We start from the raw sequence: 55,074 nt of genomic DNA, 5'->3' as shown, positions 1-55,074 counted from the left end.
TGATCTTTACCCTTATCCTCCATACCAAACTTGCCATGCCGCCTTTTTGCGCCGTTCAACGGTGCCTTGTGGCGGCGTCTGTGAGGATTGAGGACCGATGTCGAGCAAGAGTAAAGCCCAGCGCTGGGCCGGAGTCGCGACAGGTAGTCTGGTTGCGGCCAGTTTGGCCCTTGCCGGCACCGCGCAAGCCGGGGATGCGCCGCGTCTGCCCGCCGCCAATTTTGTGGCGCTGCAGGAAGGACCGGGCGAGGATTACATCATCGGGCCGATGGATGAGCTGACCGTTTTCGTCTGGCGCAACCCCGAACTGGGCGCCAAGGTACAGGTGCGCCCCGATGGCCGCATCACCACGCCGCTGATTGCCGATCTGCCCGCCACGGGCAAGACGCCTTCGATGCTGGCGCAGGATATCCAGCTACAACTGAGCCAATATATTCAGGACCCGCTGGTCTCGGTGATCGTTACGCGCTTTGCCGGTACTTTTTCAGAACAGATCCGCATTGTTGGCGCAACAGGCCGTCCCGCCTCGCTGCCCTATCGCGCCAATATGACCATCCTGGACGCGATGATCGCGGTGGGTGGGCTCAGCGAATATGCGGCGGGCAATCGCGCCAAGCTGATCCGTTTCGATAAAAGCACCGGCAAGCAGCAGGAATACAAGCTGCGCCTGAGCAATCTGCTGAAGAAGGGCGATGCCAAGGCCAATGTGCTGTTGATGCCCGGCGATGTCATCATCATTCCGGAGAGCGTGTTTTGAGCGGGATGCTGGAAGATATCAAAGCCACTTTGCATGGCGTCTGGCAAAAGCGCTGGCTGGGGCTGTGCGTGGCTTGGGGTGTTTGCGTGTTGGGCTGGTTGGGCGTGTCGCTGGTGCCCAATGGCTATGAATCGCGGGCGCGCATCTTTGTGCAGCTTTATGACCCACTGGCCACGCAAGTGGGCATCAATGATAATGACCGCAAGGCTGCGGTGGACCGCGTGCGCGATTCGCTGACCGGCACTTTGCATCTGGAACAAGTGATCCGCAGCACGCGGTTGGGCGAAGGCATCACCTCGCGCAAGCAGATGGATGCGACCGTGGCAGGGCTTGCCAAGGCGATCCAGATTTCCAGTGAGCAGGACAATCTGTTCACCATTTCAGCCAAGTCCTCGGCCATGCGCTTTACCGATGGCGAGAATGCGCGCCTGTCGCGCGACATCGTGCAAAAGCTGATCGATATTTTCCGCGAGGAAAATCTGAACGGCGGCTTGGGCGAGATGAAGCAGACGCTGCAATTCCTCGACCAGCAATTGGCCAACCGTCAGGGCGAATTGCAGGCTGCCGAACAGCGCCGTCTGGCCTTTGAGTCGCAGCATCCCGAACTGGCGCAGGGCGGCATGTCGCTGATCCAGCGCATGGAGCAGGGGCGCGCTACCTTGCGCGAACTTGATGCCGATCTGGCCGCCGCGCAAAGCTCGGTCGCCGCGATCAACGCGCAAATGGCCAGCATGCCGCAAACGCTGGGTGCCGGTGGCGCTGTGGGCGGTGCGCGGGGGCAATTGGCGCAGGCCCAATCCGATCTGGCGCAAATGCGCGCCCGTGGGCTGACCGAGAACCATCCCGATGTGATTGCCGCCCGCAACCAGATTGCCGCTTTGCGCCAACAGGCCAAGAGCGAGGGTGGGGCAGTCGTCGGTGGCGCGCCCAATCCGGCCTATACATCACTGGAATCGATCCGCGCGGAACGTGTGGCCAATGTGCAGGCCCTTCAGGCTCGCCGCGCTGCGGCAGAAGGCGACATTGCCCGCATTTCCTCGCAGCAGATTTCCAATCCTGAACTTATTCAGGAAGCGCAGAACATCAGCCGAGATTATGACGTGCTGAAAACCCAGTATGACAAGATGCTGACCGACCGCGAGAATCTGCGGCTCAAGGGGCAGGTTGTCTCGGCGCGTGGCACGGCGCGGATGGAGGTGCTGGACCCGCCGGTGCTGCCGCGTGCGCCTGTGGCGCCCAACCGTCCGTTGTTGCTGCTGGTGGTGCTGGTGGCGGGCATTGGTGCCGGCATTGGTGCGGCCTTTCTTGCCAGCGAATTGCAGTCGAGCTTTTCGACCTCGGCCAAGCTGGAGCGGGCTGTCGGCCTGCCGGTGCTGGGCGCGATTTCGCAAGTCGTCAGCCCTGTCGCCATGGCGGAACGCGCGCGCAAGATGCGCCAGTTTTTCGCCGCCTCGGCAGCTCTTGGCGGGGTTTTCGCATTGCTGCTGGTGATGGAATTCATCCAGCGCGGCACGGTTGCATAAGGAGGCTGCCATGAACGAAGCCGTTAAAAAACCGGTGCCCTTGGCCGAGGTCCCTCCGGTGACTGCCATGCCGCAAGTGCCGCCCCATGGGCAGTCCTTGCTGGAACGCGCGATGCAGGCTTTTGAACAGAGGCCGGTTCCTCCGGTCGTGGCTCCCGTGCAACCGGCGGTAGCCGCCGTCCCGCCGGTTCAGGCCGTCCCGCCGGTGCAACCCGTGCCCAACGTAGCGTCCATGGCCGAAGCCTTCAACCGCATGACGCAGGCCGATCACGAGGCAGCCGCCGCCAAGGCTCCGCCCACGGTTCAGGTCACGCCCGCGCCCGTCGCCACACCGATGGCCTATCGCATCAACCAACAGCAATTGGCCGAACGCGGCTATATCCTGCCCGGCAGCGCCCCCAGTGCGCAGTTGGAAGAGTTTCGTCTGGTGAAACGCCAATTGCTGGAACAGGTGGAAGACCTGCGCCGCCAAGGCGCGGGCGTGGAGGCCAAGGTCATTCTGGTCACCTCCGCCCTACCCGAAGAGGGCAAAACCTTCTGCGCCATCAATCTGGCCCTTTCCATCGCGGCGGAGCGCGACAGCGAGGCCGTGCTGGTCGATCTGGATATGGCGCGTTTGGCGGTTCTGGAACATCTGGGTCTGCCCAACGGGGCGGGCTATATCGATGCCATTGCCGATCCGGCGCAAAATGTCGGCCAATTGCTGATCCATACCGATCTTCCCGGACTGACCGTCCTGCCCGGTGGACGCCCGACCAGTTCGGATGCCGAATATCTGGCCTCCGCCCGCGCAAGGCAAGTGCTGGAGCAATTGGTGGAAGGCCATCCCCGTCGCGTGATCATCATTGATACGCCGCCGGTGTTAGCCGCTTCCTTGGCAACCGAAGTGGCCAAGCTGGCGGGGCAGACCGTGTTGGTGGTGAAGGCGGAGTCCACGGCGGCCAGCGCTGTGCAGGATGCCGCCAGCCTGCTGGGCGGCTGCCCCAATGTGCAGGCCTTGCTCAATGGCGCGAAATTCAGCCCCAGCGGTCGTCGCTTCGGCTCTTATTACAATTATCGGGGTTAAGAGCGATGCAGGGGGGCATTCACGCGCGGGACTCGGCGGTTTCCTTGGTGGTGCTGGCTGTCATGCTGGCATCGCCGCAAGTCCACGCACAGGGTAGGCCGCAGCCAGCGGCCAGCACGGCGGCGGATCCCAGCCTGTTGGCACAGGCCATGGGCAATGACGAGGCGCCAGCGCCCGCCAATCCCTACAATCTCTACACCTATGATTCTGAAGTCACCTATGCTCCGCCGCGCAAAGGCAAGGAACGTACGCCTGCCAAGGCAGCCCGTTCCGGCGGGGCCACCTATGGCGCGGACTACGCCCAGAATGACGCATGGCAACAGGGCGGTTCGGGCGGTGATATGCCGCAAGTCGATGCCGCGCGCGGCGGGGTGCGTCCGGGGCGTCTGGGCGTGTTCGATCAGGGGGCGAACGGCGGGCGCAAGCTGACCATCAAGCCTTTCATCGAGGCGGCGCAAGTCGCGCAATATACGCTGACACCGGGCCATGATTTCGTGACCTATTCGGTGCTGGCCGCAGGCGTGAACGCCAGTTTGAACGGGCGCAACAACCAAGGCACCGTCTCGTTGCGTTATGAACGCCGTTATGAATGGACGCGGCGCAGCCATGGGGACGGGCTGACCGGTATTGCCCGCATGTCCAGCGCAGTGGCAGGCGACACTTTGCGGATCGATTATGGCGGCTATGCCAACCGCAGCTATGTTACCACTTCGGGCGCCTCTGTGGGGGCTACCGGCGGGTCGATGGATGCGCTGACGCAGGTCTATTCGGTCTATGCTGGGCCTACCCTGCGCCAACAGGTGGGCGCGGTGGCTATGCAGGCCGATTACCACGCGGGCTATACCAGCGTGGGCAATAGCGTCACCTCGCGCGGCGCATCCAGCACCACACTGAGCGACCGTCTTGACCATTCCACCATGCAACAGGCCCGCGTGGCCGCCAGCACCGAGGCGGGCGATGCCCTGCCGGTTGGGCTGGGCGTGGAGGCGGGCCTGTATCAGGAGGACATCTCCAACCTGACCCAGCGCGTTTCCGACAAACATGTGCGGGCCGAGGTGAAGATCCCCGTGGCGGACAATCTGCTGGCTGTCGGCGGGGTAGGCTATGAAGCAGTGCGAATTTCTGCCCGCGATGCTCAACGCGATGCCAGCGGCAATGCCTCGCGCGACGCCAATGGCCGCTTGCTGACCGACTATTCGCAACCGCGCCAGATTGCCTTTGATACGTCAGGCCTGATTTGGGATGCGGGCGTGATATGGCGTCCTGGCCCGCGCACCAAAATGGAGGCTCATGTCGGTCGCCGCTATGGTCAATTGGGCGGCTATGGCTCGTTGCAATACCAGCCCAATGATTATTCCAGCTTCAATTTGGTGGTCTATCAGGGGATCACCGGCTTTGGCGGGGCTTTGACCAATTCCTTGATGAACCTGCCGACCCAATTTGTCGCCTTGCGCGATGGCGTCAGCGGCAATCTGGGGAGTTGTGTGTCGACACTGGCATCGGGCGCTTGCCTCGGCGGCGCGGTGGGTTCGGTCAATTCCACCGCCTATCGCAGTCGCGGGGTCTCGGCCAGCTATAGCCTTGACTGGCGCCGTGTGCGGGCCGGCATGGGTGTTGGCTATGATCGTCGCCAATATATCGCGGCTGCGGGCACTGTCTTGGCCAGCCTGAATGGCAAGGTGGATCAGGTGCTGTGGGGCTCGGCCTTCCTTGGCTATCGCACCAGCGAGCGTTCCTCGCTTGAGACCACTTTGAGTGGATACAAATTCCAAAGCGGAGTGAGTTCCACTGGCGATTTGCTCGGGGTGCGCGCAGTCACTCTGTACCAATATTTCCTGTCGCGTCGCCTGACGGCCAATGCTTCGCTCGCGCTGGATGGCATCATGCGGGAGGACGCGCAGGACGTTTGGGCCACCGCCGGGTCCGTGGGCATGCGCTACAGTTTCTAGATTTCGGTCCGGCTGCTACGGGCAAGAGGGGCACAGATGTTCGACAATTTCTACGGCTTTAGCGGACGTCCGTTCCAGCTTACGCCTGATCCGGCTTTCTATTTTGAAAGTCTGGCCCATCGCAAGGCCTTGTCCTACCTCGGCTATGGTCTGGCGCAGGGCGAAGGCTTTATCGTCATCACCGGTGAGGTGGGGGCGGGCAAGTCAACGCTGGTCGCGCATTTGATGGCCACGATTGACCGGTTGCGGCTGACGGCGGCGCAGATTGTGACCAGCAAGCTGGATGGCGAGGAACTGGTGCAACTGGTCGCACAGGCCTTTGGCGTGCAAAGCCATGGCACGGAAAAGGCCAGCACCTTGGGCGCGATCGAGGCATTCCTGCATGACGAGGCGCGGGCCGGACGGCGCTGTCTGTTGGTGGTGGACGAGTCGCAAAATCTGGAAATCAGCGCGCTTGAAGAATTGCGCATGCTGTCCAATTTCCAGCTGGGCAGCCATCCTTTGCTACAAATCCTGCTGCTGGGCCAGCCCGAGTTCCGCGACAGCCTGCAAGGCCATCCCCAGTTGGAGCAATTGCGCCAGCGGGTGATTGCCGCCCATCATCTGGACGCGATGGAGCCGGGCGAGCTGGAGCCCTACATCAGCCACCGCCTTGCCGTGGTGGGCTGGAACGGCAATCCCGTGTTTGACCAGCGCGTCTTTGCCGAGCTTTACACCGCCACCCATGGCGTGCCGCGCCGCATCAACCAGATCGTCAACCGTCTGCTCATTCTGGGCGCGGTGGAGCAGAGGCGCCGGATCGACGGGGTGATGCTGGCGCAGGTGTTGGCGGAATTGACCGCCGATGGCGGCTTGCAACTGGCCCCGCCGCCGGTGGAGGCACGGGTGGAGCCGGTCGCTGCTGCGCCGCAAAGCTATAAGCCGCAGGCGGCTATGCCATCCGATGCGATGGTATCGCTGGCGCAGATGGAAGCCGCGCTGGTGCATCGTGATGCGCAGATTGCCGAATTGCAGCAGGCGGTGATCGAGCTGGCCAATCAGGGCGACCTTGCCGCTACGCCCTCGGGCGAGGCTGCCGTGCCGGACGGGGCACTGGCCGCCTTGCAATTGCGGCTGGATACGATCGAAACCAAGATGGTGGAGCAGGACCGCACCATCCGCCACACGCTGACCATGCTGATCGAATGGATCGAGCGCGAGGAGGCCAACCGTGGCTCTCGTTAGCCCTATCAGTGGCTTCTCGGTCGATGTTGAGGATTGGTTTCAGGTGGGCGCCTTTGAAAAGGTGATTGACCGCAAGGACTGGGACAGTCTGACGGTGCGGGTGGACCATAATACCAACCACCTGCTGGATATGTGCGCCGAACTGGGGGTGAAGGCCACCTTCTTCACGCTAGGCTGGGTGGCGGCGCGCCATCCCGCGCTAATGCGGCGGATTGTGGAGCAGGGGCATGAACTGGCCAGCCATGGCTGGGCCCATGCGCGCGTGTTCACGCTGGATGCGGCCGGTTTTGCGGCCGACATTGGCGATGCGCGAAAGGCTTTGGAAGATGCCGCGGGCGTTGCGGTGAAGGGCTATCGCGCGCCCAGCTTTTCCATCGACCAGCGCACCCCATGGGCGCATCCCATTCTGGCCGAGCAGGGCTATACCTATTCCAGCAGCGTGGCCCCGATTGCCCATGACCATTACGGCTGGCGCAGCGCGCCGCGTTTTGCGTTTCGTCCGGTGGCGGGGGCGGACCTGATAGAAATTCCGGTCACCACGGTCGAACTTGGCAACCGGCGCATGGCGGCTGGCGGGGGCGGTTTCTTCCGCGTCTTGCCCTATGCTTTCAGCCATTGGGCGATGAAACGGGTGACCCAGCACGAAGGACGCCCGATCATTTTCTATTTCCACCCATGGGAAATCGACAAAAATCAGCCCCGTGTGGACAATGCTCCGCTACGTTCCCGTCTGCGGCATTATACAAATATTGACGGTATGGAGCCAAAATTGCGCCGTATGCTGAAAGATTTTGCATGGGGCCGTATGGATCAGGTGGCGCAGGTGGAGGCCGCAAGGGCGGTGGACTTCACGCCGTGAATGCTCCGTTCCGCCTTGAAAACAAGACAATTGTCCGGCTGGCCAACTTGCGTGAGCCCGATGAGTCGCGCGCGCTGGAAGGCTTTGTCGCGCGCCATGCGCAAGGCACGGTTTTCCAACGGCCTGCTTGGCTGGCCGCTGTGGAGCGTGGGACTGGACAACAGGCGCTGGCCTTGGTGCAGGAGCGCGGCGGGCGGGTAGAAGCCTATTTGCCGGTCAGCCTTATCCATTCGCCGATCTTTGGCCGTGTGCTGGCCTCGACCGGCTTTGCCGTGGGCGGGGGCGCGTTGGTGGAGGATGGCGTGGATGCGGCGCCACTGTTCGCGGCGGTGGAGGAACTGGCTCTGCGCCATAGCGCGCCCAGCGTGGAATTGCGCGGCGGGCCTTTGCCGGAACAGCGCGAAGGCTGGCAGATTAAGACGCAAAGCCATTGCGGCTTTATCCTTGCGCTGGAACCCGATGATGCCGCCCAGTTGAACGCCATCCCGCGCAAGCAGCGCGCAGAGGTGCGCAAGGCATTGGCGGGTGAGCTTACTGTCCGCATCGGCGCCGGCGCGCAGGACCGCGCCGATCACTATGCCATCTATGCCGAAAGTGTGCGCAACCTTGGCACGCCGGTCTTCCCCCGCTCTCTGTTCGAAGCCGTGCTCGATGGTTTTGGCGAGGATGCCGATATATTGACCATCCTGCATTACGGGCAGCCCGTGGCCAGCGTGCTCTCGCTTTACCATCGCGGGGCGGTGATGCCCTATTGGGGCGGCGGCACATGGGGGGCGCGGGCTTTGCGCGCCAATGACCGGATGTATTACGAATTGATGCGCCACGCCCGTCGGCGCGGCTGCACGCATTTCGACTTTGGCCGCAGCAAGACCGGCAGCGGCGCCTTTGATTTCAAACGCAACTGGGGCTTTACGCCAGAGCCTTTGGCCTATGCCACATGGACCGCGCCCGGCGCCCCGCGCCGCGATGCAGACCCGACCAGTAGCGCGCATGCCGGACGGATCGCCTTGTGGAAAAAGCTGCCTTTGCCGGTGGCGAATGTCTTGGGGCCATGGATCGCAAGGGGGCTGGGATGAGCGGCGAGATCCTCTTTCTGTGCCATCGCATTCCCTTTCCGCCCGATCGGGGGGACAAGATAAGGTCGCACCACATTTTGAAGCAACTGGCGCGTCTGGCGCCGGTGCATGTGGTGTGCTTTGCCGATGATGATGCCGATATGGCCGAGGAAGTAGAACTGGCCACGTTATGCCGGTCCTATCGTCTGATCCGGCGTACCAAGCCCTTGGTATGGGCAGGGCTGGAGGCGTTAAAGCGCGGCGAGCCGATCAGCCTGACCGCCTTTTATGACCCATTGCTGGCCGCCTATATCAACGAATTGGTGGCGGGCGGACGCATCGGCACGATCTATGTCTTCTCTGGCCAGATGGGACAATATGTTCCTGATGGCTTTCAGGGGCGGGTGATCATGGATTTTGTCGATGTGGATTCGGCCAAATTCCAGGCCTATGGCGCGCAGCGCAAGGGCGTGATGGGCTGGGTCCACCGGCGCGAGGCGCGGCTGTTGCAGCAGGAGGAGGCGCAACTGGCCGCCAGTTCGGATTTGAGCCTGCTGGTCAGCCACAAGGAAGCCGAATTGTTCACCCACCGCTTGCCCGCCGATGTGGTGGCGGATGTGCGCGTGCTGGGCAATGGCATTGATTCGGAATATTTCGACCCCGGCCTTGTCGAGCGCGAGCCGCAGATGATGGAGCAGGGCGGGCCGCGCATCGTCTTTACCGGACAGATGGATTATCCGCCTAACATTGCTGCGGTGGAACGTGTGGCGCATCGCATCCTGCCTCTGGTGCGGCAGCAATGCCCGGATGCCACGTTCCATGTGGTGGGGCGTAGCCCGACCGAGGCGGTGAAGGCCTTGGACAAGCTGGATGGCGTCTATATCTGGGGCCGCGTTGCCGATGTGCGCCCGTGGCTAAAGGCGGCGGATATTGCGCTGGTGCCTTTGGAAATTGCGCGCGGGGTGCAGAACAAGGTGCTGGAGGCCATGTCGATGGAACTGCCGGTGGTGCTGACCACGGCGGCGGCCACCGGCATCAATGCGCTGGCGGGCATGCATTTTCTGGTGGCCGATACGGACGAGGCTTTGGCCGAGCAGGTGGTGGCCATGGCCGCCGACCCGCAACAGGGCAAGCGCATCGGCGAGGATGCCCGCCGGTTGGTGGTGGAAAAGCAAAGCTGGCAGAGCGCTTTGTTGCCCTTGGTGGAAATGCTGGGCCATGTGCCGCGCCTCCAGCTTGTCGACACTATGCATGATGCGGCGTGATGGTGGGCGGAGAGGCGGATAGCCTCACGATAAGCACCCAAAGCGTGGCTGTGCCGGAGGCATGGCGGGCAGGGCTGTTGCGATTGGCGCTGGCTTGGGGGCTGTTGCTGGCCATATTCCATGCCGATTGGCAGGCCATGGCGCATCAATGGTGGGATAGTTCCACCTATCATCACATCCTGTTGGTGCCGGTGATCATCGGTTGGCTGGTGTCGCAAAGGCTGCCTGCCTTGTGGAGCCTGCCGGTATCGCTGTGGAGACCTGCTCTGGCGCTGCTGGGGGCTTGCCTATTGCTATGGGCATTGGGCGCTTTGGCGGGGGTGGCGCAGGTGACTCAAGCTGCGGCAGTGGCCATGCTGATGGCCTGCGTTCCCTTGATGCTGGGCGTGAGGGCTGCGGCGGGTTTGGCTTTCCCGCTGGCCTATATGGGCTTTCTGGTGCCCTTTGGCGATGAAGCGGTCCCTCTTCTGCAAATGGTAACCGCGCGGATCACCGTGGCCTTGGTGCATATCAGCGCGGTGCCGGCGCAAATCGACGGCGTGTTTATCAGCACGCCCGCCGGTCTGTTCGAAGTGGCAGAGGCCTGTTCTGGCGTCAAATTTCTGGTGGCCATGCTGGCCTTTGGCGCGCTGGCGGCGCATGTCTGCTTTCTGGACTGGCGGCGGCGGGCGGGGTTCATGGCCCTATGCGTGGTGGCGCCGGTGCTGGCCAATGGAGTGCGGGCATGGGGCACAGTCTATGTCGCGCAATATGTGGGCCGCGCTGTGGCGGGCGGGGTGGACCATATCATCTATGGCTGGGTGTTTTTCGCCAGCGTGATCGCGGGCATTCTGGCGCTGGGATGGCGCTATTTTGACCGGCCAGTGGGCGGGGCTATGGTGGATGTGGACGCGATTATGGCGCGTCCTGTGTTGGCCCGTTGGGAAGGGAAGAGTTCGTCACCAAGACAGGCTTTGGGCGGTTTGGCGGTGATGGCCTTGTTGGCACAGGGCTGGGCTTTGGCGGCGGACAGGCTGGTGGCGCCGGTGCCTGCCCATATCGATCTGCCCGAGGTGGCTGGCTGGCACCGTGTGGATTACAGCCCGCGCCATTGGTGGGAGCCGCGCGCGGGCGGGGCAGACCATCGCCTGCTGGGCCGCTATGCCAATGCGCAGGGGCAGCAGGTGGATGTGTTCTTCGCGCTTTATGGCGCGCAAGGCGTTGGGCGCAAGGCCAGCGGCTTTGGCGAGGGGGCCTTGCCGCCGGAGAGTGGCTGGTCATGGCAATCGCCGGAGCCGTCCACGCCCGATTCCCATGTCGAGCGGCTTCAGGCGGACGGGCCGGTGGAGCGCATCGCCGCCACCACCTATCGCAGCGGGGGAGTAACCACAGGCAGCGGCTTGCGCCTGCGGATGGCCAATTTTGCCGATCGCCTGCTATTACGGCGGCGGGTGACTATGATGCTGATCCTGTCCGCCGAGGATGGCGAAGGGCAGCAGGCTAAGGCTGCGCTGGCCGCGTTCCGGGAGGCGATGGGGCCGCTGGGGCCATGGATGGATCGTGTTGCGCAAGTTGACAACACGCAGAAGGATTAGACGACAATGTGCGGTTTTGCCGGAATATTCCATCTCACCACGCCCAAGCCGGTGGACCCTGCGCGGGTGGAGTTGATGTGCGATGCCATCGCCCATCGTGGGCCGGATGGTTTCGGGATCTGGACCGCTCCGGGCATCGGTCTGGGCCACCGCCGCCTGTCGATCATCGATCTGGAGGGTAGCCCGCAACCCATGGCCAGCAGCGACGGGCGACTGATGCTGGTCTTCAATGGCGAGATTTACAATTACCGCGAACTTCGCGCTGAACTGGCGGCGCAAGGGGCGGTGTTCCATACTGATGGCGATAGCGAGGTAATCCTTGCCGCCTATCAGCGCTGGGGCGTGGAGGGTGTGTCACGCCTGTCGGGTATGTTTGCCTTTGCGCTCTATGATCTGGAAGCGCGCAGCCTGCTTCTGGTGCGCGACCGGTTGGGGGTGAAGCCTTTGTTCATGGCGGAACTCTCCGATGGCAGCATGATCTTTGGTTCCGAATTGAAGGCCTTGATCGCCCATCCCCTGCTGCGCCGCGAGATTGATCCGCTGGCGGTGGAGGATTATCTGGCCTGGGGCTATGTGCCCGACCATCGCAGCCTGCTAAAAGGCGTACGCAAATTGCCTGCAGGCCATATGCTGCTGCTGCAATCGGGCAAGCCTTGCCCGCAACCGCGCCAGTGGTGGGATGTCAGCTTTGCCGAGAGGCGTAAGGGTAGCGCGGCGGATCTGGGCGCGGAATTGCTGCATTTGATGCGCGATGCGGTGCAGAGCCGGATGGTGGCCGATGTGCCCTTGGGCGCTTTCCTGTCGGGCGGGGTGGACAGTTCCAGCGTGGTGGCGCTGATGGCGGAGGCCAGCGCCTCGCGGGTGAAGACCTGTTCGATTGGCTTCGATGTGAAGGCTTTTGACGAAAGCGCCTATGCCCGCCGGATCGCGACGCAATTCGGCACCGATCATAGCGCGCGTACCGTATCGCCCGATGATTATGCCGGTATCGATGATCTGGTGGCCATGTTTGATGAACCCTTCGCCGATGCCAGCGCCTTGCCCACATGGCGGGTGTGCCAATTGGCGCGGGAATCGGTGACGGTGGCCCTGTCCGGTGACGGGGCGGATGAAGCGCTGGCCGGTTACCGCCGCCATGTGTTCCAGCATGGCGAGGATCGGGTGCGGGGCTTGTTGCCCGAAGGATTGCGCGCTGGCCTGTTCGGCACTTTGGGGCGGTACTATCCCAAGGCCGATTGGGCGCCGCGGCCTTTGCGCGCCAAGACTACCTTGCTCAGTCTGGCCGGCAGTAGCGAACAGGCCTATGCCAGTGCGATTGGCGTAACGGGGCCGGATTTGCGGCAGGCGCTCTATTCGCCTGCCTATATGGCTCTGCGTGGTGATTATCGTGCCGAGCGGCCCTTCATGGAGATGATGGCCAAGGCTCCTGCGCGTTCGGGGCTGGATCGCGCGCAATATGCGGATCTCAAATTCTGGCTGCCAGGGGATATTCTGACCAAGGTGGACCGCACCAGCATGGCCGTGGGATTGGAGGCGCGTGAGCCTCTATTGGACCATCGTTTGATCGAATTTGCCGCCAGTATTCCCGAGGGGCTGCGCGTGCGCAGCGGGCAGGGCAAATGGTTGATGAAGGATACGATGCGCCGTTATCTGCCCGAGGACATCCTGTTCCGCCCCAAGCAGGGCTTTGTTACGCCGATAGCGCAATGGTTTCGCGGGCCGCTGGCGGGTACGGCGCAGGCGATTGCGTCGAGCAGCGCATTGGGCCGGACAGGCTGGTTTGACGCTGATGCGCTGGGCGCAATCGCGCAGGCGCATATTTCCGGCCTGTCGGACCATTCGCGCCTGTTGTGGCAATTGGTGATGCTGGATAAATCCTTGGCAAGGCTGGGGCTGGCGTGAGGGTTTAAGCCCTCAATCTTCTTCCCCATGCCCCTTGGCCATATAAGCCTCGCTCTGCATCTCGGTCAGGCGGCTGACGGTACGGTCGAATTCGAAAGCGCCCGTGTCGTTCTCGCGGTTGGTGTTGCCGTATAGCTCTTCCGGCGTGGCATCGGCGGTGACGAACAGCTTGACCTTATGCTCGTAAAGCGCGTCGATCAGCGTGACAAAACGCGCCGCCTCGTTGCGATTGTCGGCGGAAAGATGGGGAATGCCGACCAGAATGACCGTGTGATAGGCCCGCGCAATGGCCAGATAATCGCTGGCCCCGCGCGCCTCGGCACAGAGCTTTTTGAAGCTGAAGACGCCCACGCCCTTCAGGCTTTTAGGCACATGCAGCAATCGCCCGCCGCCCACATCCAGATCGGCGCTGGGCACATGCTCGGCGTCTTCGGGCGGGAAATCGGTCAGGCGGAAGAACACTTCACGCACGCGTTCGGTCGCGGCGCGGCCCAAGGGCTGGTGCCAGCTGCGGATACCGGCCAGACGTTGCAAGCGGTAATCGACCGGCCCGTTCAATGTCATCACCTCCAGCTCATGCTCGATCAGCGCGATGAAGGGCAGGAAATGCTCGCGGTTGAGCCCGTTTTTGTAAAGCTCTGACGGGGCGCGGTTGCTGGTGGTGACAATAGTCAGATCATGGTCGCGGATCAGCGCCGTGAATAGGCGGCTCATAATCATCGCATCGGCGGAATTGTTGACCACCATCTCGTCAAAGGCCAGCACGCGCAGGCCTTGGGCAATGCGCTGGGCCACGGGCGGGATGGGGTCGCCCTTTTCCTCGCGCCGAACATCGCGAAGGATTTCGTGCACCTCCAGCATGAAGGCATGGAAATGCACACGACGCTTTTCGGGGATGGCCAGACTGTCGACAAACAGGTCCATCAACATCGACTTGCCGCGCCCCACGCCGCCCCACACATAGAGGCCACGCGCGCGGGTCGGTTTCTTGGCAAACAGGCGTGACAGCAATCCGGTTGCGGGCGGTGTTTCCAGTGCCTGTTGCAGTGCGTCAAGCCGCTGGGCCGCCGCCGCCTGTTCGGCATCGGGGCGCAATTGCCCGTCGGCAACCAAAGCGTGGTAACGGGCCAACACGCCCCTGGCTTCACTCATCATGCGACCTTTTGCCTGTTTGTACGGCCCTTAATCGCAAGTTATGCGGGCCAGAATATCGCCATCTGTATCCAACCGCGTTGCCAGAACCATCACGCGATAGATGCCACCATCCACCGACACTTCCGGTCCGTTGCCCTGCCAATAAAGGCGGCGGCCATCGTCCACCGTTTCGGCATAGGCATAAAGCGGGCGGTCTTCAATCTGCACCAGCTTGTCACCAGCGTTGCTTCGCAGATAGGATGCATCGCCGGGGTTAAAATAGTACCATCCCTGTTGGTGAAAGCCGCGTTGATCGGTGTTTCCGATGATCAGGCGCAAGGGGCGGGAACAGGTGTTTTTCAAATAGATCAACCGGCGGGCTTGCGCCTGCGCCTGCGATGCCGAAAGCGCCAGTCCTGCTGCCAGAGCCAGTGCCGCCCATTTGCCAAAACCAACCATAGAGATCACCCGTGTCGCCATACCGATCACGTGCGACTGCAAAACGCCACCGCACTTCGTAATAGGCAAAGCGCTTCTTGGGTATTTTATGCAAGCATAAAATCGCCAACAACTACGTTTTTGTACGTAGATGTTGGCGATGTATCAGATATTTAGCCAAAGGCTGGTTAGATCTGGCGCTCGGCCTGCATCTTCTTGATCTCGGCAATGGCGCGGGCGGGGCTCAGGCCCTTGGGGCACACATTGGCGCAGTTCATGATCGTGTGGCAGCGATACAGACGGAAGGGATCTTCCAGCTCGTCCAGGCGCTCGCCGGTCATTTCGTCGCGGCTGTCGGCCAGCCAGCGATAGGCCTGAAGCAGGATGGCCGGACCAAGGAATTTGTCCGAATTCCACCAATAGCTGGGGCACGAGGTCGAGCAGCAAGCGCAGAGGATGCACTCATACAGGCCATCGAGCTTCTCGCGCTGTTCGGGGCTCTGCAGGCGTTCCTTGCCCGAGGGCGTGGTCGAAACGGTCTGCAGCCAAGGGCGGATGCTGGCATATTGCGCATAGAAACGCGTGAAGTCGGGCACCAGATCCTTGATGACTTCCATATGGGGCAGCGGGGTGATCCGCACGTCGCCCTTCAGGTCCTCGATCGCGGTGGTGCAGGCCAGACCATTGCGGCCATTGATGTTCATGGCGCAGGAACCGCAAATGCCCTCGCGGCACGAACGGCGGAAGGTCAGGGTCGAGTCCAGCTCGTTCTTGATCTTGAGCAGCGCGTCCAGCACCATCGGGCCGGTCTGGTCCAGATCCAGCTCAAAGCTGTCATAGCGGGGGTTTTCACCGCTGTCCGGGTCATAGCGATAGACCGTGAACTTTTTGATCTGGCTGCCGCCCTCGGCTTTGTGGACCTTGCCGTTCTTGCTGATCTTGCTGTTGGCGGGGAGGGAGAACTGAGCCATATCCGCTGCTTTCCGTTTGAAATCTGCGATTCAACTTGCGGGCCGCATAGCCTCGCTCTTGCCCGCCTGTCTACTGTCTTGTCGGGCAGGGGCAAGCCTGTTTTTTGCAATGCGGGATAGAAGCTCCGCAAAATGCCAGAATGTTGCCGGTCAACAACGCTGTTGCGGCATCACGCCTGCGCTGGCCTGACCCCCTGACAGGCTTGACCCGATTAACGCAGGCTATAGCCTTGCCGCCATGACCGACAGCCCGCCTGAACCCAGCCATCCCAGCACGACTCTGAAACTCGCCGTGAGGAAGGGGGGCTTTACCCTCCGCGCCAAAGGGCTGCCCGATGCATGGGCGCAGGATGCCTATTACCGCCTGATGCAAATGCCTTGGCCCGCGCTGCTGGGGCTTTTCGCGGGCGTGTTCCTGACCTTTAACCTGCTGTTTGCCGCGCTCTATCGCCTTGATCCGCAAGGCTTGGTCGCCACGCAAGATATGGCGCATATTTCGCTGTTCTGGCAGGATTTCTTTTTCTCGGTCCATACGGTGGCGACGATTGGCTATGGCAATGTCTATCCCGCTTCTGCCTATGCCAATATTATGGTGGTGGTCGAAATTACCTGCGGCATCCTCTATTTCGCGCTGGTGACAGGCATCGCTTTTGCCCGTTTCTCGCGGCCCACGGCACGCATCCTGTTTTCCCAAGTCGCGGTGGTGCATCGGGCCGATGGCGTGCCAGTGCTGATGCTGCGTGCGGCGAACCAGCGGCACAATATGCTCTATGCCGCGCAGGCCCAATTGGCGGTGCTGATGGATGGCGAGGTGGGGGGCATTCCCTTGCGCCGCTTTGTCGACCTGCCCTTGGTCCGCGCCAGCAATCCGGTGTTTCCCATGACCTGGCTGATCATGCATCGCATCGATGCCGACAGTCCGCTGGCAGCATGGCTGGAAAATGGCGCGCCTGATCCGCGCTCGGAACTGGTGATCCTTGTATCCGGCACCGACGAGGTGAGCGGGCAAGTGGTCCATGGCCGCTGGGCCTATAATGCGCAGGATATCCATTGGGATGCCCGCTTTGCCGATATTGTGGGATTGGACCCTGATGGCGCGCGCACGCTGGATTACACACGGTTCCATCAGGTGGAGCCGTGCAATCTGGACAAGGCGGAAACTAGACCTGCCGACTGACCCGCCCGCCCGCGTGGCGCAGGATCTGGCCGGAAAGCTCCAGTTCGATCAGCGCGGTTTGCACCTGCGCGGCGCTGGCATGGCTTAACCGAACCAGATCATCCATACCCACCGGCGTGATGCCCAGCATGTCCAGCAAGCGTTCGCCCAGATCGTCCTCTGGCTCTGTCGCCGCTTCCTCCTCTGGCCAGCGGAATAGAGGCGCGGCCTGCGGCAGGTGATGCTCTTCCTCCAAGCCCCAATCGCCTTCCGCGCCAATGCCGAACACATCCTCGCCATCCTCGTGAAAGCGGGAGAGGGGGACGCCGTCGAAGCTGGAGAGCAGCTCGATAATATCCTCCACTCGCTGCACCAGAATGGCGCCTTCACGGATCATCTCGTTGCAACCATGGCTGCGCGGGTCGAGGGGCGAGCCGGGCACCGCCATCACCTCGCGCCCATAGTCGCCCGCCAGACGCGCCGTGATCAGCGATCCGGATTTGAGCGCCGCCTCCACCACCACGGTTCCGGCGGCGATCCCAGCGATGATGCGGTTGCGGGCGGGAAAATGGCGCTGGATCGGCTCTACACCCGGGGGCACTTCGGTCAGCAGCAGGCCTTCCTCCGCGATCCGGTCTTGTAGCGCGGCATGTTCGGGCGGATAGGCGACATCGATACCGCCCGCGATAACGGCCATCGTGCTGGCAGCGGAATAGGAACCCATACGCCCCGCCAAAGCGCCTTCATGCGCGGCCAAATCAATGCCGCGCGCAAGGCCGGATACCACCGGAAAGCCTGCCTCCGCCAATCCGCAGGCCAGATCGCGCGCCAGCCTTTGCGCGGGCGCGCTGGCATTGCGGGCGCCGACCATCGCTACGGGGATAGCCTTGGCCAGATCCATTCGCCCCTTGGCAATCAGCACGGGCGGAGCGGCATCCACCTGTCGCAACAGGGGGGGGTAATCCTGCGAATCGTGGAAGATATAGCGGGCACCCGCCGCGCGTACCGCTTTGATCTCGCCCTCGATCTCGGCCATGGGCACGGGCACATAGGCGCGTGCTTTTGGAGATCCCTTGTGGCCCGATGCACCGCGCGCCGCTAGTTCGGGCAGCGCCTCCAGTGCCGCCTGCGCCGTGCCATAGCGGCGCAGCAATTGGGCAAAGGTCACCGGCCCCACATGGGGCGAACGGATCAGACGAATACGGGCCAGCCCTTCCTCGCGGCTGAGTGTCGAGGAAGGGGCAGCCTCGCCAGCCATCAGGCGTCTTGCGCTTTCTTGGCGCCTACCTTGGGCTCGGTGCCTGCGCGCAAACGGGCGATATTTTCGCGGTGTTGATACAGCACCAGCAGGGCCAGCGCTGCCAAGACCGGAGCCATAGAAGCATGGCCCAGCGCCAAGGCCGCCAGAGGAGCCGCTACGCCCGCGCTCATGCCGCCCACGCTGGAAATGCGGCTGATCTTGAACATGCCCACCCAAGCCAGCAGGCAGACCAGCCCCACCGGCCAAGCCAGCCCCAGCGCCACGCCCAGCACCGTGGCTACGCCCTTGCCGCCACGGAAATTGAGCCAGACCGGAAAACAATGACCCAGCAGGGCAAAGGCACCAGCGGTCAGTGCCAACACTTCGGCTCCATCGGCAGGCGCGCCCAAGGCATGGCGGGCGATCAACACCGCCGCTGCGCCCTTGCCGCCATCCAGCAGTAAAGTGGCTGCCGCCAGACCCTTGCGCCCCGTACGCAGCACATTGGTGGCGCCAATATTGCCCGAACCGACGCTGCGCAGGTCACCCGCGCCAAACGCCTTGGTCAACAACAGGCCAAAGGGCACCGAACCCAAAGCATAGCCCAGCACCGAGGCCACCATCAAAGACATTCCATCACCTGCTCATTCAAGTCGCGCGTTACGCATTTATCGTTAGGAGCCATCTTTAACCCGCCTTGCGCATTTGTCGAAGCATTTGCTTGGGGCCTTTCCCCCGCTTTCCTTTTGCCGCCGATCCGGCCTAAAGGGAGGGCATTATCCAGCAAAGGCCAGACAAGCCCGTGACCCAAGACCCCTCCGCGCCCATTCTTTTGTTCGATTCCGGTGTGGGCGGGTTGACCGTCCTGGACGCGCTGCGGCGGGAATTGCCCGATGCACCGGTGATTTATGCGGCGGACAATGCTGGCCTGCCCTATGGCACCAAAAGCGAGGCACAGATTGCCGCCCGCGTGTCGGGCCTGTTGGGGCGCATGACCGAAAGGCTGCGCCCCCGTCTGGTCTGCATCGCCTGCAACACGGCCAGCACGATTGCCTTGGCCAGCGTGCGCGAAGTTTTGGAGGTGCCGATTGTGGGCACGGTTCCGGCTATCAAGCCCGCCGCCGCCATGACCAAGACCGGCGTGATCGGCCTGCTGGGCACGCAGGCGACCATTCGCCAATCCTATGTCGATCGGTTGGAGCATGAATTTGCGCAGGGAAAGCGCCTGATCCGCCACGGAGCGCCCGAACTGGTGGAGGCGGCCGAGGCGCGTTTGCGCGGGCAACCCGTCGATCCGCGTCTGATCCAGCGCGCGGTGGATGGTTTGCGCATGCAGCCAGATGGCGACAGGATCGACACGGTGGTGCTGGCCTGCACCCATTTCCCGCTCCTGACGCAAGAGTTAGGTGACTTGCTGGGATCGGTGCAATTTATCGACGGCGCCGCCGGAATCGCGCGCCGAGTCGCTTATTTGACCGCCGGACAGGGCTTTTCCCGCAGCAAACCCGACATGGCTTTGTTTACCAGCGCAGAGGATATTGCGGCTCTGGCTCCAGCTTTGGCCCAGCGTGGCCTTTGTGAAACGGCCATTTTTTGATCACCTCTTGAGCAGTTCCATCGTTCTTTAGGACAGAATGTCCGATAAGAGAGTTTGACTCTGGTCATTTTCCACTGCGCCGGATATGCCCTAGTCGGGAGACGGAGGAGCCTGTTGACGGGCGCCACGCAGGATAAGAGCCAGTGAACTACAACCAGATTTTCGATGCTGCCATCAGCCGTCTTCATGCCGAAGGGCGCTATCGCGTCTTTATCGACATCCTGCGCAACAAGGGTGCCTACCCCAATGCCCGCTGCTTTGCGGGGCATAATGGGCCTAAACCCATCACCGTGTGGTGCAGCAATGACTATCTGGCCATGGGGCAACACCCCAAGGTGATCGCCGCCATGGAGGAGGCCCTGCATGATGTGGGCGCCGGATCAGGCGGTACGCGCAACATTGGCGGCAACACGCATTACCACATCCAGTTGGAAGAAGAACTGGCCGACCTGCATGGCAAGGAAGGCGCGCTGCTGTTCACCAGCGGTTATGTGTCGAATGACGCCACTCTCTCCACGCTGGCCAAGGTGCTGCCGGGCTGCGTGATTTTTTCCGACGCGCTCAACCATGCCAGCATGATTGCCGGTATCCGCAATTCGGGCGCGGAAAAGAAGGTGTTCCGTCACAATGATGTGGAGCATCTGGAGCAATTGCTGGCCGAAACCGATCCTTCGGTGCCCAAGCTGATCGCGTTTGAAAGCGTCTATTCGATGGATGGCGATATCGCTCCCATCCACGAGATTTGCGATCTGGCCGAGAAGTATAACGCGCTGACCTATATCGACGAGGTGCACGCTGTGGGCATGTATGGCCCGCGCGGCGGCGGGATCACCGACCGCGACGAGGCGGCCCATCGCATCGACATTATCGAAGGCACGCTGGGTAAGGCTTTTGGCGTGATGGGCGGCTATATCGCGGCGGACAAGCGCATCATCGATGTGATCCGCTCCTATGCGCCGGGCTTCATCTTCACCACCTCGCTCTCGCCTGTGCTGGTGGCGGGGGTTTTGGCCTCGGTGCGCCATTTGAAGCAATCGAGCGTGGAGCGTGAGGGCCAGCAGGCCGCCGCCGCCATGCTGAAAAGCCTGATGCGTGAGGCTGGCCTGCCGGTGATGAACAGCACCACCCATATCGTGCCCTTGATGGTGGGTGATCCGGTCAAGGCCAAGGCGATCAGCGATATTCTGCTCGCCGAATATGGCGTCTATGTGCAGCCGATCAATTTCCCCACCGTGCCGCGCGGGACGGAGCGCCTGCGCTTTACCCCCGGTCCGCAGCATACCGAAGAGATGATGGTGGAACTTACCAAGGCTCTGGTGGAAATCTGGGAACGGATGGAATTGAGGCTGGCAGCCTGAAGATAGGGGAAGGGGGCTTGAACGGCCCCCTTTTTCATTCCGCCCCTGTTTTATTCCGCCCGAGTCCAGATCCAAGTGCCGGATAGCGCCATCACGCCCAGCGGGATCAGAACCCAAGGCCAGCCCGCTGTTGCGGCGGTGATGCCCACAGACAAAGCCATGGTGCTCAATGCGGCTATCTTGGCGCGGCGGGGAATGGCGCGTCTTTCACGCCATTGGCGCAGGGGTGGGCCATAGCGGGGATGGTGGAGCAGGCGCTGCTCCCACGCCGGATTGGACCGCGCAAAGCAGAACAGCGCCAGCAGCAGGAACGGCACCGTGGGCAGCAGCGGTAGGAAGGCGCCCACCACGCCCAGCCCGACAAAAAACAGGCCGCCGATACGATAGAGATGGCGGCGCATGGGCTTCCTATCCTGCCACGATACGCGCGGCGTGCTGCTGAATCAGCGCGATCATATTGGGCACGCCCTGCGTCCGGTTGCTGGAAAGCTGGTTTTTTAGGTCAAACGGGGCGAGCGCCTCGGCAATGTCCATCGCCACCACTTCGCTGGCCGGTTTGCCCTGCACCGCGCTCAACACCAGCGCGATAATGCCCTTGGTGATGGCGGCATTGCTGTCGGCCAGAAAATTGAGCCGCCCGTCATCCTGCGCCACCGGATAGACCCAGACGCTGGCCGAGCAGCCGCGTACCAGCGTGGCATCGGTTTTCAAGGCGTCGGGCATGGGGGGCAGGGCGCGGCCCAGTTCGATCAACAGGCGGTAACGTTCGTCGGCATCAAGGAAATCATATTCCTCGGCAATATCGTTCAAGCTGCGCATGGGACCTGCGGTAGCCGGTTCGGCCATGCGGATCAATGCGGTTTAAAGGTCAACACCGGCGGCAATCGCTTCCAGCTTGCGCAGTCGGTCCTTCAGATCGGCCAGTTCGATCCGCTGCATGGCGGATGGCAGATTGCCTTCCTGCACACGCGCGTTCAGTTCCAGTTCGCGGTGCTTCAGCGTCAGCCAACCCTGCCATCCGCGCAGCGCGGCAAGGCTGAACATGGCCAGTCCCGTCAGACCAGCGAGCAATTCAGGAAGAGTAACAGCATCCATATACAGTCTCCTCGCTTAGCGCAGCGCGTCGATTTCGTCGGCTAGAGCGCGGCTTTGGCGGTCATCGGTGGCGATGCGTTCCAGCACTTTCACGCGCTCACGCAATTCCTGCAATTCGCGGCGCAGGGCATTGTTTTCCGACAGCATTGCCTCATCCGGCATGGGGTTGTGATGGAGGCGGCTGTTGTAACGGGCGCGCATGACTTTGGCGAAAGAGGTAATCGCCACGATCAGCACAATCGCTTCAACCCATTGCATGGTCCGTCTCCGTGGTTACAGATTATGGGTAAGGTTGGCGGGGCGAGGGCTCTTGTCATCCAGACGCCCCTCGTCACTGCGCAGGGCTTCGATCTGATGGGCCAGATCGTAATTCCGGTCGGTCACGATCCGCTCCAGCACCCGCACCCGCTCTTCCAGTTGGGCCATCTGCGCCGCGCTGGAACCGCCCAATTCGGCATTCTGGCGGGCGGCGGCGTTGATGTGCATTTCGGCAATGCGTGTGCGGTGTCTGGTCCAGATCGCGACGATCGGGATGCACAGGGCAACAATGGGCACAATATTGGCGCCAAAAGACATGACATTCCCCCTTGTCGCCGCGCTTAACGCAGCTTTTCGATTTCTTCGGCCAAACGCGGGTTGGACGAGACGTAATAGGCCTCTACCGCTGCCAGACGGCGGTCAATGTCGCGGAAGCTGGCGCGCACTTCGCGTGCGGTGCGGCTGGGCGATTGGCGCACGCCTTGCCAGAACTGCTGTTCCTGCCGGTCGGCATAGAGTTCCTTGGGCTTGTCCTGCGCCAGAATGCCAATGGCCAGATAGACCATGAAAGCTGTGCCCGACGTGGCCGACAGCATGATCAGCGCGGCAATCCGCACCCAGAGCACATCGATACCGGTATAGTCGGCAATGCCGGCGCAAACGCCCATCACCTTGCCATTGGCCTTGTCTTTAAAGAAACGGGTGCGAAGCGAGTTCATCGGTCGGTTCCTTGGCTAATGCGGTTCAGCGGCGCTGGTCGCGGCGGCGGTTGAGCGTTTCGGCAATTTCGTGCAGCGGCTGGTTGTCCACCTCGCGGTTGGGCAGCGGCACGGCAGGGTGGAACTGCGGGTGTTCGGCAGCCACCAGACGCTCCACCGTGTCCATCCGCTCGTCCAGTCGGCGGGCGAGTTGATAGAGTTCCTCCAGCAGCGCTTCATCGCTGTGGGTCAGGGTGGGGGCGGTTTTCCACTTGGTGACATAGTGGAAAATGAGCCAGGGCAAGCCGATGAACAGGGTGGGGAAAGCGACTAGCGGGACGACAATATCTTCCATCGCGCTTAACCTTCCTTGCCAGCGTTAAGGGCGCGCTTCATCGCTTCCAGCTCCTCGTCAACCTTGTCGCCAGCGGCCAGCGCGGCGATTTCGTCGGCAAGGCTGGGCTTGCTATCGGCCAGACCCAGCGCATCGGCGCGGCCTTCGGCATGGTCTACGCGGCGTTCCAGCGCGTCAAAACGGGCCATGGCTTCATCCACACGCTCGCTGGCCAGCAGCGTGCGCAGCTTCACGCGGTTTTCCGCGCTTTCCAGACGGGCGGCAATCGCGGTCTGGCGGCTGCGGGCTTCGCGCAGGCGGGTTTGCAGCTTTTCGATGTCCGCTTCAAAGGCGCGCAGCGAATCGTCCAGCACAGCCACTTCGCTGTTCAGCTGGTCGGCCATGTCTGCGGCCTTGCGCTTTTCCACCAGAGCGGCGCGGGCCAGATCCTCGCGGTTCTTGGACAGGGCCAGTTGCGCCTTGTCGGCCCAATCGGCCTGAAGGCGGTCCAGCTTCACGATGTGACGGCGCATTTCCTTTTGATCGGCAATGGTGCGGGCGGCGCTGGCGCGCACTTCCACCAGCGTTTCTTCCATTTCCATGATGATCATGCGGATCATCTTCGAAGGATCTTCTGCCTTTTCCAGCAGATCGGCAAAATTGGCGGCAATGATGTCGCGGGTGCGGCTGAAGATGCCCATGGTCAGGCCTCCTGAAGGGGAAAGAATTGATGCGAAGGGTCGGAGCTTTTCGACTTCTCTGTCAAGTCTGCTGCGGGGTGTTTGCTGAAAAAGTGACCGGATCGGGGCGCTGCCTGCGCCTTGCCGCAGGGGCTGCGCGGCTTGGCGTTGGTTGGCGGGCCCCGATCCGGTCCCCGACCAGCCTGCGCCTCTCCATCCAGCGGGGGGAAGGGGCATATCCCCTGCGCCGCCATGGGTAGGGGCGGGCAGAAAGGGATCGAGAGGCGTTGGCTTGGTCATGCCAGAGTATCAGCAAAGCTCGTGCCAATTTGCGCAGGTGGCGGGAAATGGGCGCTTCTGGAAGGCTGGCGCTTGACGGTATCGGTAAAATTGGCCAAGTTTCAGGAAATTTCACCAATAGTCAGTTTGGTCCGGAGGGAAGATGGCAGGCTCGGCCCGCGAAGCGCAATTGATCGGTCAATCAAGCGCCTTTCTGGATGCGGTGGAGCGCGCCAGTCGCGCAGCGCCCCTGCGCCGACCGGTATTGGTGATTGGCGAGCGCGGCACGGGCAAGGAACTGATTGCCGAACGCCTGCATCGACTGTCCTCGCGCTGGGACGAACCGCTGATTACGCTCAATTGCGCGGCCATGCCCGAAACGCTGATCGAGGCGGAATTGTTCGGGCATGAGGCGGGGGCATTTACCGGCGCGACCAAGACCCGCGCCGGAAGGTTTGAGGAAGCCGATCGCGGCACTTTGTTCCTCGATGAATTGGGCACTTTGAGCATGGGGGCGCAGGAGCGCCTGTTGCGTGCGGTGGAATATGGCGAAGTGTCGCGCATTGGTTCCTCGCGCCCTTTGCGGGTGGATGTGCGGATAGTGGCGGCCACCAATGAGGATTTGCCCCGCATGGCGCGCGAGGGCCGTTTTCGCGCCGACTTGCTTGACCGGTTAAGCTTCGAGGTGATCACTTTGCCTCCGCTGCGGGCGCGTGAGGGCGATATTCCGGTGCTGGCCGAGCATTTTGGTCGCCGCATGGCCAGCGAGATGGGTTGGGACCGCTGGCCCGGTTTTGCGCCTGCGGCCATGATGGCTCTGGAGAAATATGGCTGGCCGGGCAACTTGCGTGAATTGCGCAATGTGATCGAGCGGGCAGTCTATCGTTGGGATAACCCGCAAAATCCGGTGGAGCATATCACCTTCGATCCCTTTGATTCGCCGTGGAAGCCCGCGCAATCCATGCGTGCGCCGGTCGAAGGGGGTGGTGTTGCTCCCGCTCCGTTGTTGGCGGCGGATCTGGCCGAGGTGGTGGATTTGCGCGCGGCGGTGGATGGGCATGAAAAGGCGATTGTGGAGGCGGCTCTGGCCCGCCATCGTTTTAACCAGCGGCAAACGGCCAAGGCGCTGTCCTTGACCTATGACCAATTGCGCCACACGATGCGCAAGCATGGGCTTTTGTAAGGGTTTCCTACTTGTCATGCCTTTGTCATCCTGATCGGCTCTGGGGTTTGCCGTTAAAGAAAGTGGGGCGCATATGGGCAAGGTGATCGCGGTTTGTGCGATGAAGGGCGGGGTGGGGAAATCCTCGCTGGCGGTCAATTTGGCCCATGGCATGGCGGTCAAGGGGCTGCGCACACTGATCTGGGATATTGATGCGCAGGGGGCGGTGGCTTTTCTGCTGGGTGTGGCGGCTGCCGATGGGCTGGCGCGCAAATTGTTCACCAAGGGGCGCGATGTAGGGGGCTATATTGTGCCCACCAACTGGCCTGATCTGGATTTGATTGCGGCTGACCTGTCCTTGCGCAATCTGGAAAGCGATCTGGCCGAGGATAGTCCCAAGCGTTTGCGCAAGATGCTCGATCTGTTGCGGCAGGATTATGATCGTGTGATTCTTGATTGCCCACCTGGATTGAGCGGAATTTCCGACCAGATTTTTCGCGCGGCAGACCTGTTAGTGGTGCCTGTGGTGCCAGCGCCTCTGTCCTTTCGCGTTCTGGATAAAATGCTGGAATATGTGGAGGAGACGCGCGGGCCGAAAGCGCCAATCGCCTTGCCCGTGCTGTCCATGGTGGACCGGCGCAAGGTTTTGCACCGTCAAATGGCCGATTCCGCGCCGGATTGGCCCAGCATCCCGCATTCCAGCACGATAGAATCCATGGGGGTAAAGCGGGCGCCGGTTGGCGAATATGCCAAGCGATCAGCCGCAGCCAAAGCCTTGGCGCAGGTTCTGGCGCGGGTGGAGGCGGTGGTCGGGGGCTAGACTCTTTGTCTTGGCCCCCTCTTGCTTTTGCCATTGGCTAAGCGTATAGGCCCGCTCAATCCCGACATTGTGATCCGCAAAGCCGGGCTGGCGCCGAAAGGGGCCGGCACGATAGGGCTTTGGTGCAGGGTTGCAGGTCAGGTGCGTCAACGGAGTAAGCATGACCAATATTGCGCGTATTATCGAGATTGTTGAGCCGGAGGTGCAGGCCCTTGGCTTCGATCTCGTGCGGGTGCGCCTGTTTGGCAAAAGCGAAGTGGGCGACGAAGAGCATACGCTGCAGATCATGGCCGAGCGCCCCGAAACGGGCCAGATGGTGATGCAGGATTGTGTCGCGCTTTCCCACCGCATTTCCGACAAGATCGATGCGCTGGAAGAAGCTGGCGAGACGCTGATCGAAGAGGCCTATCGTCTGGAGGTCAGTTCGCCCGGTATCGACCGCCCGCTGACCCGCCTTAAAGATTTTGCCCAATGGGCAGGGCATGAGGCCAAGTTCAACCTGATCGTCCCTGTTGATGGCAACCGCAAGGCGCTCAACGGTGATCTGGCTGGTCTGGCGGAGGATGGGGTGACCATCCTGCTCGACGACAAGAAATCCGGCCGCGTCGAATTGCGGTTGGAAGATATCCATTCTGCCAAGCTTGTCTTTACCGACAAGCTGTTGGCGGCAACCAAACCCATCGAACTCGACGAGGATGTCGACGAGTTCGACGATACCGCTGAAGATACCAACGAAAGCCGGGAAGACTGAATATGGCCAGTGCGATTTCCGCCAACCGCGCCGAACTGCTAGCGATTGCCACCGCCGTCGCCACCGAGAAGATGATCGACAAGTCGGTCGTGATCGAGGCGATGGAAGAGGCGATCCAGAAGTCTGCCCGCAACCGCTATGGTGCGGAAAACGACATTCGCGCCAAGCTCGACCCCCGTTCCGGCGACCTGCGTCTGTGGCGCGTGGTGGAAGTGGTCGAAGTGGTGGAAGACTACTTCAAGCAGGTCGATCTGAAGCAGGCTGAAAAGCTACAACCGGGCGCCAGCATTGGCGACTTCATCGTTGACCCGCTGCCTCCGGTCGATCTGGGCCGCATTGACGCCCAGAGCGCCAAGCAGGTGATTTTCCAGAAGGTGCGTGACGCAGAGCGTGACCGCCAATATGCCGAATTCAAGGATCGCGTGGGTGAAGTTGTCACCGGCGTGATCAAGTCGGTGGAATTTGGCCATGTGATCGTCAATCTGGGCCGCGCCGAAGGCGTGATCCGCCGCGACCAGCAGATCCCGCGTGAAGCGGCCCGTGTTGGGGAACGCGTTCGCGCCATCATCCTGCGCGTTGACCGCCAGAACCGCGGTCCGCAGATTTTCCTCAGCCGCGCGCATCCCGACTTCATGAAGAAGCTGTTCGCGCAGGAAGTGCCCGAAATCTATGATGGCATCATCGAGATCAAGGCCGCCGCCCGTGACCCCGGTTCGCGCGCCAAGATCGGTGTGATCAGCCGCGATTCCTCCATCGACCCCGTCGGCGCTTGCGTCGGTATGAAGGGTAGCCGCGTTCAGGCGGTGGTGCAGGAATTGCAGGGCGAAAAGATCGACATCATCCCCTGGAGCGAAGACGCCGCGACTTTCGTGGTCAACGCTTTGCAGCCCGCCACCGTCAGCCGCGTGGTGATCGACGAGGAAGACAGCCGCATCGAAGTGGTGGTGCCTGATGATCAGCTGTCGCTGGCCATCGGTCGCCGTGGGCAGAACGTGCGTCTGGCCAGCCAGTTGACCGGCAGCCAGATCGACATTCTGACCGAGGCGGAAGCTAGCGAGAAGCGCCAGAAGGAATTCGCCGAAAAGTCCAAGCTGTTCGAAGAAGAGCTGGATGTGGACGAAACCCTGTCGCAGTTGCTGGTGGCCGAAGGATTCACCGAGCTGGAAGAAGTGGCCTATATCGACATTGCCGAACTGGCGCAGATCGAAGGCTTCGACGAAGAACTGGGTCAGGAATTGCAGAGCCGCGCTCTCGAAGCGCTGGAGCGCCGCGAGGAAGTGGCCCGCGAGGAACGTCGCGGTCTGGGCGTTGAAGATGCACTGGCCGAGCTGCCGCATCTGACCGAAGCCATGCTGGTGGTGCTGGGTAAGGCAGGCATCAAGACGCTTGACGATCTGGCCGATCTGGCCACCGACGAGTTGATCGCGAAGAAGCGCAGCAACGACCAGCGTCGTCGCGGTGACAAGAAGGACGACAAGCGCGATTCCAAGCGTGAAGAAAAGCGCGAGGAAAGCCGCGGTGGCGTACTGGGCGAATTTGGTTTGAGCGAAGAGCAGGGCAACGAGATTATCATGGCTGCCCGTGCCCACTGGTTCGACGATGCTGAGGAGGCCGCCGATGCGGACTCTTCGCAATGAGCGCGTAAGCTCCGACATCGCTGGCGACGGTCCGGAGAGGAAATGTATCCTTTCCGGCCAGAACGCCGCGCGTGATGCGCTGATCCGTCTGGCGATTTCGCCGGACGGGCCGGATGGTGTTGCCATGGTCGCCCCCGATGTTCTGGCCAAGGCGCCGGGGCGCGGGGCGTGGATTGGCGTGACCCGTGCGGAACTGGAAGAGGCGATTGCCAAAGGGCGCCTGAAGGGTGCCATGGCGCGTGCCTTCAAGGGCGCCAAACTGGCCATTCCCGAGGACTTGCCTGCCCGTATCGAGGCGGCGCTGATTCGCGCCTTTACCGATCGGCTTGGTCTGGAAATGCGCAGCGGGCGATTGCTGGTCGGTTCTGACCGGATTGCTGAAAACGCGCGGTCTGGAAGGGTGGCTTTTCTGGCCCATGCGGCGGATGCTGGGCAGGATGGCAATCGAAAACTGGATCAGGCCTACCGTGTGGGGCTTGAAGCAGAAGGTTCGGGCATCGTGGGTATTACCTTGCCACTGGACCGGGCGACCCTGTCTGTGGCATTGGGCCGCGAGAATGTCGTGCATCTGGCGTTAACGGATCGGGCTTCGGCACAAAGGCTGAACCCTCTGCTGGCGCGCCTCAACCATTTTCTTGGGACAGGCGGCGAGACTTCGCCGACAGAGGGCGGTGATGTGCCGCCTGCACAGGACGAGCAAAACCGCGCCTTGGGTGGCGACACAGCGACAGACTCCGCGTCTGGTGCTGACATGATGATTTGAGATTGAAGGGCTGTTTGACGAGATGAGCGAGAACGACAACAAACCGACACTGGGCCGCAAGCCGCTGGGGCTGAAGCGCTCGGTGGAAGCGGGCGAAGTCAAGCAGACCTTCAGCCACGGCCGCACCAACAAGGTGGTGGTCGAGGTGAAGCGTCGTAAAATCGTACCGGGTAAGCCCGGTGAGGGCACCGCATCGGCGCCTGCTGCTGAAGCCGCTCCTGCCGCAGCGCCTGCGCCGCAGACCGTTGCCCCCAAGGCTCCTCCGGCACCTGCGCCTGCCGCTCCGCGTCCTGCAGCGCCTGTTGCGCGCCCGATGCCGCCGGTGCGTCCGGCTGCTGTGGCTGCTAGCCGCGAAACGCGTCAGGAAATGCAGGCCCGTCTGCTGCGTGAAGCTGAAGAAGCCCGTATGGCGGCGCTGGAAGCCGCTTCGCGCCGTGAACAGGAAGAGCGTCAGCGCGCGATGGAAGAAGAAAAGCGCCGCGCCGAAGAAAACCGCCGTGCTGCTGAAGCCGCCGCTGCCGCTGCTGCTGCGCCGGTAGAGGAAGCGCCCAAGGTTGAAGCGGCCCCCGTGGTAGAAGCGCCCAAGGCGGAAGCGGTTAAGGCCGAGGCCCCCAAGGCCGAAGCGCCCAAGGCTGCTGAACCTGCCGCCAAGGCTGCCGAGCCCAAGCAGGCAGAAACTCGCACGGCCGCTCCTGCGCCGCGCCGCTTCACGCCGGTGGCCGCTCCTGCGCCTGCTCGCCGTCCGGAAGCTGCCGCGCCCGCCAAGAAGCCCGCGCCGAGCCGCGATCGCAAGACCGAGGACCGCCGTGGTGGCAAGCTGACCGTCAACCGCGCGTTGAACGAGGATGAAGGCGCCCGCGCCCGCAGCCTCGCCGCGCTGAAGCGTGCGCGTGAAAAGGAACGCCGCGCCCATTTCGGTGGCCAGCAGCAGAGCCGCGAAAAGCAGGTTCGCGATGTGGTGGTGCCCGAAGCGATCACTGTGCAGGAACTGGCCAATCGTATGGCTGAAAAGGCCGCCGATCTGGTGAAGGCCTTGTTCAAGATGGGCGTGATGGTGACGTTGAACCACACGATCGATCAGGACACGGCAGAATTGCTGGTGACCGAATTCGGCCACAACATCCAGCGCGTGAGCGACAATGACGTTGACATCGACCATTCGGCCGACGTTGACGCCGAAGATACGCTGAAGGCACGTCCGCCGGTGGTGACGATCATGGGCCACGTTGACCATGGTAAGACCAGCCTGCTCGACGCTCTGCGCGGCACCGATGTGGTGAAGGGTGAAGCTGGCGGCATTACGCAGCATATCGGCGCTTACCAGATCAAGACCAAGTCTGGCGATCTGATCACCTTCCTGGATACGCCGGGCCACGAGGCTTTCACCGAAATGCGTATGCGCGGCGCCAATGTGACGGATATCGTCATTCTGGTGGTGGCAGGCGATGACGGTTTGATGCCGCAGACGATCGAGGCGATCAACCACACCAAGGCCGCTGGCGTGCCGATGATCGTGGCGATCACCAAGAGCGACAAGCCCGAGTTCAACCCGCAAAAGATCCGCGAACGTCTGCTGGAACACGAAATCATCGTGGAGCAGATGTCGGGCGATGTGCAGGACGTTGAAGTGTCGGCCAAGACCGGCGCCGGTCTGGAAACGCTGATCGAAAAGATCCTGCTGCAGGCCGAACTGATGGAACTGAAGGCCAATCCCGACCGCGCCGCCGAAGCGACCGTGATCGAGGCCAAGCTGGACAAGGGCAAGGGGCCGCTGGCTACCGTGCTGATCAACCGTGGTACGCTGAAAGTTGGCGATATTCTGGTGGTTGGCACCCAGTCGGGCCGCGTGCGCGCCATGCTGGACGACAAGGGACGTCAGGTGAAGGTTGCTCCGCCCGCGCTGCCGGTCGAAGTGTTGGGTGTGGGCGGGGTGCCCATGGCCGGTGACACGCTGACCGTGGTGGAAAGCGAAGCCCGTGCCCGTGAAGTGGCCGCCTTCCGTCAGGAGCAGGCCACCGCCAAGCGCACGACCACCGCTCCTGCCAGCCTGGAAAACATGTTCTCTGCTCTGGCGGCCAAGAATGCCGTGATCGAATATCCGATCGTGGTAAAGGCCGACGTGCAGGGTTCGACCGAAGCGATCTGCAACGCGCTCAACCGTCTGTCGAATGACGAGATCAAGCTGCGCGTGCTGTCGAGCGGCGTGGGCGCCATCACGGAAAGCGACGTCAATCTGGCGGCGGCTTCCAATGCTCCCATCGTGGGTTTCAACGTCCGTCCCAATGCCAAGGCGCGCGAGATGATCGAGCGCAACAAGGTGCGGATGAAGTATTTCGACGTGATCTATCACCTGACCGAGGACGTTTCGAAGGAAATGGCCGGCGTTTGGGGGCCGGAGCGCATCGAAACCGTGGTCGGCCGTGCAGAGGTCAAGGAAGTGTTCCCTGCGGGCAAGCACGACAAGGCCGCCGGTCTGCTGGTGCTGGAAGGCTATATCAAGAAGGGGCTTTACGCCCGTCTTACCCGTCAGGACGTTATCGTGTCCAAGACCCACATCAAGTCGCTGCGGCGTTTCAAGGACGATGTTGCCGAAGTGCGGGCGGGTCTGGAATGCGGCGTGGTGTTGGAGGATACCAACGACATCAAGCCCGGCGATACGCTGGAAGTCTTTGAAGTCGAAATGCGCGAGCGCACGCTGTAATGAGAGGGGCGAGGTGATGACGGCTTTGCGTTCTCACCTCGCCGCCTTTTGGGCAATGTTTTGGGGTTGCCCATACGGTAAATGGGTGAGCTTTCTCGTCATTTCCGTTTTCACGCTTTTTTTGGCGCTTTATGGAATAATTGCAATTTTTTTATCCATTCCCCTACTTCTGGGGTTTGGTTTGACTTGGCTGGTTTTGGCGGTGCAATCGTTGCGCGATTCATGGCAAGAGGCAAAATCGATAGCGAGCTATCGGGCTCTTTGGTTGAAAGGCGTGTCTATACCGCTTCTTACGCTTGCAACTGGCGTGGCGCTCTTATGGCCTGCACTGTTTCTGGGTAGCAGGTTGAAGACATATATTGTTTTGGCGGCGCACTATGTCAGTTACGAGCGTGCAGTCGCAGTTGAGCTGGCAAAGCCGCACCCTCGGCAATTGCTTTGGGATTATGATGGGTTTCTCGACAATACAAACGCGATTGTTTGGGACGGCACCGGTCATCCTGCGAAGCGTTTGATCAAGGAGGAAGGGGCCGACATCGCTACCTGTTCCCGCCTTATCGGTGACTATTATGATTGTGGAATAGACTATTAATGGCCCGCTACATCGCCTTTTTCTCCAGCATCAATGTCGGCAGCAATCGGCTGACCATGGCCGATCTGCGCTACGCTTTCGAACGCGAAGAGTTCGAGAATGTGGAAACCGTGGTGGCCAGCGGCAATGTGCTGTTCGACTATGACGACCGACCGAGTGATGGGTTGGAAGAATTGCTGGGCCATATGATGGCCGACCGGTTTGATATGGATTCCTTTGCCGCCGTGCGTAATGCCGCCGAGGTGAGGCAGGCGATTGAGGGCAATCCTTTCAGCGCGACAGGTGAGGAAAATCAGGTCCACACCCATTTCCTCAGCCAACAACCCGCACCGGATCGTTTCGACGACCTGTTCGCCGCCTACGCGGGGCGCGGGCCGGAAAGACTGGCGGCGGGGCCTCGCTCGCTTTATGTTGATTATGTGAATGGCGTAGGTGCCTCTCGGCTGACCGGTCCCTTTATCGAGCGCAGGCTGGGTTGCAGGGGCACGGCACGCAATATGCGCAGCCTGCGCCGTATTCTGGAAAAGATGGAAGACTAATGGCCCGTCCCACTGCTACGCCTGAAACCCGTTCGGTTCGCCTGCTGAAAGTGGGGGAGCAAGTGCGCCATGTGATTTCCGAGATTCTGGCGCGCCAGATGGTGCATGACCCGATTCTGGCCGCGCATAGCGTGTCGATCACTGAGGTCCGCATGAGCCCTGATCTGCGCCACGCCACGGTTTTTGCCAAGCCTTTGCTGGGGCAGGACGAGGAAATCGTGCTCAAGGCCCTGCGCACCCATACTGCCTATTTCCAGAAGGAAGTGGCGGGCAAGTTGAAGATGCGTTTTGCCGCCAAGATCAAGTTCCTCAATGACGAGAGCTTTGACGAGGCGAGCCGGATTGACGCGCTGCTTTCCGATCCCCGCGTGCGCCGCGATGTGGAAAGCGACGAGGGTGAGGGCGGGGAGTGAAGCGCTTTGCTCTAGCCGTCGCACTGGTTTTGGGTGGTCCTGTGCAGGCTTATGCCAAGCCAGTATCGTCCGCCTTGTGGCAAGACCCTGCGGTGGACGCAAAGGCACCCGCGCGGATGGTCGCGTTTCAGTTGCCGGTCGATGGGGCGAAGATTAACGCGGTGTTTTATCTGGCCGCTGGTTCCGCTCCGCATCCTACCTTGCTGTTGCTGCATGGTTTTCCGGGCAATGAGCAAAATCTCGATCTGGCGCAGGCTGCCCGCCGCGCTGGCTGGAATGTGCTGACGCTGCATTATCGCGGGTCATGGGGCAGCGAAGGTGCGTTTTCTTTTGCTCATTGCGCGCAGGATGCCGCCACCGCCGCGCGTTGGCTGCAAAAGCCCGAGATTGCCAAGCTTTATCGCATCGACCCTCGCCGTATTGCGGTGGCGGGGCACAGTATGGGCGGCATGATGGCTGCCCGCACCATGGCCGAGGTTTCGGGCTTACGTGGCGCATTCCTGATCGACCCTTGGGACATTGCCGAACAGCGGCGTCAGAACCAGTCGCCAGCCAGTTTGGAAGATTTCCGTCGCAATGAGTTGGAGGGCGATCTGCCCCCGCTGTCGGGCACCAGCGCAGAGGCTCTGTTGACGGAAATCTCGCAAGTTGGTCCAGAGTTCGATCTGACCAAAACGGTTGGCGTGATCGCAGATCGGCCCTTGGCGCTGATCTATGCCAAGCGCGGAATTGGTGGGCAATATGGTCAGAAGCTGGCCGCAGCCAAGGGCAAGCATGGCCCGCTGACCGCCGCTCTCTGGCCCACCGACCATTCCTTTTCCGATCACCGGCTGAAGCTGACCGCGCTTTTGCTGCAATGGTTGGGCAGCTTGCGATAATCCATGGCCAAGCTCTATTTCTATTATGCCAGCATGAATGCGGGCAAATCGACCACGCTGCTGCAGGCTGATTTCAACTATCGCGAAAGAGGCATGGCCACCATGCTGTGGACCGCGGCGCTGGACCATCGCGGCGGGGATAATGCGATTGAAAGCCGGATCGGTCTGGCCGCTGACGCGCATCGCTTTGCGGCGGAAACGGACCTGTTCGCGCAGGTGGCACAGACCCATGCCGATCAGCCCTTGTCCTGCGTGATGGTGGATGAGGCGCAGTTTCTGTCCTCGGCCCAGGTGTGGCAGGCGGCGCGGATTGCCGATGAATTGGGCATTCCTGTGCTGTGTTATGGGTTGCGCACCGATTTTCAGGGTGAATTGTTCGCCGGTTCTGCCGTGCTTTTGGGCATTGCCGACAGTCTGGTGGAATTGAAGGCCGTTTGCCATTGCGGGCGCAAGGCGACGATGAACCTGCGCGTCGATGCCGATGGCCGTGCCGTGATCGAAGGCGCCCAGACCGAGATTGGCGGCAATGACCGCTATGTAGCCCTTTGCCGCAAGCATTTTGCCGAAAGCCGCACGCAATGAGCCTGCATGGCTGGATCATTCTCGACAAGCCGCTGGAACTGGGCAGCACGCAGGCGGTTTCGGCGGTCAAGCGCAACCTGCGCGAGGCGGGCTATAATATGAAGCTGAAAGGCGGGATCAAGGTGGGCCATGGCGGCACGCTGGACCCGTTGGCCAGCGGCATCCTGCCCATCGCGCTGGGTGAGGCGACCAAGCTGACCGGCCGGATGCTGGACGCTGACAAGATCTATGACTTTACCATCCGCTTTGGCGCGCAGACCGAAACGCTGGATCTGGAAGGCGCGGTTGTGGCCACCAGCGATGTGCGCCCCATCGCGGCAGAGGTCGCCAGTGTGCTCAACCAGTTTACCGGCCCGATCGAGCAAGTGCCCCCCGCCTATTCCGCGCTGATGATCGATGGCAGGCGCGCCTATGACCGTGCGCGGGCAGGGGAGGTGGTGGAGATGCCTTCGCGCTCTGTCACCATCCATGCGCTGGATCTGGTCGATGCGGGGGATGATTGGGCGACCTTGCGCGCCCATGTGTCCAAGGGCACCTATATTCGTAGCCTAGCGCGCGACATCGCGCTGGCGCTTGGCTCCTGCGGCCATGTTACCTATCTGCGCCGCATCAAGGCGGGGCCGTTTACGCTGGAAGCCGCGATTTCGCTGGACTCTCTCAACGAAATCGGTAAGGGCGCTTCGCTTGAACATAAACTCCTGCCATTGGAGGCGGGGCTGGTCGACATCCCGGCTCTCGCTCTCACCCCGGATATGGCACGGGCGGTCCGTCAGGGCCGCGTTCTGACCGGAATGCCCCAATCCGACGGGCTTTACTGTGCAAAGCTGGACGATGTTCCGGTGGCGCTGGTGATGCTGGAAGGAGGCTCGGCCACAGTCGAGCGGGGGTTCAACCTCGTGGATGTCGCGGAGTAGTACAATGACGGTTTCGCCCGAAAAGAAGCAAGAACTGATCCAGAGCAACGCCACGCACGCAACCGACACCGGTTCGCCCGAAGTGCAGGTGGCGATTCTGACCACGCGCATCGTGAACCTGACCGAGCACTTCAAGACCCACGCGAAGGATAACCACTCGCGTCGCGGTCTGCTCCAGATGGTGAACAAGCGCCGTTCGCTGCTCGACTACTTGAAGAAGAAGGATGTGGCGCGCTACAACGCTCTCATCGCCAAGCTGGGTCTGCGTAAGTAAGATCCTTTGGAGCGCTCCCGGAAACGGGGGCGCTTCTTCTTTGTGGCTTCATCGCCTTCTTTCCGCTAGAGAAGCGCCCAGCCCCTGATCAGGGGCTGCCTGTGTTTTCAGGCGGTATGATTTACGGGCTTTCCCGCAATCCGGCGGGCGGCTCAGGGGTTTGAATTTTAGGCCCCACACCGGACCGGGACGGTATCCCCGGCAGCAAACCCCCCTTGCAATAGGGCTTGGGGGCTGAAGGATAGACAATGTTCGACGTCAAAACCGTATCGATGGAATGGGGCGGCAAGACCCTCACCCTCGAAACCGGCCGTATCGCTCGCCAGGCCAATGGCGCTGTGCTGGCCACCTATGGCGAAACTGTGGTGCTTTGCGCCGTTACGGCGGCCAAGAGCGTGAAGGAAGGCCAGGACTTCTTCCCGCTGACCGTCCACTATCAGGAAAAGTTTTCGGCTGCTGGCCGTATCCCCGGTGGCTTCTTCAAGCGTGAACGCGGCGCGACGGAAAAGGAAACGCTGGTTTCCCGTCTGATCGACCGCCCTGTGCGTCCGCTGTTCCCCGAAGGTTTCTATAACGAAATCAACGTCATTGCTCAGGTGATGAGCTATGACGGCGAAAGCGAGCCCGACATTGTGGCCATGATCGCCGCTTCGGCTGCGCTGACTATCTCGGGCGTGCCTTTCATGGGCCCGATCGGCGCTGCCCGCGTCGGTTTCAAGGATGGCGAATATCAGCTCAACCCCAGCATGGCGCAGGTTGCCGAAGGCCGCCTCGATCTGGTGGTGGCCGCGACTGACGCCGCTGTGATGATGGTGGAATCGGAAGCCAAGGAGCTGACCGAGGACGAAATGCTGGGTGCCGTTGTGTTCGCGCATGACGAAATCCGCAAGGTCACCAACCTGATCATCGATCTGGCCGAAAAGGCTGCCAAGGAGCCTTGGGAAATCGACCTGTCGGACAACACCGCCGACATCAAGAAGAAGCTGAAGGACGTGGTTGGCGCCGATGTGGCCGCCGCTTACAAGCTGACCGACAAGTCGGCCCGTTCGAACGCTCTGAACGCTGCCCGCGCCAAGGCCAAGGAAGCTTTCGCCGATGAAAGCGCCCAGACGCAGATGGTGGCCATCAAGACCATGAAGAAGGTCGAGGCCGACATCGTGCGTGGCGCCATCCTGCAGGACGGCACGCGTATCGATGGTCGCACCACCACGCAGGTTCGCCCGATTGAAGCCATCGTTGGCTTCCTGCCGCGCACCCATGGTTCGGCGCTGTTCACGCGCGGTGAAACGCAGTCGATCTGCACCACCACGCTGGGCACCAAGGATGCCGAGCAGATGATCGACGGTCTGGACGGCCTGTCGTATCAGCGCTTCATGCTGCACTACAACTTCCCTCCCTATTCGGTGGGTGAAGTGGGCCGCTTTGGCGCCCCCGGTCGCCGCGAAGTGGGCCATGGCAAGCTGGCATGGCGCGCGCTCAACCCCGTGCTTCCCAGCAAGGAAGACTTCCCCTACACGATCCGCGTTCTGTCGGACATCACCGAGTCGAACGGCTCGTCGTCGATGGCCACGGTTTGCGGCGGCTGTCTGTCGATGATGGACGCTGGCGTTCCGATCGAGCGCCCCGTGTCGGGCATTGCCATGGGTCTGATTCTGGAAGGCGATGAATTCGCCGTTCTGTCGGACATTCTGGGTGATGAAGATCATCTGGGCGACATGGACTTCAAGGTGGCCGGCACCAGCGCAGGCATCACCACCATGCAGATGGACATCAAGATTGCGGGCATCACGCGCGAAATCATGGCCCAGGCGCTGCATCAGGCGAAGGAAGGCCGCGCGCATATCCTTGGCGAAATGACCAAGGCTCTGGGCGAAGCCCGTACCGAACTGTCGGCCCATGCTCCGCGCATCGAAACCATCACGATCGACAAGTCGAAGATCCGTGATGTGATCGGCACCGGCGGTAAGGTGATCCGCGAAATCGTGGCCACCACCGGCGCCAAGGTCGACATTGACGATGAAGGGATCATCAAGATCTCGTCCTCGGACGGTGCGCAGATCGAAGCGGCCAAGGCCTGGATTCTGGGCATTGTGGAAGAAGCCGAAGTCGGCAAGATCTACAAGGGCAAGGTCGTCAACATCGTTGACTTCGGCGCTTTCGTGAACTTCATGGGTGGCAAGGACGGCCTCGTCCACGTGTCGGAAATGAAGAACGAGCGCGTGGAAAAGCCCACCGATGTGGTCAAGGAAGGCCAGGAAGTCTTCGTCAAGGTGCTGGAAATCGACCAGCGCGGCAAGGTTCGCCTGTCGATGCGCGTTGTCGATCAGGAAACCGGCGCGGAACTGGAAGACACCCGTCCCGCCCGCGAACCGCGCGAACCCCGCGCTGATCGCGGTGACCGTGGCGACCGTCGTGGTCCCCGTGGCGATCGCGGTGACCGTGGTCCCCGCCGTGAAGGTGGCGACCGTGGTCCCCGTGGTGAAGGGCGTCGCGAACGCAGCGAAGGCGGTAACCCCGATCACATCCCGGCTTTCCTGAAGTCGGAAGACTGATCCGTTGAGGGGAGGGGGCTTGGCCTCCTCCCTTTGACAGACATGAAAAGGCCCGCTTGCCTTGATAGGTAAGCGGGCCTTTTTCTTTGGCTGGGCGTGTCGGCTCTAGCTTTCGCGCCGGTCGCTTTTGCCGCGCAGGTCGGTGTTAGCGTCCGCCAGCAGCACGCGGTTACGACCTTCCGCTTTTGCGCGATAAAGCGCACGATCTGCCCCGCGCAAGGCGCTGCGGGGATCGGGGAAGGCAAAGACATCGGCCACACCGGCGGAGAAGGTCACCTTGCCGAAGGGCGTATCATTGGCGCGGTTGACCATCCGCCTTTCGGCCATGGCGGACCGCGCATCGTCCAGCAATTCCCACGCCTGATGCAGGGAACGGCCACGCAGCAGCACGACAAATTCCTCGCCCCCGTGACGCGCCACATGGCAACGATCATCGGAAATGCGCGAAAGGGCGGCGGCGACATTTTTCAGCACGCGGTCGCCAGCCTCATGGCCATGTTCGTCATTGATGCGTTTGAAATTGTCGATGTCGCAGAAGGCGACAGCCAGTTGCTCGCCATTGTCGCGTGCTGATTTGTAATCGGCGGCATAGCGCTGTTCAAAGGCGCGGCGGTTGGGCAAGCCGGTCAGATGGTCTTCTTCGGCGCTGCGGCGGGCCTGTTCCAGACTGCGGCGCAAGGCGCGCGTTTCCAGCATGGAGCGCGCCATATCCTGTTCCAGCGTCGCGGTCCGCTCCAGCATGTTGCGGGCGATGCCGACCAGTTCATGCACCATCTCGCTGGTGTCATGGGCTGGCGACAGCAAGGCTTCGGAAGGGGCCTTGTCCAACCCGTCCACCTGCGCGGTCAAGGCGACGGTATAATCGCTGGCGGCGGATTTGGCGGCGGTGCTGGTGCGGTCAAACGCCTCCATATTGGTTTCCAACCGATGCATTAGCCGGTTGATCACCTCGGCCTGATCGCCGCCAGCCTCTTTTGCGGTGCGTTCCAGCCAGTCGCTGGTCAAAGGTTCGCGCGCGCGCAGGCGTTCATCGATGCGGCGCATCATCCGCCCGTCGCCGCCATTCAGATAGTCATGCGCGATGGTCAGGGTAAACGGGCTGATTTCCAGATCATGGTTGAGCAGGAAATCGGCAATATCGCCCAGCACCTGCGCACGGGCTTGTCGGCGCGGGTCAGCGTGGACCGCCTGCGCCGATTCATCGCCGGAGAACGGGGCGGGGGAGGCATCATCATCCTCTTTCCCCGCGCCGCGTAGCCAGCCCAGAAGCCCTTTGGCAGGGCGGCGGTGCAGCGAAGAATCATGCGCAGTCATAGGATTATGTCCTATTCCTGCATGGTGTAGTTCCCATGGAGGCGGGGCTAGGGAAAGGTACGTGTCAGCCCTTTGGCCCGTCGCCCCAATCGGGCGGGGCGATGCAGCAGAAATCACCGTTGCGCTGTGCCTTTTCGCGCAGTTCGGGCAGCATTTTACGGCAACGCATGATGATCCCCGAACTGTTATGCGCCTTCAGATAGGCGATCGGGTCGCTGATCTTGCCGCGGAATTGAGGGGCCATCACGGCCAATTCATGATCGGGCAGGCGGCTCTGCATGAAGGCGAAATAGGTGACGTCATCGATCAGCAGGTTCTGCGCATCTTTGGGAAAGGGCATGTGGCATTGGCGCGCGGCCCCCATGATTTCGGCATAGCTGTCGTGATAGCCAAAAACCGGCACCGACCAAGGGTGATAGGGCAGGAAGTTACGCTGACGCGCATCATAAAGCAGGATCGGGCCGTAAAGCTGGGCCACCAGCACGATGGAGAGCAGCGTCAGCGGGCCAACCGCCAAAGCCACCGCGCCCAGATATTTGCGAACCGGCGCCCAGCGGTGCGGGCTGGACAGCGCCAGAATGATCGACAGCATCAACAGCGGCAGCACATAGCTGGCCTCATAGGCGTTGCGGTCAATTTGGCTGACGCACCAGATCGACACCGCGCCCAGCAACATCAGCGCGATGACGGGTTCTGGCGGTACGACTTTTTCGCGCAGCATGGCGATGCTGCCGCCGATGAAGCTGATGACGGCAAAGGCCAAAGACACACCCCAGATGATGGTCATGCCGCCGCGCCAACCATCCATTTCGTCCTTGCTGACGCGGTTGATCGGCAGCCATGATGACATCGGATCAACCGAGGGAGCGGCGCGCTCGACGTAATTGTGCAGCTTGTAATTGCCCAGCACTTTCAGCACCAACTGGCCCTTGCTGATCGTGCCCATGTTCAGTTGGCCTGCCAGATTTTGCCTTGCATGTTGTTTGGCCACGATGGGGTCCATCGGGCATTCCATACGCTTGACCCAATAATGGCTGCCGCTGGCGGTGGCGGCCAGCAGCAGGGCAATGGCCGCCAGCCTTGCGCCCAGTGCGGCGCGGCCACGACTGGCAAAGGCGATACAGGCGATGAAGGCTGGCACCAGCAGCACCGCCTTGAAGTGATAGGACAAGGCCACCAAGGCCAGCGCCAGAATCATCAGTGACCGCCTCCACGCCGTACCCGGACTGGCCAAGGCGGGTGAATAGGCAATGCCGTTGAAAGGCGCGAACATATTGCCGGGCGAGCGCCAACCCGCACTGGCGATCAGCACGGCAGAAGCCGCGGCAAGGAAGATTGGCTGTTCGGGACGGCTCCACACCAGCAACAGCGGCATAACGCCCAGCCCCATCAAAGAGGCAGCGATAATGGCCAGCACATCGCGTTCTTCACCACTGCGTCCAATGCGGCCTACAAGGCGTAGCACCAGCCAGATGAAGGCGATCGCATAGGCCACGCCCGAAATGCGGATGAACAGGGGATCGGGGAAATGCGTGTTGAAAAAGGCGGAATACCAGCGCACCGGCCACATGAAGAAGGGCGGCGCGGCCAGCGTATTGGGCCCGCAATTGTCGGAATAGAGCTTGTCCACCCCGTCCAGCCACGCGCGTTCCTGCAGGCGCCAACCGATTTCGTCGGTGTAAACCGGCAATAGCATGCCCGCCACCAGCGCCAGCAAAACACCAAACACCACAGCCTTGCGCAAATGGGCAAACAGCCTGCCGTCAATCTTGTTCATGGAAAAATGCTGTCGCCCCGCGTGTCGAATTTCGCTTCCCTTGGCGCAGCATGGCGGCCTGCGCAAGGCCCTGCTGAGCACCAATGTAAACGGGCGGCAGGATGAACCAGCCGCCCGTCAGTTTTTGTAGCAATGGTAAGGCCTAAGCCCTTAACGCACGCGCGGATTGCCGAAAGGCAGTGGCGGCGGCGGGCGGCGATGGCCACGCGGAAGTTGCGCCTGATAGGCGCGGCCGCAATGTTCCACGCAATAGGGGAAACCGGGGTTCACCTTGTCACCGCAGAAGTGGAAGTCCGGTTCACCCGGATGCCCCATCGGCCAGCGGCAAATGCGGTCGTTGAGATCCAGCAGGCTGGTCTTGTCCGCAATCTCGGGGCTGGGCTTGGCAGGCACCAGACGGCGGGGCGGAGCGGGGGGAATCGGCGCCTGTTGCTCACCCGGCCCCTGACGCAGGAAGCCGCCGGGGCCGACCGACACGATGCGCGGTGCGGGCGGCGCGGCAGGCGCGTCGCCATCGGTTGCCGCTGCAACAGGAGCAGGGGCGGGAGCCGGTGCAGGGCGCGGCGCAGGCGCAGCGCGTGGCGCGGGCGGCGCGACCGGAGCGGGCGCAGGGGCAGGCGGGGCAGCCACAGGCGCAGGTGGTGGCGCAGGAGGCGCAGCGCGCACGACCTTGGCGGCGGGCGCATCCTCTGTGCTGCGGTCGTTGGACTTTACCGGACTGGGGCGCGCCTTCAGCCCGAGGCGATGGGCTTTGCCGATCACGGCATTGCGGCTGACCCCGCCCAATTCCTCGGCAATCTGGCTGGCGGTGGAGCCGCCTTCCCACATGCGGGTCAGTTTTTCGATGCGTTCTTCGGTCCAGCTCATGGTTGCTTCAATGCTTTCTGTTTCCCATGCCCAAGGCTTGCACCTTGCCTTTGCAGGCATAATGCGCGCCAGAAGCAGGCTGAGGCTTGCCAGCCCTTGTTACACCCGATAGTCCGGCATGTATGGCCAATCAACCCCACTTTACCGCCCCGTCGCACAACAATCAGCCCCATAGCGGTTCGGACAAACGCCAGTTCCCGCAACAGGGGGTGCCGATCATCGATGGTGTCAACCGGTTGGGCCTGTGGACTCTCTATATGAAAGAGGTGCGCCGTTTCATCAAGGTGCAGACGCAGACAATCTGGGCTCCGGCGGTCACAACCTTGCTCTTTCTGGTGATTTTTACCGTGGCGATGGGGCGCGGCAACCGTGAAGTGTTGGGGGTGAACTTTGCCACCTTCGTCGCGCCGGGGTTGATCATGATGGGCATGATGAACAATGCCTTCCAAAATGCTTCCTTCAGCTTCCTTGCAGGCAAGATTCAGGGGACGATTGTCGATTATCTGATGCCGCCGCTTTCCACTGGAGAGATGATGGCGGGCATGATTGCGGGCGCGGTGACTCGCGGCGTGCTGGTCGGACTGGCGCTGGCAGGGGCGATGTTGCTGTGGCCGGGGGTGACTTTGACCGTGGCGCATCCCTGGGCGGTCTTGTGGTTTGGCCTGATGGGTACGGTGCTGCTCTCGCTGATCGGGCTATTGTCCTCGATCTGGGCGGAGAAGTTTGATCATAACGCGGCGGTCACCAATTTTGTGGTGCAGCCTTTGGCGCTGCTGTCGGGCACTTTCTATGTGATTGATAATCTGTCGCCCATGTTCCAGTCGGTAAGCCGGATGAACCCCTTCTTCTATGTCATCTCCGGCTTCCGCTTCGGCTTTCTGGGGCAGAGCGATATTGGCGGCACCAATGAGGCTGTATTGCACGGTGCGCTGGCGCTGGGCGTGTTGAACGCAGTGCTGGCGCTGTTGGTCTATCGTGTGTTGAAGTCGGGCTGGAAGCTGAAAGGCTGATCCAGCCCTTCCGTGGCCTGCGGATTAATGCCGCAGGCCTGCACGCAGGCGATAGCGCTGCCCGTCAAATCTTTCGAACAATTGCGGCAGGGCGGGGTGTTCCACTGGCCCTGCTTCCATGTCCCCGGTCAGATTCTGTTGGCTGACATAGGCGATATAGCTCTCCTCCTCGCTCTCGGCGAAGAGGTGGTAATAGGGCTGGTCACGGTCCGGGCGCTTTTCCTGCGGGATGGATTCGTACCATTCCTCGCTATTGGCAAACACCGGATCGATATCGAACACCACGCCGCGAAAGTCGAATTCGCGGTGGCGAACCACATCGCCAATGGCAAATCTTGCGCGGGAGGCGCGGGGTACGTCGATGCGGCGGCCTGCCTGAAGGGAGAAAAAGCTCGTTCTGTCCATATTAAGGAATGTAGGCAAAGCGGGGCCAGCAAACAAGGGCGGCGCTTGTGGAAAATCGGGACCTTTGGCGCGGCGCCGGATAAAAAATGCACAAGGGCAAAAATAATGCTTGGCAAGGTGTGATTCGTTGGCTAGAGGGCGGCTCCCGACCGGGACGAAGCCCTTGTGGTTTCATCCAAAACCTTGCGGAGAGGTGGCAGAGTGGTCGAATGCACCGCACTCGAAATGCGGCATACTCGTGAGGGTATCCAGGGTTCGAATCCCTGCCTCTCCGCCACATATTTCCCCACAATTCAATCACTTAGCTTCTGAAATCAGGAAGCCTCTGCTGGCACACCCCACGAGCGGAACCCAGCGCACCCCTTTGGCACCCCTGTGCCACCCCCAGTCCACCTTCGGAAACCCGCAGTTTTCTGCCGTTGTGGCACGAATAACCGCATCATTGCGGATATGGCACACCCCGTCACACCGGCCTGCCGAAAAACCCCATTCAATTATGCGAGGCTATAGGAGGTGATCCAGTCCGGTCCCCTCTAAGTCCTCTTTAAGTCCACTTAGGAGACCTGATGGACCACCAGCCCTTCTTCTGCGGGAGACCTGTCGTTGTCTGTCGGCGGCTCATGGGTAACCAAGTCGATCCCGACTTCGAACGGGAGCAGGCTGAGTACCTCAAGACACCGACTGCCTTCTGGCTGCGCCCTGATGGGGACTATCTCAGCCCCACTCCATACCGCCCCGTCCATCGACACTATGACGTCCTGACCCACACGACACTGGAGTTTACCTATGCAGACTGAAGCCCGCGCACTGGTCCGCCGTCAGCTTGAGCTGGAGGATGAAAGCCGTGGCCTTGGTGCCACTCGTTATCGTGCTGCCCGCCCGCTGCCGTGGAAGGGTGACGCCTCGTCAGTCTCCGAAGAGACCGCATTGCCTCCGGGGAAGATGCTCCTCAAACAGTGCATCGAACCTGTCGAACAGGCAGTGGCTGAATGGTGTGCCCAGATCGCCAATGGTGGCGCTGGTCGTCGCCATGGTGCCTTCCGGCTCCTCAATGCCTGCCTGCCGGATCAAGTCGCGTACCTCACCGCTCGTGTGGTCATCAACTCGGTCTCTTCAAGGCTCGGGTTGACGGCCACAGCGTTTGCCGTTGCGGCTGCGCTGATCGAACATATCGAGATGGTCCGCCTCAAGGAGACGAACAAGAAGGGCTACCGAGGGTTGACCAAGGTCTCCAAGAAGAAGGCCTCGGACCACAAGTGGAGGCAGGCCCTTAAGAAGATCATGGATGCCGAGGGCACACGCCTTACGGTTCCCCAAGCGGAGCAACTTCAGGTCGGCCTGAAGGCTATCGAATTGATGTGCGACTCGACCGGCCTGTTCGTCATTGAGCAGCCCGCTGGTCGAGGCAACAGCCGCATCGTCCGCGCCACTGAAACCTTGGTCGATTGGCTGGACAAGCAGCATGCCCGCTGCGAACTCCTCGAACCCATTCACATGCCTATGATCGTCCGCCCTCGGCGGTGGCGTACCCCGTTCTGGGGTGGCTACCTCACCAAGAGGCCCGGTCTGCGCCTCGTGAAGCAGTGGCAGAATGCCTATCATTCTGAGCTGCGCCACGTTGACATGCCGCTGGTCTATAAGGCCGTGAACACCATCCAAGAGTCCCCTTGGCGCATCAGCAGTCGCATCCTCGACCTCATGACGCAGGTCTGGGAGGACGGCGGAAACCTCGGTGGCCTTCCGCAGCGCGAGGACGAACCTGTTCCCGCCAAGCCGGAAGACTTTGACGTCAACGACGAGGCCCGCTCGGTCTGGTTCCGCGAGGCCGCGAAGGTCCACGAAGCAAACGCCTTCATGCAGTCCAAGCGGCTGCAGTTGAGCCAGCGCCTCTGGATCGCCAACAAGTTCCGCGACGAGGAAGCCATTTACTTCCCTCACGAGCTGGACTTCCGTGGCCGTGTCTATCCGGTGCCGACTGGCGGCCCCCACCCGCAGGGTGATGACGCTGCCAAGGCGCTGCTGGAGTTCTCCGAGGGCATGCCCATCGGGGAGACTGGCGGAATGTGGTTGACCATCCATGTGGCCAACCTTTTCGGCGTTGATAAGGTCAGCTTCAGCGACCGCATCAAGTGGGTCGCGGAGAACGCTGCGGCCATCATCGACAGCGGCGAGAACCCGCTCGACGGAGGACGCTTCTGGACCACTGCGGATAGCCCGTGGTGCGCTCTGGCTGCCTGCATTGACTACGCAGGGTACTGCCGAGACGGCGCTGCCCACATCAGCCACATCCCTGTGGCTCTGGACGGCTCCAACTCGGGACTTCAGCACTTCTCAGCGATGCTCCGAGACCCTGTCGGCGCCGCTGCGGTGAACCTCCTGCCCAGCGATAAGCCGCAGGACGTTTACATGCAGGTCGCCGTGAAGGCGCAGGCGATTGTCGATGCCACGCCGGTCATCACCATCAAGGTGAAGGGCAAGGATGGCGAGGACAAGGAGATCGAAGTGGCCAACCCGTGGATGAACGGGAAGGTCACCCGCGCTATCGCCAAGCGCCCGACGATGACCTACTGCTACTCGGCCACCCGCTTCGGGATGGTGGACATGATCCATCAGACCCTGCGGGAGATCGACGCAGACAAGGGCCAGCCCCACCTCGGAGGCTTCGACAACTACCAAGCTGCCAGCTACCTGTCCTATGTGGTCTGGGATGCCATCAGTCAGGTCGTGGTCGCTGCCACAGGGGCCATGGGGTGGCTTCGGGAAGTCGCCAAGGTCGCCACGAAGGCCACTGTGCCGGTCTGGTGGACCACTCCCACGGGACTGCCGGTCCTCCAGATGTATACCAACATGGAGGGCAGGGAGATCGACGTCCACATTGGTGGTGCCCGCACCAAGCTGGTCATCAAGACGCCCAGCGCGGAGACCACGCTGAACAGCAACGGTCAGGCCAACGGGATTGCACCTAACTTCGTGCATTCCTTCGACGGCGCGCACCTGCAATCCGTAGCCAATGGATGCAATGATGCGGGTATCAAGTCGATTGCGGTCATCCATGACAGCTTCGGCACCCACGCTGCCCGCACAGGGGAGCTGGCTGACATCCTGCGTCAGACCTTCATCGACCAATACACGCCCAATGTCCTCCAACGCTTCTATGAGGAGATCAGTGAACAGCTACCGGAAGAGTTCGTTGAGCAGCTCCCGCCACCCCCTGCAGAAGGCCTGATGGACCTGCAGGACATGGCCGCTGCCGACTACATGTTTGCCTGATGCCCGCATCATTGCATCTAACGTAACCAGAGGAACCCAGAGCATGACCGAGAATACCCAGACCGTCTTCGCCTTCAACGACGCCACCATCCGCACGGCCCTGATCGACAAGGAGCCGTGGTTCGTGGCGAACGACGTGTGTTACGCCCTCGGACTCAGCATTACCTACGGTGCCCGAAAGCATGTTGAGAAACTGCTCGACACTGAGAAGCGCCTCATCACGATGGGCGAACTTGACCCGGAATTTAAGCCCTGTGCAAGTCATGGGGGTGTCCGTGCCCACACGAAGTTCACGATTGTCAACGAGTCCGGCCTCTACAAGCTCATCATGCGGTCGGACAAGAAGGAGGCCTTGGAGTTCCAGCACTGGATTGCTTCGGAAGTCCTGCCGAGCATTCGGAAGACCGGCAAGTATGCGCTGGCCGACCACGGGCGAACCGAGATGCCCCTGCCTGCGGACTTCGCGGCAGCCTTCGCCAAGATCACCGAGCTTCTGGCGCAGAGCAACGAGTCCCTGCAGGCAACCAATCGTGAAGTCGCGCTCCAGCGCAAGGAGATCGCGGACCTTAACGAACTGCTGGCCGTGGCCGCCGAACAGATGAAGCCTGAAGAGTTCATCACTGCCCGTGGGGCGCTGGCTCAGGGCCTGACGCCTAAGCTCTCGTCCAGCGAGATCGGGAAGAGGATGAATGCTTTCTGCCACCGCCACGGTCTCGGCATGGGGACTATCCCCAGTCGGAGTTATGGGCACATCACCACCTACCCAGCCTCGGCCTTCCGGCGCTGCTTCGAGGCCTGAGAGGCCTCCCGACCAAAAGCGTCGAATAAATCGAGGCTATAGGAAGACGAACACATTTTCGATTGGAGACATCATGATCGGTAACATCCGCATCCTCGGTGCAGAAGGGTTCGGCGGGATGGCCTTGACCGCTGCCGTCCCTCGCATGGAGGTCAGCTTCGCTGGTCCCACGCTCAACGTGGCCCTGCGTAGCCCCTTTGAGTGCTACCCGCACGGCCTGCGCGAACCTTCGGACTCCCGCCGTCTCTTCGGCTCGGCCCTTCGTGAAGCTGCCCGCGACGTCTCGCGTGAAGTTGAAGGCCGGATCACCCGCTACCTGCGGGAAATGGGGCACCTCCTGTGAACCTGCTGAAAGCCATCGGGGACGGGGTCAAGATCGCCAGCACAGTCGCTGGCCTTCGTGAGCCTGCCTTCCGAATCTGCGACCGCATGCAAGACATCCACCCCTCGGACCAAGTCCGGGCCTTGTTCCTTGCCGCTGCGGTGACCGCCGAAGCGGTGGGCGTCGATCCTCATGACGAGATCGAACGTGCCCGCCGCATGTGCGCTCAGGCCGAAGGCCCCCACACTTACCATGTCCAAGCCATCCGCGACTATGCGGCTGAAGAAATCGTTCGAAAGGATCGCAATGAAGTTCCCTAAGCTTCGCCTCATCTTTGAGCGCCACCGCTATAAGCACCCGATCAAGGCCCGCATCTCGTTCGACCGCACGAGCTATAACGTAGCCGAAGGTCGCCGCACGGTCTTCTCGATCTACGTCCAGTTCCCTCTGACGGACTATGTCGCCTCCCTGCAGGTGACCCGCTGATGCCCCGCGCCATTGAGGCGCTGCTGCGCCAAGCCGCCCGCGAAGTGAAGGCCCTCGGGTTCACCTTCGCGGACACCGAGGCCAAGCTGGCCGCTGAAGGCTACGAACTGTCCGCCCTTGAGGAGGACGTTGAGTCCATCCTCGCCGCCCAATAACCGCAACATTCCATCTACCGGATCAACACATGGCATTGAAAAAGACCCTTATCACCCCTCGCGCCGCCGCTGTCTGGCCCCACCTGAATGGCCCTGACACCAAGTGGAAAGCCGAGGGCCAGTACCACAGCAAGCTGCGCTTCGAAGTGGATGACCCCAAGTGGCTGGAGCTGAAGAGCAAGCTGGAAGCCATCCGCGACGCCAAGTATCAGGAAGAATATGATGCTCTGGTCGCGGCCAAGAAGAAGGCCCGCGCTGACCAGCTCAAGAAGGTGGAAGTCGGCAACATCGAAGTCGATGAAGACAGCGGTGAAGAGACCGGCTTCGTGACCATCAAGGTCGCCGCCACTGCATCGGGCGTGACCAAGGCTGGCAAGTCGTGGCGTCGTTCGGTGCCGATCTTCAACAGCCAACGCAAGGAACTGAAGAACCCGCCGCGCATCAGCGGTGGCTCGATCCTGCGCTGTGAAGTCGAGCCGTTCGCCTACCTGTCCGAGAAGGACAAGGAGATCGGCGTGTCGCTGCGTCTGGAGTCCGTCCAGATTATTTCGCTGGTTTCCGGCGGTGCCCGTTCGGCTGACGAGCGTGGCTTCGAAGAGGAAGATGGCGACGACATCGAAGATGAAGCCGCAACCGGCGCAGCCGAAGGTGGCGACGACGCTGACGGGGACGATGACCTCTAAGCACGAGATCACGTTCTTCCTGCCCTTTGCTCCTATCCCTAGCCCGCGCCCCCAAGCGCGGGTTATCGGGAAGTTCGCCAGTTTCTACATGCCCAAGGCATACATGGACTGGAAGAGGGCCGTTGCCGATTACGTGTACCAACAAGTCCAGCACACCCCGAGTGAACTGCTGGAAGCGCCGGTCGAAGTGACCGCAGAATACATCGTCACCCCGCCGAAGACGACCAAACTGTCCTTCCCCAAGCCTGACCTTGATAACTACGAGAAGTCCTTGCTCGACGCCCTGTCGATGGCAACGACTATCTGGAAGGACGACACACAGGTCCATCAGATGCTGTCATCGAAACGATGGGCAGCCGAAGGCGAAGAGACAGGCATGTCGGTTCGGCTTATCTTCGGAAGATAAGAAACCATGCCCGCATTTACCCCGATCAAGTCGGTGGACTACCTCGTGGTCCACTGTTCTGCTACGCCTGCCACCCGCGACATCGGTCGCAAAGAGCTGGACATCATGCACCGCCAGCGCGGTTTCATGGGTATCGGCTATCATTACGTGATCCGCCGCAGCGGTGTGGTGGAGAAGGGCCGTCCCGATAACCAGCCCGGTGCCCATGTCGAAGGCTTCAACAGCCGGTCGCTGGGCATCTGCATGGTGGGCGGCACCAAGCCTGACGGCAAGACCGCCGAGTGCAACTTCACGCCGGAACAATACGCCGCCCTTCGGACCCTGCTGGGCACCCTGAGTGAGGCTCATCCGAAGGTGGAAGTGGTCGGCCATCGTGACCTCAGCCCCGACAAGAACAAGGACAAGGTCATCAGCCCGAACGAATGGCTGAAGGAATGCCCCACGTTCGACGCCCCCTCGTGGTGGGCTGGCTACCAAGTCGTCCACCAAGCTCACGCCTAATACCCGCAACAATCCATTAGACGCTTCAGCACAGAGAAAGAGAACCCATGACCTTCAAGAAGAACGACATCGTCCGCTGCATTGACGACGGCGGCAGCCGCCACCTGACCAAGGGTCGCCTGTATGTTGTGGCCAAGGACTCCAGCGGGGGCTGGCTGAGACTCAAGGAAGACAACCGCGCTGCTGGCACGGAGCGGAAGTGGTACGCCTATCGCTTCGAGAAGGCGCAGCCGGTCCCTGCTCGTGACCTGCGCAGTGGCGATACGGTCGTCCGTATTGACGCTGAAGGCGGCGGTGACAGCGTGACGGTGGGCGACATCGCTACGGTTGATTACGTGGAACGGGCCTACGGTGATAACCTTGTTACCTTCACCACGCGCTCGGGCGCAACGCACAACCTGTACGACTACCGCTTCGCCCTGCTGCATCGTCCCGAGGCCACGCAAGCTGCCCCTGCGCCGACTCCGGTGCCGCCCGCCGGTCCCTCCAAGATCGACCTGAAGTCCCTGAAGGCTGGCGACAAGATCACCGCTACGGTGACGATGGTGGTCAAGAACCCTGTGGACTTCGAGGGTGACGTTGAGGTCTTCTTGGCAGGCGATCCGGCAGGTACTGGATACTCGTTCTACCTGACCGAAAAGCAGGACCTGCAGGGTACCGTGGAGAAGGCCAAGCCTCCCATCAAGGTGGGCGACAAGGTCATGCTGAAGGGCGGCTCGTGGGCCTACACCGTGCTGTGCCTTGATACAGGTAAAGCGTGGCTCAAGGACTCCCGAGGGGACTGCATGACCTACTTGGTCAGCAACCTCGAACACGCAGACTAACCACCTAGGGGGACTTCGGTCCCCCTTTCTGCATCCCCAACACAACCAGAGGAAACCAGCATGGCTCGTAAGAAGAAGCCTGAGATCGTCATCTCGCATCTGTTGCACTTGGGTCGGATCACCGACGCCACCGCCCGCGCCGCCTATGGCGCATTCAGTCTGGCCCACGCCATCTGGCAGTTGCGCAACCGCTACAGCCATCTCGTTCCCCCCGGCAAGCTCATCCGCACGGTCCTCCGCGAGGACGTCATGGGCAATGTGTTCGCTGAGTACCGCCTCGTGGACGCCGCACCGGCCTTCCTGAACGCCGCCAACACCAACACCACCGCTTTCTCGGAGAACCGTCAGTATGCTGCTTAATCTTCCCTTCGAAACCTCCATGCGCGTTGCCTTCCAGCAGACCAAGGGTGACCCGAAGTCGCCGCTGGGTCGCCTGATCGTCAACAAGATGCGGGCCGGTGTCGGCATCCGCTGGCCCCGTCGCCCCAAGAAGTGACCCGAGAGGACCACGAGGGGTCCACCTGCATAGCAAAAGAACCGTGTCCGTCCTGTGGCTCCCGAGACAACCTCGGGCGCTACTCCGATGGGCACGGTTTTTGTTTCGGGTGTCACTATTACGAACACGGGGACGGCACTTACACCGCCCCTGAGCCGAAGGAGCGCCGCATGACGGAACTGCTTACCGGCGAAGTACGGCCCATCGCAAACCGTAGCCTGACCGCAGATACCTGTGAGAAGTACGGCTACAAGATCGGCCAGTATCGTGGGCGCGCTGCCCACATCGCCCCCTATTACGACGACGACACCGGCATGGTGTGCGCCCAGAAGGTGCGGTTCAAGCAGGAGGGCAAGAAGGCTTTCACTTGGACCGGCGAACCTAAGCGGGCAGGCCTCTTTGGTCAGCGCCTCTGCCGCTCTGGCGGTAAGATGCTGGTCATCACCGAAGGCGAGATCGACGCCATGTCTGTGGCCCAAGCGATGGGCCTACGGTGGCCTGCGGTTTCCATTCCGAACGGCGCATCGAACGCCAAGAAGGACCTCGCCAAACACATGGCATGGCTCGACAGCTTTGAGACTGTCGTGATTTGCTTCGACATGGATGAGGTGGGCCAGACCGCTGCCCGCGAGGTGGCCGCTATGTTCACCCCCGGCAAGATTAAGATTGCCAGCCTGCCCCTGAAGGACGCCAGCGACATGCTGACGGCCAACCGTTCTGCCGAGCTGGTGGACGCGATCTGGGGTGCCCGCATCTGGCGTCCTGATGGCGTCCGCACCGTGGCGGACCTGCGCCAAGATGCAATGAAGCCCACCGAGTATGGCCTGCCGTGGCCGTGGGCGGACCTCACCCTCAAGACCTATGGCATCCAGCGCCGCTATGCCTATGGCTGGGGTGCCGGTGTTGGCTCTGGCAAGACCACGCTGATGCGCCAGCTCATGCTGACCACCATGCGTCCTGACCTGCTGGAAGACCACAGCCACATCATCGACGGCTACGGGAAACCTTTGGAACGACCGGCTCCCCGCAAGGTGGGCGCGGTGCTGTTCGAAGAGAACCCCGGCAAGACCCTGCGGTACCTCGCTGGGATGTCGCTCAAGCTACGGCTTAACGACCCTACCGTGGAGGTCACCGAGGAGGCCTTGAGCGCGGCTATCGACAGCTTCGACGGCCTGTTCTTCCCCATCGACTGCTACGGCGCAAAGGACTGGGAAGCGATCCGCTCCTACATCCTCTACCTCGTGCTGTCGGAAGGCGTGAAGGACGTCTTCCTCGATCCGCTGACCGCTCTGGTTGCCGGTGAAGAGGACGAGCGTCGTGCCCTCGACACCATCATGGCCGACATATCGGGCATGGTCGAAGCGCATGACTTCACGCTGCACTTTGTGAGCCACCTCACGACCCCTGCCGGTACCCCTCACGAAGAGGGTGGCCGCATCTTCGAGAAGCACTTCACCGGCAGCCGCGCCATCGCACGATGGAGCCACTGCATGATCGGCCTCGAACGGAACAAGCAGGAGAACGAGGACCCCACGAAGCTCCGCTTCCTGAAGTACCGAGACCACGGGGACCGTGTCGGCATCCTGCTGGGTCTCAAGTTCAACACCACCACCGGCCTCATGGAACCCTGTCCTCTGGACGAGGACGGAGGCTGCCCATTCGATAAGGAGCAAGACAACAATGCCGACCTCTAAGAAACCCGGATGGGCCTGTGGACATGACTGCCGGGACCCTGAGTGTGACGGCTGCAAGGTCGTGGACCACTCGCTGGCCTTCCCGAAGCCTGCCTGTAAGTGGGTGAGCGGCTGCCCCCAGCCGTCCAAGTGTAGGGGCTACAGTCACTGCCGCAGCCTCGATCCACACGGCCCCCGAGAGGCTCCTACCATCGGCCACAACGGCGGTCCCCCTATCGTGGACTGCGGTGGCCTGATGTGCCACACCCCCGGCTGCGAGACCTGCTTTCGGAAGCCTCCGGTGGAGAAGGCACATGCGTTCGGCTCCTGCTCTGGGACAGCGCTTCAGGAGCCTGCCCCCGCGAACCCCAAAGCTGCCTTCGGTGCCGCCAAGCCCAGCCTAGCGTTGGTCCCCGGCGCTGCCATGGTGGAGATGGCCGGGGTCTTCGAGCTGGGCGCAAAGAAGTACGGCCCGTTCAACTGGCGGGAGACCAAGGTGGAGGCGATGACATACGTCAACGCTACCCTGCGCCACCTCCTGTCATGGCTGGATGGCGAGGACACCGACCCTGAAAGCAGCAAGAGCCACCTCGGTCACGCCATGGCCAGCCTCGGCATCGTGATCGACGCCATGCACACCAACCAACTGATCGACAACCGGCCCACCCAAGGCGCGACGGCGCGTCTGATCGTGACCAACACCAAGTCCATCTAATGGCGCGCTTCCAGCCTTCCCCAGAGGAGACTGAGAAGCGTAACCGGATCAGGCTGTCTGTCTTCGCCTATGCCTATGAGGTGCATGACGTCAGCCTGATCTCGGATGCCGACTTCGACACGCTGTCGCTCCGCATCGATCCTACCGTCAAGACCGGCCACGCCGTGCTGGACGAGTTCTTCGCCACGCAGTTCGACCCTTCGACCGGCATGTGGGTGCTTCAGCATCCCGATCAGGCTGGGCTTGAGAAAGCCTGTTCGGCGTCAGCACCTATGGCCCAGAAAAGGGGTTGCGGATAATGGAGGGATTGGGTCTCGTCGTAGTGACGTAAGGAACGCAGATGAGACCCAATCCCTCCAGCCCAAAATCGGCTGCCAAGCT

The 55,074-nt window shown here is 61.6% G+C and carries 60 protein-coding genes and 1 tRNA gene; 44 read left to right on the top strand and 17 right to left on the bottom strand.

What is annotated here, in order from left to right; translation table 11 throughout:
- The first annotated feature begins 97 nt into the window (after positions 1-97).
- From EOE18_RS14975 to EOE18_RS14930, 10 genes are read left to right on the top strand one after another with little or no spacing between them, the layout of a single operon-like run.
- Complete coding sequence (locus tag EOE18_RS14975) at positions 98-757, top strand: XrtA/PEP-CTERM system exopolysaccharide export protein (protein ID WP_127710983.1); 660 nt, start codon at positions 98-100, stop codon at positions 755-757.
- A 5-nt stretch (positions 758-762) separates the two neighbouring features.
- Positions 763-2,280: an XrtA system polysaccharide chain length determinant gene (locus EOE18_RS14970; RefSeq protein ID WP_342772671.1), complete on the top strand. Its 1,518-nt coding sequence runs from the start codon at positions 763-765 to the stop codon at positions 2,278-2,280.
- Positions 2,281-2,290: 10 nt separating this feature from the next.
- On the top strand, positions 2,291-3,346 hold the full coding sequence (locus EOE18_RS14965) for a P-loop NTPase family protein (protein ID WP_127710979.1): 1,056 nt from the start codon (positions 2,291-2,293) through the stop codon (positions 3,344-3,346).
- A gap of 5 nt (positions 3,347-3,351) precedes the next feature.
- A complete protein-coding gene (locus EOE18_RS14960) occupies positions 3,352-5,295 on the top strand; it encodes a preprotein translocase subunit YajC (RefSeq protein ID WP_127710977.1) in 1,944 nt (647 codons plus the stop codon).
- A gap of 36 nt (positions 5,296-5,331) precedes the next feature.
- Complete coding sequence (locus EOE18_RS14955) at positions 5,332-6,519, top strand: XrtA/PEP-CTERM system-associated ATPase (RefSeq protein WP_127710975.1); 1,188 nt, start codon at positions 5,332-5,334, stop codon at positions 6,517-6,519.
- Positions 6,506-7,378, top strand: coding sequence for an XrtA system polysaccharide deacetylase (locus EOE18_RS14950; protein ID WP_127710973.1), 873 nt, complete (start codon positions 6,506-6,508; stop codon positions 7,376-7,378). The genes EOE18_RS14955 and EOE18_RS14950 overlap by 14 nt, the downstream gene beginning before the upstream one ends.
- Entirely contained in the window at positions 7,375-8,454 is a 1,080-nt protein-coding gene (locus EOE18_RS14945; protein ID WP_181953062.1) for a FemAB family XrtA/PEP-CTERM system-associated protein, read from the top strand. The genes EOE18_RS14950 and EOE18_RS14945 overlap by 4 nt, the downstream gene beginning before the upstream one ends.
- A complete protein-coding gene (locus tag EOE18_RS14940; RefSeq protein ID WP_127710969.1) occupies positions 8,451-9,698 on the top strand; it encodes a TIGR03087 family PEP-CTERM/XrtA system glycosyltransferase in 1,248 nt (415 codons plus the stop codon). Before EOE18_RS14945 ends, EOE18_RS14940 begins: the two co-directional genes overlap by 4 nt.
- A gap of 44 nt (positions 9,699-9,742) precedes the next feature.
- Positions 9,743-11,272, top strand: coding sequence for an exosortase A (gene xrtA, locus EOE18_RS14935; RefSeq protein WP_246027470.1), 1,530 nt, complete (start codon positions 9,743-9,745; stop codon positions 11,270-11,272).
- Between the two features lie 6 nt (positions 11,273-11,278).
- A complete protein-coding gene (locus EOE18_RS14930) occupies positions 11,279-13,174 on the top strand; it encodes an XrtA/PEP-CTERM system amidotransferase (RefSeq protein ID WP_127710967.1) in 1,896 nt (631 codons plus the stop codon).
- 12 nt (positions 13,175-13,186) lie between these two features.
- On the opposite strand, the gene zapE is transcribed toward EOE18_RS14930, so the two are convergent.
- The 3 genes from zapE to EOE18_RS14915 form a co-directional block, all read right to left on the bottom strand.
- The gene (gene zapE / locus EOE18_RS14925; protein WP_425464300.1) at positions 13,187-14,329 is read right to left on the bottom strand and encodes a cell division protein ZapE; all 1,143 of its coding nucleotides are present in this window, start codon (positions 14,327-14,329) and stop codon (positions 13,187-13,189) included.
- A gap of 27 nt (positions 14,330-14,356) precedes the next feature.
- A complete protein-coding gene (locus tag EOE18_RS14920) occupies positions 14,357-14,776 on the bottom strand; it encodes a hypothetical protein (protein WP_127710965.1) in 420 nt (139 codons plus the stop codon).
- 158 nt (positions 14,777-14,934) lie between these two features.
- Complete coding sequence (locus tag EOE18_RS14915; RefSeq protein WP_127710963.1) at positions 14,935-15,717, bottom strand: succinate dehydrogenase iron-sulfur subunit; 783 nt, start codon at positions 15,715-15,717, stop codon at positions 14,935-14,937.
- 238 nt (positions 15,718-15,955) lie between these two features.
- Between EOE18_RS14915 and EOE18_RS14910 the strand changes: the two genes are divergently transcribed.
- Entirely contained in the window at positions 15,956-16,894 is a 939-nt protein-coding gene (locus tag EOE18_RS14910; RefSeq protein ID WP_127710961.1) for an ion channel, read from the top strand.
- On the opposite strand, the gene dprA is transcribed toward EOE18_RS14910, so the two are convergent.
- Complete coding sequence (gene dprA, locus EOE18_RS14905) at positions 16,878-18,131, bottom strand: DNA-processing protein DprA (protein ID WP_127710959.1); 1,254 nt, start codon at positions 18,129-18,131, stop codon at positions 16,878-16,880. The two genes, EOE18_RS14910 and dprA, sit on opposite strands and share 17 nt — an antisense overlap.
- Positions 18,131-18,745: a glycerol-3-phosphate 1-O-acyltransferase PlsY gene (gene plsY / locus EOE18_RS14900; protein WP_127710957.1), complete on the bottom strand. Its 615-nt coding sequence runs from the start codon at positions 18,743-18,745 to the stop codon at positions 18,131-18,133. The genes dprA and plsY overlap by 1 nt, the downstream gene beginning before the upstream one ends.
- A 170-nt stretch (positions 18,746-18,915) precedes the next feature.
- Here plsY and murI point away from each other — a divergent pair, with 170 nt between their 5' ends.
- Both murI and hemA read left to right on the top strand, forming a co-directional pair.
- On the top strand, positions 18,916-19,710 hold the full coding sequence (gene murI, locus EOE18_RS14895) for a glutamate racemase (protein WP_127710955.1): 795 nt from the start codon (positions 18,916-18,918) through the stop codon (positions 19,708-19,710).
- A 143-nt stretch (positions 19,711-19,853) separates the two neighbouring features.
- On the top strand, positions 19,854-21,068 hold the full coding sequence (gene hemA / locus EOE18_RS14890; protein ID WP_127710953.1) for a 5-aminolevulinate synthase: 1,215 nt from the start codon (positions 19,854-19,856) through the stop codon (positions 21,066-21,068).
- A 50-nt stretch (positions 21,069-21,118) separates the two neighbouring features.
- Here the strand turns inward: hemA and EOE18_RS14885 are convergent, their stop codons facing one another.
- The 8 genes from EOE18_RS14885 to pspA are packed head-to-tail and all read right to left on the bottom strand — an operon-like array spanning position 21,119 to position 24,256.
- Entirely contained in the window at positions 21,119-21,469 is a 351-nt protein-coding gene (locus EOE18_RS14885) for a YbaN family protein (RefSeq protein ID WP_127710951.1), read from the bottom strand.
- Between the two features lie 7 nt (positions 21,470-21,476).
- Entirely contained in the window at positions 21,477-21,887 is a 411-nt protein-coding gene (locus EOE18_RS14880; protein ID WP_127711093.1) for a SufE family protein, read from the bottom strand.
- Positions 21,888-21,929: 42 nt separating this feature from the next.
- On the bottom strand, positions 21,930-22,163 hold the full coding sequence (locus EOE18_RS14875; protein ID WP_127710949.1) for a hypothetical protein: 234 nt from the start codon (positions 22,161-22,163) through the stop codon (positions 21,930-21,932).
- A gap of 15 nt (positions 22,164-22,178) precedes the next feature.
- Positions 22,179-22,421, bottom strand: a complete 243-nt coding sequence (locus tag EOE18_RS14870) for a hypothetical protein (RefSeq protein ID WP_127710947.1) — start codon at positions 22,419-22,421, stop codon at positions 22,179-22,181.
- Between the two features lie 15 nt (positions 22,422-22,436).
- The gene (locus EOE18_RS14865; RefSeq protein WP_127710945.1) at positions 22,437-22,739 is read right to left on the bottom strand and encodes a hypothetical protein; all 303 of its coding nucleotides are present in this window, start codon (positions 22,737-22,739) and stop codon (positions 22,437-22,439) included.
- A gap of 23 nt (positions 22,740-22,762) precedes the next feature.
- Positions 22,763-23,140, bottom strand: a complete 378-nt coding sequence (gene pspC / locus EOE18_RS14860) for an envelope stress response membrane protein PspC (RefSeq protein ID WP_127710943.1) — start codon at positions 23,138-23,140, stop codon at positions 22,763-22,765.
- A 25-nt stretch (positions 23,141-23,165) separates the two neighbouring features.
- Positions 23,166-23,474, bottom strand: coding sequence for an envelope stress response membrane protein PspB (gene pspB, locus EOE18_RS14855; RefSeq protein WP_127710941.1), 309 nt, complete (start codon positions 23,472-23,474; stop codon positions 23,166-23,168).
- A gap of 5 nt (positions 23,475-23,479) precedes the next feature.
- The gene (gene pspA, locus EOE18_RS14850) at positions 23,480-24,256 is read right to left on the bottom strand and encodes a phage shock protein PspA (RefSeq protein WP_425464301.1); all 777 of its coding nucleotides are present in this window, start codon (positions 24,254-24,256) and stop codon (positions 23,480-23,482) included.
- Between the two features lie 319 nt (positions 24,257-24,575).
- Between pspA and pspF the strand changes: the two genes are divergently transcribed.
- The 14 genes from pspF (at position 24,576) to pnp (ending at position 38,990) form a co-directional block, all read left to right on the top strand.
- On the top strand, positions 24,576-25,595 hold the full coding sequence (gene pspF, locus EOE18_RS14845; RefSeq protein WP_127710937.1) for a phage shock protein operon transcriptional activator: 1,020 nt from the start codon (positions 24,576-24,578) through the stop codon (positions 25,593-25,595).
- Positions 25,596-25,668: 73 nt separating this feature from the next.
- Positions 25,669-26,394 (top strand): ParA family protein, encoded by a 726-nt coding sequence (locus tag EOE18_RS14840; RefSeq protein ID WP_127710935.1) that lies wholly within the window; start codon positions 25,669-25,671, stop codon positions 26,392-26,394.
- Between the two features lie 160 nt (positions 26,395-26,554).
- Positions 26,555-27,145: an LSm family protein gene (locus EOE18_RS14835; RefSeq protein WP_127710933.1), complete on the top strand. Its 591-nt coding sequence runs from the start codon at positions 26,555-26,557 to the stop codon at positions 27,143-27,145.
- Between the two features lie 2 nt (positions 27,146-27,147).
- Positions 27,148-28,782, top strand: a complete 1,635-nt coding sequence (nusA, locus tag EOE18_RS14830; protein WP_127710932.1) for a transcription termination factor NusA — start codon at positions 27,148-27,150, stop codon at positions 28,780-28,782.
- The gene (locus EOE18_RS14825) at positions 28,763-29,545 is read left to right on the top strand and encodes a DUF448 domain-containing protein (protein WP_127710930.1); all 783 of its coding nucleotides are present in this window, start codon (positions 28,763-28,765) and stop codon (positions 29,543-29,545) included. Before nusA ends, EOE18_RS14825 begins: the two co-directional genes overlap by 20 nt.
- Before the next feature lie 22 nt (positions 29,546-29,567).
- Positions 29,568-32,246 carry a translation initiation factor IF-2 gene (gene infB / locus EOE18_RS14820; protein ID WP_127710928.1) on the top strand — a complete coding sequence of 893 codons (2,679 nt, stop codon included), beginning with the start codon at positions 29,568-29,570 and terminating at the stop codon, positions 32,244-32,246.
- Between the two features lie 16 nt (positions 32,247-32,262).
- Positions 32,263-32,838: a hypothetical protein gene (locus EOE18_RS14815; RefSeq protein WP_127710926.1), complete on the top strand. Its 576-nt coding sequence runs from the start codon at positions 32,263-32,265 to the stop codon at positions 32,836-32,838.
- Complete coding sequence (locus EOE18_RS14810) at positions 32,838-33,377, top strand: DUF1697 domain-containing protein (protein ID WP_127710923.1); 540 nt, start codon at positions 32,838-32,840, stop codon at positions 33,375-33,377. The genes EOE18_RS14815 and EOE18_RS14810 overlap by 1 nt, the downstream gene beginning before the upstream one ends.
- On the top strand, positions 33,377-33,790 hold the full coding sequence (rbfA, locus tag EOE18_RS14805) for a 30S ribosome-binding factor RbfA (protein ID WP_127710921.1): 414 nt from the start codon (positions 33,377-33,379) through the stop codon (positions 33,788-33,790). Before EOE18_RS14810 ends, rbfA begins: the two co-directional genes overlap by 1 nt.
- Entirely contained in the window at positions 33,787-34,668 is an 882-nt protein-coding gene (locus EOE18_RS14800; protein ID WP_127710919.1) for an alpha/beta fold hydrolase, read from the top strand. The genes rbfA and EOE18_RS14800 overlap by 4 nt, the downstream gene beginning before the upstream one ends.
- A gap of 3 nt (positions 34,669-34,671) precedes the next feature.
- A complete protein-coding gene (locus tag EOE18_RS14795) occupies positions 34,672-35,250 on the top strand; it encodes a thymidine kinase (protein ID WP_127710917.1) in 579 nt (192 codons plus the stop codon).
- On the top strand, positions 35,247-36,164 hold the full coding sequence (gene truB / locus EOE18_RS14790; RefSeq protein WP_127710915.1) for a tRNA pseudouridine(55) synthase TruB: 918 nt from the start codon (positions 35,247-35,249) through the stop codon (positions 36,162-36,164). Before EOE18_RS14795 ends, truB begins: the two co-directional genes overlap by 4 nt.
- 4 nt (positions 36,165-36,168) lie before the next feature.
- Positions 36,169-36,438: a 30S ribosomal protein S15 gene (gene rpsO / locus EOE18_RS14785; protein ID WP_127710913.1), complete on the top strand. Its 270-nt coding sequence runs from the start codon at positions 36,169-36,171 to the stop codon at positions 36,436-36,438.
- Between the two features lie 248 nt (positions 36,439-36,686).
- Positions 36,687-38,990: a polyribonucleotide nucleotidyltransferase gene (gene pnp / locus EOE18_RS14780; protein ID WP_127710911.1), complete on the top strand. Its 2,304-nt coding sequence runs from the start codon at positions 36,687-36,689 to the stop codon at positions 38,988-38,990.
- Between the two features lie 105 nt (positions 38,991-39,095).
- Here pnp and EOE18_RS14775 read toward each other — a convergent pair whose 3' ends face one another.
- The 3 genes from EOE18_RS14775 to EOE18_RS14765 all read right to left on the bottom strand — a co-directional run bounded on the left by EOE18_RS14775 (position 39,096) and on the right by EOE18_RS14765 (position 42,948).
- Positions 39,096-40,304, bottom strand: coding sequence for a GGDEF domain-containing protein (locus tag EOE18_RS14775; protein ID WP_127710909.1), 1,209 nt, complete (start codon positions 40,302-40,304; stop codon positions 39,096-39,098).
- A gap of 64 nt (positions 40,305-40,368) precedes the next feature.
- Positions 40,369-42,081: a hypothetical protein gene (locus tag EOE18_RS14770; RefSeq protein WP_127710907.1), complete on the bottom strand. Its 1,713-nt coding sequence runs from the start codon at positions 42,079-42,081 to the stop codon at positions 40,369-40,371.
- 150 nt (positions 42,082-42,231) lie between these two features.
- The gene (locus EOE18_RS14765) at positions 42,232-42,948 is read right to left on the bottom strand and encodes a GcrA family cell cycle regulator (RefSeq protein ID WP_127710905.1); all 717 of its coding nucleotides are present in this window, start codon (positions 42,946-42,948) and stop codon (positions 42,232-42,234) included.
- Positions 42,949-43,070: 122 nt separating this feature from the next.
- Between EOE18_RS14765 and EOE18_RS14760 the strand changes: the two genes are divergently transcribed.
- Complete coding sequence (locus EOE18_RS14760) at positions 43,071-43,958, top strand: ABC transporter permease (RefSeq protein WP_127710903.1); 888 nt, start codon at positions 43,071-43,073, stop codon at positions 43,956-43,958.
- A gap of 24 nt (positions 43,959-43,982) precedes the next feature.
- On the opposite strand, the gene hspQ is transcribed toward EOE18_RS14760, so the two are convergent.
- Positions 43,983-44,363, bottom strand: coding sequence for a heat shock protein HspQ (gene hspQ / locus EOE18_RS14755; RefSeq protein ID WP_127710901.1), 381 nt, complete (start codon positions 44,361-44,363; stop codon positions 43,983-43,985).
- A 187-nt stretch (positions 44,364-44,550) separates the two neighbouring features.
- Between hspQ and EOE18_RS14750 the strand changes: the two genes are divergently transcribed.
- The 16 genes from EOE18_RS14750 (at position 44,551) to EOE18_RS14685 (ending at position 54,992) form a co-directional block, all read left to right on the top strand.
- Positions 44,551-44,640 (top strand) — tRNA-Ser (locus EOE18_RS14750).
- 509 nt (positions 44,641-45,149) lie between these two features.
- Complete coding sequence (locus EOE18_RS14745) at positions 45,150-47,633, top strand: DNA-directed RNA polymerase (protein ID WP_127710899.1); 2,484 nt, start codon at positions 45,150-45,152, stop codon at positions 47,631-47,633.
- Positions 47,634-47,676: 43 nt separating this feature from the next.
- On the top strand, positions 47,677-48,432 hold the full coding sequence (locus EOE18_RS14740) for a BRO family protein (protein ID WP_127710897.1): 756 nt from the start codon (positions 47,677-47,679) through the stop codon (positions 48,430-48,432).
- A 73-nt stretch (positions 48,433-48,505) separates the two neighbouring features.
- On the top strand, positions 48,506-48,775 hold the full coding sequence (locus EOE18_RS14735; protein ID WP_127710895.1) for a hypothetical protein: 270 nt from the start codon (positions 48,506-48,508) through the stop codon (positions 48,773-48,775).
- On the top strand, positions 48,772-49,074 hold the full coding sequence (locus tag EOE18_RS14730; protein WP_127710893.1) for a class I SAM-dependent methyltransferase: 303 nt from the start codon (positions 48,772-48,774) through the stop codon (positions 49,072-49,074). Before EOE18_RS14735 ends, EOE18_RS14730 begins: the two co-directional genes overlap by 4 nt.
- The gene (locus tag EOE18_RS14725; protein ID WP_127710891.1) at positions 49,061-49,240 is read left to right on the top strand and encodes a hypothetical protein; all 180 of its coding nucleotides are present in this window, start codon (positions 49,061-49,063) and stop codon (positions 49,238-49,240) included. The genes EOE18_RS14730 and EOE18_RS14725 overlap by 14 nt, the downstream gene beginning before the upstream one ends.
- Positions 49,240-49,395, top strand: a complete 156-nt coding sequence (locus EOE18_RS18500) for a hypothetical protein (RefSeq protein WP_164852775.1) — start codon at positions 49,240-49,242, stop codon at positions 49,393-49,395. The genes EOE18_RS14725 and EOE18_RS18500 overlap by 1 nt, the downstream gene beginning before the upstream one ends.
- Before the next feature lie 29 nt (positions 49,396-49,424).
- Positions 49,425-50,078 (top strand): hypothetical protein, encoded by a 654-nt coding sequence (locus tag EOE18_RS14720; protein ID WP_127710890.1) that lies wholly within the window; start codon positions 49,425-49,427, stop codon positions 50,076-50,078.
- Entirely contained in the window at positions 50,017-50,484 is a 468-nt protein-coding gene (locus EOE18_RS14715) for a RusA family crossover junction endodeoxyribonuclease (protein ID WP_164852774.1), read from the top strand. Before EOE18_RS14720 ends, EOE18_RS14715 begins: the two co-directional genes overlap by 62 nt.
- A 6-nt stretch (positions 50,485-50,490) precedes the next feature.
- On the top strand, positions 50,491-50,985 hold the full coding sequence (locus EOE18_RS14710) for an N-acetylmuramoyl-L-alanine amidase (protein ID WP_127710886.1): 495 nt from the start codon (positions 50,491-50,493) through the stop codon (positions 50,983-50,985).
- Between the two features lie 47 nt (positions 50,986-51,032).
- Positions 51,033-51,809, top strand: a complete 777-nt coding sequence (locus EOE18_RS14705; protein ID WP_127710884.1) for a hypothetical protein — start codon at positions 51,033-51,035, stop codon at positions 51,807-51,809.
- A 60-nt stretch (positions 51,810-51,869) separates the two neighbouring features.
- Positions 51,870-52,169 carry a hypothetical protein gene (locus EOE18_RS14700; protein ID WP_127710882.1) on the top strand — a complete coding sequence of 100 codons (300 nt, stop codon included), beginning with the start codon at positions 51,870-51,872 and terminating at the stop codon, positions 52,167-52,169.
- Entirely contained in the window at positions 52,159-52,305 is a 147-nt protein-coding gene (locus EOE18_RS18495) for a hypothetical protein (protein ID WP_164852773.1), read from the top strand. Before EOE18_RS14700 ends, EOE18_RS18495 begins: the two co-directional genes overlap by 11 nt.
- A gap of 170 nt (positions 52,306-52,475) precedes the next feature.
- Positions 52,476-53,999, top strand: a complete 1,524-nt coding sequence (locus tag EOE18_RS14695; protein WP_127710880.1) for a toprim domain-containing protein — start codon at positions 52,476-52,478, stop codon at positions 53,997-53,999.
- Complete coding sequence (locus EOE18_RS18985) at positions 53,986-54,693, top strand: dATP/dGTP diphosphohydrolase domain-containing protein (RefSeq protein ID WP_342772669.1); 708 nt, start codon at positions 53,986-53,988, stop codon at positions 54,691-54,693. Before EOE18_RS14695 ends, EOE18_RS18985 begins: the two co-directional genes overlap by 14 nt.
- Positions 54,693-54,992, top strand: a complete 300-nt coding sequence (locus EOE18_RS14685) for a DNA ligase LigA-related protein (protein ID WP_127710876.1) — start codon at positions 54,693-54,695, stop codon at positions 54,990-54,992. Before EOE18_RS18985 ends, EOE18_RS14685 begins: the two co-directional genes overlap by 1 nt.
- The last annotated feature ends 82 nt before the right edge of the window (positions 54,993-55,074 follow it).

The organism is Novosphingobium umbonatum (assembly GCF_004005905.1).
Taxonomy (GTDB): domain Bacteria; phylum Pseudomonadota; class Alphaproteobacteria; order Sphingomonadales; family Sphingomonadaceae; genus Novosphingobium; species Novosphingobium umbonatum.
Note: the sequence above shows the minus strand (reverse complement) of the source record. Positions and strands in the feature narration are given on the sequence as shown.

Excerpts from the sequence above, each read along its gene's own strand:
- pspF (WP_127710937.1), top strand. The coding sequence starts at position 24,576 with ATGGCAGGCTCGGCCCGCGAAGCGCAATTGATCGGTCAATCAAGCGCC.
- EOE18_RS18985 (WP_342772669.1), top strand. The coding sequence starts at position 53,986 with ATGCCGACCTCTAAGAAACCCGGATGGGCCTGTGGACATGACTGCCGG.
- EOE18_RS18500 (WP_164852775.1), top strand. The coding sequence starts at position 49,240 with ATGCCCCGCGCCATTGAGGCGCTGCTGCGCCAAGCCGCCCGCGAAGTG.
- dprA (WP_127710959.1), bottom strand. The coding sequence starts at position 18,131 with ATGGCTGGCGAGGCTGCCCCTTCCTCGACACTCAGCCGCGAGGAAGGG.
- pspC (WP_127710943.1), bottom strand. The coding sequence starts at position 23,140 with ATGAACTCGCTTCGCACCCGTTTCTTTAAAGACAAGGCCAATGGCAAG.
- EOE18_RS14815 (WP_127710926.1), top strand. The coding sequence starts at position 32,263 with ATGACGGCTTTGCGTTCTCACCTCGCCGCCTTTTGGGCAATGTTTTGG.
- EOE18_RS14810 (WP_127710923.1), top strand. The coding sequence starts at position 32,838 with ATGGCCCGCTACATCGCCTTTTTCTCCAGCATCAATGTCGGCAGCAAT.
- EOE18_RS14710 (WP_127710886.1), top strand. The coding sequence starts at position 50,491 with ATGCCCGCATTTACCCCGATCAAGTCGGTGGACTACCTCGTGGTCCAC.
- EOE18_RS14960 (WP_127710977.1), top strand. The coding sequence starts at position 3,352 with ATGCAGGGGGGCATTCACGCGCGGGACTCGGCGGTTTCCTTGGTGGTG.
- EOE18_RS14745 (WP_127710899.1), top strand. The coding sequence starts at position 45,150 with ATGCAGACTGAAGCCCGCGCACTGGTCCGCCGTCAGCTTGAGCTGGAG.
- EOE18_RS14760 (WP_127710903.1), top strand. The coding sequence starts at position 43,071 with ATGGCCAATCAACCCCACTTTACCGCCCCGTCGCACAACAATCAGCCC.
- EOE18_RS14685 (WP_127710876.1), top strand. The coding sequence starts at position 54,693 with ATGGCGCGCTTCCAGCCTTCCCCAGAGGAGACTGAGAAGCGTAACCGG.
- infB (WP_127710928.1), top strand. The coding sequence starts at position 29,568 with ATGAGCGAGAACGACAACAAACCGACACTGGGCCGCAAGCCGCTGGGG.
- EOE18_RS14735 (WP_127710895.1), top strand. The coding sequence starts at position 48,506 with ATGATCGGTAACATCCGCATCCTCGGTGCAGAAGGGTTCGGCGGGATG.
- pspB (WP_127710941.1), bottom strand. The coding sequence starts at position 23,474 with ATGGAAGATATTGTCGTCCCGCTAGTCGCTTTCCCCACCCTGTTCATC.
- EOE18_RS14865 (WP_127710945.1), bottom strand. The coding sequence starts at position 22,739 with ATGTCTTTTGGCGCCAATATTGTGCCCATTGTTGCCCTGTGCATCCCG.
- EOE18_RS14715 (WP_164852774.1), top strand. The coding sequence starts at position 50,017 with ATGAAGCCGCAACCGGCGCAGCCGAAGGTGGCGACGACGCTGACGGGG.
- EOE18_RS14740 (WP_127710897.1), top strand. The coding sequence starts at position 47,677 with ATGACCGAGAATACCCAGACCGTCTTCGCCTTCAACGACGCCACCATC.
- EOE18_RS14880 (WP_127711093.1), bottom strand. The coding sequence starts at position 21,887 with ATGCGCAGCTTGAACGATATTGCCGAGGAATATGATTTCCTTGATGCC.
- EOE18_RS14965 (WP_127710979.1), top strand. The coding sequence starts at position 2,291 with ATGAACGAAGCCGTTAAAAAACCGGTGCCCTTGGCCGAGGTCCCTCCG.
- EOE18_RS14955 (WP_127710975.1), top strand. The coding sequence starts at position 5,332 with ATGTTCGACAATTTCTACGGCTTTAGCGGACGTCCGTTCCAGCTTACG.
- rbfA (WP_127710921.1), top strand. The coding sequence starts at position 33,377 with ATGGCCCGTCCCACTGCTACGCCTGAAACCCGTTCGGTTCGCCTGCTG.
- truB (WP_127710915.1), top strand. The coding sequence starts at position 35,247 with ATGAGCCTGCATGGCTGGATCATTCTCGACAAGCCGCTGGAACTGGGC.
- zapE (WP_425464300.1), bottom strand. The coding sequence starts at position 14,329 with ATGATGAGTGAAGCCAGGGGCGTGTTGGCCCGTTACCACGCTTTGGTT.
- EOE18_RS14885 (WP_127710951.1), bottom strand. The coding sequence starts at position 21,469 with ATGCGCCGCCATCTCTATCGTATCGGCGGCCTGTTTTTTGTCGGGCTG.
- EOE18_RS14915 (WP_127710963.1), bottom strand. The coding sequence starts at position 15,717 with ATGGCTCAGTTCTCCCTCCCCGCCAACAGCAAGATCAGCAAGAACGGC.
- EOE18_RS14910 (WP_127710961.1), top strand. The coding sequence starts at position 15,956 with ATGACCGACAGCCCGCCTGAACCCAGCCATCCCAGCACGACTCTGAAA.
- plsY (WP_127710957.1), bottom strand. The coding sequence starts at position 18,745 with ATGTCTTTGATGGTGGCCTCGGTGCTGGGCTATGCTTTGGGTTCGGTG.
- EOE18_RS14705 (WP_127710884.1), top strand. The coding sequence starts at position 51,033 with ATGACCTTCAAGAAGAACGACATCGTCCGCTGCATTGACGACGGCGGC.
- EOE18_RS14940 (WP_127710969.1), top strand. The coding sequence starts at position 8,451 with ATGAGCGGCGAGATCCTCTTTCTGTGCCATCGCATTCCCTTTCCGCCC.
- rpsO (WP_127710913.1), top strand. The coding sequence starts at position 36,169 with ATGACGGTTTCGCCCGAAAAGAAGCAAGAACTGATCCAGAGCAACGCC.
- EOE18_RS14840 (WP_127710935.1), top strand. The coding sequence starts at position 25,669 with ATGGGCAAGGTGATCGCGGTTTGTGCGATGAAGGGCGGGGTGGGGAAA.
- hspQ (WP_127710901.1), bottom strand. The coding sequence starts at position 44,363 with ATGGACAGAACGAGCTTTTTCTCCCTTCAGGCAGGCCGCCGCATCGAC.
- EOE18_RS18495 (WP_164852773.1), top strand. The coding sequence starts at position 52,159 with ATGCTGCTTAATCTTCCCTTCGAAACCTCCATGCGCGTTGCCTTCCAG.
- EOE18_RS14695 (WP_127710880.1), top strand. The coding sequence starts at position 52,476 with ATGACGGAACTGCTTACCGGCGAAGTACGGCCCATCGCAAACCGTAGC.
- EOE18_RS14930 (WP_127710967.1), top strand. The coding sequence starts at position 11,279 with ATGTGCGGTTTTGCCGGAATATTCCATCTCACCACGCCCAAGCCGGTG.
- EOE18_RS14825 (WP_127710930.1), top strand. The coding sequence starts at position 28,763 with ATGCGGACTCTTCGCAATGAGCGCGTAAGCTCCGACATCGCTGGCGAC.
- pnp (WP_127710911.1), top strand. The coding sequence starts at position 36,687 with ATGTTCGACGTCAAAACCGTATCGATGGAATGGGGCGGCAAGACCCTC.
- EOE18_RS14875 (WP_127710949.1), bottom strand. The coding sequence starts at position 22,163 with ATGGATGCTGTTACTCTTCCTGAATTGCTCGCTGGTCTGACGGGACTG.
- EOE18_RS14700 (WP_127710882.1), top strand. The coding sequence starts at position 51,870 with ATGGCTCGTAAGAAGAAGCCTGAGATCGTCATCTCGCATCTGTTGCAC.
- EOE18_RS14775 (WP_127710909.1), bottom strand. The coding sequence starts at position 40,304 with ATGACTGCGCATGATTCTTCGCTGCACCGCCGCCCTGCCAAAGGGCTT.
- EOE18_RS14770 (WP_127710907.1), bottom strand. The coding sequence starts at position 42,081 with ATGAACAAGATTGACGGCAGGCTGTTTGCCCATTTGCGCAAGGCTGTG.
- EOE18_RS14975 (WP_127710983.1), top strand. The coding sequence starts at position 98 with ATGTCGAGCAAGAGTAAAGCCCAGCGCTGGGCCGGAGTCGCGACAGGT.
- EOE18_RS14970 (WP_342772671.1), top strand. The coding sequence starts at position 763 with ATGCTGGAAGATATCAAAGCCACTTTGCATGGCGTCTGGCAAAAGCGC.
- EOE18_RS14725 (WP_127710891.1), top strand. The coding sequence starts at position 49,061 with ATGAAGTTCCCTAAGCTTCGCCTCATCTTTGAGCGCCACCGCTATAAG.
- EOE18_RS14870 (WP_127710947.1), bottom strand. The coding sequence starts at position 22,421 with ATGCAATGGGTTGAAGCGATTGTGCTGATCGTGGCGATTACCTCTTTC.
- nusA (WP_127710932.1), top strand. The coding sequence starts at position 27,148 with ATGGCCAGTGCGATTTCCGCCAACCGCGCCGAACTGCTAGCGATTGCC.
- EOE18_RS14720 (WP_127710890.1), top strand. The coding sequence starts at position 49,425 with ATGGCATTGAAAAAGACCCTTATCACCCCTCGCGCCGCCGCTGTCTGG.
- EOE18_RS14835 (WP_127710933.1), top strand. The coding sequence starts at position 26,555 with ATGACCAATATTGCGCGTATTATCGAGATTGTTGAGCCGGAGGTGCAG.
- EOE18_RS14765 (WP_127710905.1), bottom strand. The coding sequence starts at position 42,948 with ATGAGCTGGACCGAAGAACGCATCGAAAAACTGACCCGCATGTGGGAA.
- EOE18_RS14795 (WP_127710917.1), top strand. The coding sequence starts at position 34,672 with ATGGCCAAGCTCTATTTCTATTATGCCAGCATGAATGCGGGCAAATCG.